Genomic DNA, 55,147 nt, shown 5'->3' on the forward strand with positions numbered 1-55,147 from the left:
TCACGCCGAGCCGGCTGGCGGCATAGGCCACCGCCGCGCCATGGTTGCCGCCGGAAGCCGCCGCCACGCCTGCCGCCGGAACAGGATTAGAGAGGAGCGTGTTGAAGGCCCCGCGCGTCTTGAAGGAACCCGCATGCTGCAGGAACTCCAGCTTGAGGCTGACCAGTCCCGGATGGCCGAAGGCCCCGTTCAGGTTCATCACCGGCGTGCGGCGGATATGAGAGGCGATGCGGGCGTGGGCTGCTTCGATCTCGGCGCGGGTGATCGTCATGGTGGTGTTCCGAAGCGTCCAGATGGCGACCGGCAGGCCGTGGGCGTCACGGCCCGGCGGGTCGGGAAAGGATTGGCCTCCACCTGTCGCGAGATCGAGCGCCACGGTCAACCCCGCGAGCGCATCGAGCAGGTCATCGGCGGCTGCCCCTTTGGGGGCCGCCCTGTGGACCAGGGCTTCGGGAAGTCCTGCTCTCATGAGAAGCCGGCGGCGCAGTTCCATGCCGGGTCCATAGGGCGTACCCTTCACTTTCTTGGGCTCGTGCAGCGCGCGCTCGCCGTTGAGCGACCAGAAAGCCAGTTCCGGATGCACCTCGTAGATGCGGCTCGCGAGATCGGGACGCGCCCGCAAGAGAGCGTCCGCTTCCCGGATCTTCGCGAAGATCGCAAAGCCCTGTCGCGAAACCTTGCGTGGCGGGTTCGAGGCCGCCAGGGCAAGCGCGCAGGCCTCGCCGTAATCGAGGGCATGAACCGCCGCGCGTGCGGGAATCGAGAAGACCGAGGATTGCCGTTGCCCGAGAAGCGGGCGAATCAGCTGTTCCGGCGCGCGCCCGGAGCCCTCGATCGTCGCGGGCAGGCCGATGGGGATGTCGACCGCCATGAACGCAGGCGCTTCCGGCGCGTCGACGATGGCATCGAGCGTGGGCGCGACCATGATTCGGGCAGAAGCGGGATCGCCCACCCGCATGAGCGCTGCAATCCATCCGGCCCGGCAGCCGTCCACCCCCGCAACCCACATTGCCCGCTTCTCCTTTGCGCGATCCCTGGAGCGTCATTAAAACCGATTGCACATCCGAGGAACTCTCATGATCGCGATCCGTCCCCGCCGCAGCGCCCTGTACATGCCAGCCTCCAACGCCCGCGCCGTGGAGAAGGCGAAAACCCTTCCCGCCGACGTCGTGATTTTCGATCTCGAAGATGCGGTTGCGCCGGAGATGAAGGAACAGGCGCGTGGCGCTGTCGGCGCCGCGGTGAAGGCGGGCGGCTACGGCTCGCGGGAACTCGTGATCCGCATCAACGGCCTCAACACGCCCTGGGCCGAGGCGGATCTGGCAGCAGCGGCGGATGCCGCGCCGGATGCGATCCTGCTTCCGAAGGTTTCATCGCCTGACGAGCTGTTGGAAGCGGGCAGGCGTCTACATTCCCTCGGAGCCCCGGAAAAGACGCGCGTGTGGGCGATGATCGAGACCCCGCTCGCCATTCTGCAGGCGCAGGCCATCGCCGCCGTGGCGCAGGATCAAACCTCGCGCCTTGCCTGCCTCGTCATGGGCACGAACGATCTCGCGAAAGATACGCGCGCGCGCCTCAACCCCGGGCGCGCCACGATGATGCCGTGGCTCATGACGGCGCTCGCTGCGGCGCGCGCCTACGGCATCGATATTCTGGATGGCGTGTACAACGATCTCTCGGATGAAGCGGGTTTTCGCGGCGAGTGCATCGAGGGCCGCGATTGCGGCTTCGACGGCAAGACGCTGATTCACCCGGGTCAGATCGCCATGGCGAACGAGGTGTTCGCACCATCCGCGCATGAGGTGGAGAACGCCCGCGCGATCGTCGATCTCTTCGAGCAGCCGGAGAACGCCGGAAAAGGCGCGATCAGCCACAAGGGCCGCATGGTCGAGCGGCTGCATGCGGACATGGCGAAGCGCACATTGGCGCTGGCCGACGCGATTGCGCAGAGGCGTTAGTTCGTCATCCCGGGTTGTCCGGCGAAACTTTCGCCGTCAATCCGTGAGCTGGCGCGCCTCTTCCGGCAGCATGATCGGGATGCCGTCGCGGATGGGATAGGCGAGCTTCGCGCGGCGGCTGACGAGTTCCTGGCGCGCGGCGTCGTATTCCAGGGTTTCCTTGGTGAGCGGGCAGACGAGAAGCTCCAGGAGCTTCGGATCGATGCGCGTGGCTTCCACAGGCGGAGGAGCGTCGGACTGGATTGGAGCGTTCGGCTCGGCAGACATGGGTTTCATCCTATTGCAGCGTCGAATCGGAGCTGACGCCGCCGCGGGCGAGTTCGATCTCGGTCAAGGCGATGAGAACTTCCGCGCGGGTCTTCAGGTTCGGCGCTTCGAGGAGCGCCTGCTTCTCGCGCACGCCGAAGGGACTCATCATGCAAAGCGCATTCACGAGAGCCTCGTTGGGCGCTTCCTCGATGCCGCGCCAATCCACCTTCACATGCGCCGAATCGACGAAGTCGCGCAGCGCCTTGAGCACGCCGTTGCGGTCCACCTCGTTCTCACCCGCGCGAGCGGTGAAGTCGCTCGCGAAGGGCTCGAAATTCACCCGGCAGCGGCGAAAGAGGTCGATGAGCGGCAGCTCCTCCTCCACGCGGAACCGCGCGATGCCGATGAGCGTGATGAGATAGCGCCCATCGCCAGTTTCGGCGAACTGCGTGATGCGGCCTGCGCAGCCGACGGAATAGATCCTGGGAGCGGTGGAGGCCTCGCTGTCCGCATCCGGCTGGATCATGCCGATCACGCGATCGGTTTTCAGTGCGTGATCCACCATCGCGAGGTAGCGCGGCTCGAAGATGTTGAGCGGCATCTGTCCGCGCGGCAGAAGCAGCGCGCCGGGCAAGGGGAAAACGGGAATGACCGATGGGCAATCCTCAGGCCCCCGGTATACCGCGTTCATTCCCATTCCGATCTCCCTGTTGTTTCGAGAATCATCAGGCGAACAGAAGCGAGGAAAGCCTCCGCCGCCCTGCAATCGTCATCTCGTCCATGGGGCCCCAGGCCTCGAAGAATTGGACGAGCTGCTTGCGTGCGCCATCGTCGTTCCAATTGCGGTCGCGGCGAACGATTTCAAGGAGGTGATTGAGCGCTTCTTCCCGCTTTCCGCGCGCATTCAGCGCAATCGCGAGGTCGAAGCGTGCCTGATGATCGAGCGGATCGGTTTCGATCCTGCGGTGAAGCTCGGCCGTATCGCCGAGAGAGCCCGCCTGCTCGGCGAGTTCCACCGCGGCGCGTGCGCCTGCGATCGCCGGATCGTTCGCCTTGGCCGGGGGAGCCATGGCGAGGAAACGCTTCGCGCCCTCCAGGTCGCCCACCTCCACATGAAGTTTCACGAGGGCGGCGAGCGCCGGAGCGTTATCGGGCTCCTGCGAGAGAACGGCTGCATAAAGTTCTGCCGCGCCCGCCATGTCGCCGGCGGCGACAAGCCCGTCGGCCTCGGCCAGGATTTCCTCCGTCGCGCCTGGGCCCAGCGGCCCGACGAGGCGTTCGATGAAGGCCTTCAACTGGCTTTCCGGCAGGGCTCCCATGAAGCCGTCCACCGGCTGGCCGCGCTGGAAGGCGAAGACGGCGGGAATCGACTGCACGCCGAGCTGGCCGGCGATCTGCGGATGCTCGTCGATGTTCATCTTCACGAGCTTCACCTTGCCGCCGGCGGCCTTCACCACCTTCTCGAGAACGGGGGTGAGCTGCTTGCAGGGGCCGCACCAGGGAGCCCAGAAATCGACCAGCACCGGCTGATTCATCGATTCGGCCACCACGTCCTGGCGGAAATCGGCGGTGGTGGTGTCCTTCACGAGATCGGTGGACGGCATTCCGGGGGAGGGGTTATCGGTCAACATGCGATCCTCGAGAGGGTGATCGTGAGAAGAAGCTTTGGGCCTAGATGGGATCTTAGGGCGCGTCTGGCAATTCCGCCGCCGGCTCGGGAAGGCGCAGGATCATCGGATCATGGCCCGTGGAGCGTAGAAACTTCACCAGATCCTCGCGCGACACGCCAGTCGTCATGGAATTGACCAGCGGATGAAAGTTCACCCGCTCGTGCTCCATCAGGTTGGCATCGAGCACCATCGTCACCTTGCCTTCGGTGTCGTTCACCACCGCAAAGGCCGTGACGGAGCCGGGCTCGACCCCCAGCATGGTTTTGAGCTGCTCGGCAGAGCCGAACGAGAGGCGGCCCGACGCGCCGATGACCTCATGCGTGCGCTTGAGGTCGATAGCGGTGTCGTGCTTGGCGGAAATGAGGAAGTAGCGCCCCTTCTTGTCTTTCACGAACAGGTTCTTCGAGTGCGCGCCAGGAACGCTTTCCTTGACGGACTTCGATTCGGCCACCGTGAAGACGGGCTCATGCTCGACCGTCTCGGATGGGATGCCGAGCGCGTTCAGGCGCTCCAGCAGTTCTTTGGGGGAAAGATGAGCCAAGACTTCGGGACTCCAGCTTGTCCTCCGGCTTCTACCGGGCCGGGTGAGCAGGCTCAACCCCGCGTCAAAAAGATTGGCGAAGACCCCTTGCAATATGAGTCGTTTTGGGGCAAATCAGCGGCCTCGAAACGATGCCATGTGCATCGCGGAGCGGTGCGGGTGTAGCTCAGGGGTAGAGCACAACCTTGCCAAGGTTGGGGTCGAGGGTTCGAATCCCTTCGCCCGCTCCAATTTCTCTCAAGTCTTGAGAGTTTTACGAAGGCCCGCCGTCAGGCGGGCTTTTCGTTTTTGCGGTCAGTCCCCGAAGCGGATAGGGTCGCAGCCTTCTTCCCGGCTCACCTGTCCTTTCAGCCCATGCTCTTCATCAAAGAAGTCTTCGCTGCCGGGTACCGCTCGCTCAGGCATATCCGCTTTCCCGTCGAGCCCCTGTCCGTGTTCGTGGGCGCGAATGGGACAGGCAAGACCAACCTTTACCGTTCGCTCCAGCTCCTGCAGTCGGCGGCGACCGGTACGCTCACCCGCGACCTCGCCGCCGAGGGCGGCTTCGATTCGGTTTACTGGGCGGGTCAGCGCAATCCCAAGGAGCCGGTGCGGGTCAGGCTGGGCGTGCGCCTGTCGGGAGAGGGAGCCAGCGATTACAATCTCGAATACGCAGTCGAGACAGGCCTGGTGGAGCTGCTGGGCGCCGGGTTTTCGCTGGAGCCGCAGATCAAGGTGGAAGCGCTCGTCTACGAGGCGCGTAAGCGCTCGAGGACGTTGCTGGAACGCCGGGGTCCGAGAGGACATTGCCTCGATGAGGAGGGAGCGAAGCGGCCTTTGGGCAGCGAAATCCTGCCCTCCGAGACGGCTCTCGGATCGCTGCAGGATGCGGCTGCTTTTCCTGACCTGCACTTGGCCCGCCGCACCATGCTGGAGTGGAGGTTCTTTCACGATTTCCGCACCGATGCCCGCTCGTCCCTGCGCCAGCCGTGTCTTGCGGTGACATCGCCGACGCTCGCCTCCGACGGCTCGAACCTGGCAGCGGTGTTCGCAACCCTGGCTCATATCCGCCAAGACACCACCGACCTTGATCAGGCCTTCGACGATGCCTTTCCCGGTGCACGGCTCGTCATTCCCGAGCCCGACCGTTTCGCCACGTTCGGCGTGGTCTTTCCCGATTATCCGAAGCGCGTCTTCCAACCCTCGGAACTGTCCGACGGCACGCTGCATTTTCTGGCGCTCGCAGGGGCGCTTCTGTCCTATCGCCTTCCGCCCTTCATCGCCCTGAACGAACCCGAGACCAGCCTGCATCCCGACCTGCTCGAACCACTCGCACGAATGATCGTCGCGGCCTCCAAGCGTACGCAGGTGTGGCTCGTGACCCATTCCGAGCCGCTCGCCGAGGCCATTGCGCGTAACAGTGGCATCTCGCCGCGCCGGGTCATCAAGCGAAAAGGCGAAACCTGGATCGAGGGTCTTCGCCTGAGCGGGGATTTCGCGGAAGAGGAGGACGAGGGAACATAAGGTTGATCCTGTGGCACGGACAGGCAGCCTCTGCTAACGCTAGCCCAACAGGAATTCCGATTGCAGCCCCGCCTGACCTCGAAAGCGATGGGGCAGGGTTCTAGAATCAAGGCGCCGCCTTAAGGAGGATCACTATGGCCGACGCACGGCACCTGAGCATTCTGGAGGAACTGGAGCGCAAGGTGCTCTGGCTTGCGACCTGGACGATCCATAACGCCAACCACCTGCGTCCCAACGGGGACGGGCTGAAGATCGGCGGGCATCAGGCGTCCTCGGCGTCCCTCTCCACGATCCTGACGGCGCTGTATTTCTCGGCCCTGCGGCCTGAGGATCGCGTTGCGGTGAAGCCCCATGCGAGCCCCATCTTCCACGCGATCCAGTATCTCTTCGGCAACCAGACCCGCGAGAAGCTGGAAAATTTCCGAGGCTACAAGGGCGCGCAATCCTATCCCTCCCGCACCAAGGATGTGGACGACGTGGATTTCTCCACGGGCTCGGTGGGCCTCGGCGTGGCGCAGACGCTCTTTTCGAGCCTCGTGCAGGATTACGTGAAGGCCCATGGCTGGGCGAAGGATCTGCCGGAAGGGCGCATGATCTCCCTCGTCGGCGACGCGGAGATGGACGAGGGCAACATCTTCGAGGCGCTGCTCGAAGGCTGGAAGCACGGCGTTCGCAACACGTGGTGGATCGTCGACTACAACCGCCAGAGTCTGGACGCCGTGATCCGCGAGGGCCTGTGGGAGCGCTTCGAGGCGCTGTTCCGCAATTTTGGCTGGGAGGTAGTGATCCTGAAATACGGATCGCTCATGCAGGAGGCCTTCACCGAGCCTGGCGGCGAGAAGCTCAAAGCCTGGATCGATACCTGCCCGAACCAGCTCTATTCCGCGCTCACCTTCCAGGGCGGGGCGGCGTGGCGCAAGCGCTTGCTCGACGATCTCGGCGACCAGGGCTCCGTCACGCGCCTCATCGAGAAGCGCACGGACGAGGAACTGGCGCGTCTCATGAGCAATCTCGGCGGACACGATCTGCCGAGCCTGCTCGACGCTTTCGAGAAGGCGCGCCAGCACGATCGTCCGGTCTGCTTCATCGCCTATACGATCAAGGGTTTCGGCCTGCCGCTCGCAGGCCACAAGGACAATCATTCGGGCCTTCTGACACCCACCCAGATGGAAGCCTGGCGCGCCACGCAAGGGGTGCGCCCGGGCCATGAATGGGACAAGTTCGAGGGCGCGAAAATCGCGCGGAACGAGCTTGAGGATTTCCTGCAAAAAGTGCCCTTCGTGCAGAAGGGGCGGCGGCGTTATTCCGCGCCCACGGTCCCGGTGCCTGAGAAGCTTTCGTTCCCGGCCAATCCCTCCATGTCCACGCAGCAGGGCTTCGGTCTCATCCTCAATGAGCTCGCGCGGTCCGACCAGGCTCTGGCCGACCGCATCGTGACGACGGCGCCCGACGTGACGGTCTCCACCAATCTCGGAGCGTGGGTGAACCGTCGCGGATTGTTCGCCCGCAACAGCATGGTCGATACCTTCAAGAAGGAGCGGATTCCCTCGACCTACAATTGGGAATTCTCGCCGAAGGGCCAGCATCTGGAGCTCGGCATCGCGGAGATGAACCTCTTCATCGTGCTCTCCGCGCTGGGGCTCTCGCATTCGATCTTCGGCGAGCGATTGCTCCCCATCGGCACGCTCTACGACCCCTTTATCTATCGCGGCGCGGATGCGCTGAACTATGCCTGCTATCAGGACGCGCGCTTCATGATCGTCGCCACGCCGTCGGGCGTGACGCTCGCGCCGGAAGGCGGCGCGCATCAATCCATCGGAACGCCGCTGGTGGGAATGGCGCAGGATGGTCTGGCCTCGTTCGAGCCCGCGTTCGTGGACGAACTCGCCATCATCATGCGCTGGGCCTTCGACTACATGCAGCGCAACGGCGAAGGCGAGCCGAACGAGCATACCTGGCTGCGCGACGAGACCGGCGGTTCGGTTTACCTGCGCCTCTCCACGCGGAGCCTGGAGCAGCCGCAGCGCGAGATGACAGCAGAGCTGGCCGACGACATCATGGCGGGCGCGTATTGGCTGAGAAAGCCCGGCCCCAACGCGCAGGTCGTCGTTGCCTATACGGGCGCGGTCGCGCCGGAAGCCATCGAGGCGGTCGGCCTCATGGCGGAGGACCGCCGCGACATCGGCCTGCTCGCCATCACCTCGGCGGATCGCCTCAATGCCGGCTGGACGGCGGCGCAGCGCGCCCGCGAGCGTGGCCTCGTGCACGCCAAGAGCCATGTGGAGCGCCTGCTCGGCGACGTGCCGGCGCATTGCGGTCTGGTGACGGTGATCGACGGCCATCCGGCGACGCTGGCCTGGATGGGCTCCGTCATGGGCCACCGCACCCGCTCGCTCGGCGTGGAGCATTTCGGCCAGACGGGCACGATCAAGGACCTCTACCGCCATTTCGGCATCGACGCTCAGGGCATCATCGCCGCCGCCGAGATGATCGCGCCGGGACGCCCGATGCGCTACCTCAAGGCTGTTTGAGAGGGGTGCGGCGGAGCTGGATTTGCGGATGACGGGCCTCGCGTGGTAACTCGCGGCCCGTTATCCGATAGGTTTCAAGCACGTCATGGCCCGCAAAAGCCTTTTCACAGGCGATACCGTCCCCCTGATCAAGCGCCTCTGGCGCGACTGGATGCGCCCGCATGCCAGGACGCTCATGGGCGTGCTCGTGCTGGTGGCCCTGGTCGCGGGCGCGACGGGCCTCTACCCGGTGCTGATCAAGGCGGCGTTCGACGCCTTCGATACGAAGGACGTGACGGCCATCTACCTCGCGCCGCTCTTCGTGATCGCGGTGACCTCCGTGAAGGGCTTCTCGCTGCTGGCGCTCACCGTGCTCACCAACAAGGTGGTGACGCGCATCGAGGCCGACATGCAGACCAGGCTCTACAGCCATCTGATCGAGGCTGACCTCGCCCAGATCGGCCGCGAGAGCCCGGCGGCGCTCACCCAGCGCTTCACCACGGATTTCACCTTCATCAAGGAGGCGCTCACCCGCCTCTCCACCGTGTTCCTGCGCGAGATCACCACCGTGATCGCGCTGGTGGCGGCGATGATCTGGATCGATCCGATGATGGCGCTGGTGGCGGGCATCACCGTGCCGTTCTTCGCCTATCCGGTCGAGAAGATCGGCCGCAAGCTGCGCCGCGTGGCCTCCTCCATGCAGGAGCAGACGGGCCAGATGGCAGGCCTCATCACCGAGAGCCTCGCCGGTACGCGCATCGCCAAGACCTACCGGATGGAAGGCTATCTCAAGGCCAAGGCCGCGAGCACCTTCGACGAAATTCGCCGGTTGCGCATGAAGGGCGCGAATGCGCGCGGGCGGCTCGATCCGCTGCTCGAAGTGGGCGGCGGCATCGCGGTTGCCGCCGTGCTGGTGCTGATCGGCCAGCGCATTCTCTCGCAGAACAGCACGGTGGGCGATTTCACAGGCTTCGTCAGCGCGCTGCTGCTCGCAGCCCAACCCATCCGTGCGCTCGGCAATCTCCACGCCATCGTGCAGGAGGCGGCCGCCGCCCTGCAGCGCACCTTCGCCGTCATGGACGAGAAGCCGCGCATTCAGGACAAGCCCGATGCCAAGCCGCTCGTGCTGAAGGGCGGCGAGGTTCGCTTCGCCGATCTCGCCTTCTCCTACAACGGCGAGGCGCTGGCCGTGAACCACATCGATCTGGTCGCCGAGGCGGGTCGCACCACGGCGCTCGTCGGCCGCTCGGGGTCCGGCAAGTCGACGCTGCTCTCGCTCGTGCCGCGCCTCTACGATGTCACCGGCGGCGCAATTCTCATCGACGGCCAGGACATTCGCGATGTGACGCTGGCAAGCCTGCGCCAGGCCGTCGCTGTCGTCAGCCAGGACGTGGTGCTCTTCGACGACACGATCCGCGCCAACATCGCCTTCGGACGTCCGGGCGCCTCGGACGAGGAGATCGTGGAGGCGGCGAAAGCCGCTGCCGCGCACGACTTCATCGTGAAGCAGCCGGAGGGTTACGACACGGTTGTGGGCCCCGGCGGCGGGCGTCTCTCGGGCGGCGAGCGCCAGCGGGTGTCGCTGGCTCGCGCCTTCCTGAAGAACGCGCCGATCCTGCTGCTGGACGAGGCTACGAGCGCCCTCGATTCGGAATCCGAGCGGCTTGTGCAGGACGCGATCCGCAAGCTCATGAAGGGCCGCACGACGCTGGTGATCGCGCATCGTCTCTCGACCGTGCGCGACGCGGACAAGATCGTGGTGATGGAAGCGGGCCGCATCATCGAGATGGGATCGCACGATGCCTTGATCGCAAAGGCGGGAGCCTATGCGCGCCTGCACCGGCTGCAGCTGTCGGATGATTCAGAGCCCAGTCTTTCCGTTTTACCCTAAGCACCCCGCAGCCTCACCCTGAGGAGCGAAGCGTCTCGAAGGGCGAGGCGTCTCCAGGGTGCACTGAAACATCCTTAGAGACGGCGCTTTCGCGCTTCCTCAGGATGAGGGCAGAGGATTACGATTCTCCTGAAGAGGAATGTCTTTTCGATAATCACTGAAGCGTGTCGAAGTCCCCGCTGATCAAGGCCTCTTTCTTCGCTCTCGACCAGCCTTTGACTTGCCGCTCATAGGCAATCGCGTCCGTGATGTTTTCAAAGTGAGCTGAATAGACGAGCTCTACAGGGCGGCGCGTGGCCGTGTAGCCACCAAAGAGGCCTTGGTTGTGCTGGCTGATCCGTGTTTCCAGATCGCCGGATCGGCTTGTCCCCGTGTAGTAACTGCCATCCGCGCAGCGAAGGATGTAGAACCAGCAGCCTGTCATGCAAAATACAGGCTCTCTACTCCCGCCGCATGATCCGGTCGACAAGGATGTTGGACCAGAAACCGGGGCGGAATTCCTGTTCCAGCCTCTTGGCGTCGTAGGTGGTCTCCAGCCAGGTCAGGAAGGGCATGCCGTTGGCCTCGCCCTCGCGGCGGTACATGTCGAAGAAGGCGTCGAGAATGCCGGTCTTCGAGAAGCGGAAGTGGCCGTAGCGCATGTGGAGCTGCTTTTGCGCCTCGTCCACGCTCTCGCCCTCATGGACGATGAGGTAGAGCGCGGCCATGAAACCGGCCCGGTCCGCACCCGACTTGCAGTGCATCACGGCCGGATATTCAACGCCTTCGAAGAATTCCTTGGCCTTGAGCAGGGTCTTGCGGTCCGGCGCGCCGCGGGAGCGCACCACGAACTCGGTCAGATGGATTCCGAGCCGCTCGCAAGTCTCCTTCTGGAGCTGCCAGGAGCCGTGCTCGCGTCCGCCGCGCAGGTTGATGATGGTGCGCACGCCTTGGGCGGCAAGCGCCTCGATCTGGTGCGGGGCGGGCTGGGCCGTGCGCCAGAGCCGCTCCGATACCCGGTGCTTGTTCAGATAGATGAGGCGGAAGACCCCGTGATCGACCAGCAGCATGTTGGCCCAGGCGCGCAGGCGACCGAGCGTCCCCTCGATGGGCTTGTTCCATCGGGCGATACGGGCCATGCGGCGGGCACGGCGGACGGCAGGTTTGCGGAACCTGTTGAGCACCTTGGGTCCAGTCTGAAACGTCATCCGGAGGCGGAAACCTCAGTCCTCAAGGACTTAAGGCGGGCTCTTATTCACCATAGAGCCCGAAGAATCAATCGCTGCCGCCCTTAACCCTTGCCGCAGGTTCGGGTGGGGCGGATGCCACCCGGAGCGCCGGAAATGCAACCAATCGGTTGCCGCTGAGGTCCCTGTCGTGTAAGGGGAGCGTTCCAAGACAACCCTCCTTGACGAGACGAGCGGCTGGGATCTGGGCCTGATACGGTCCGGCAGCGGCGGAATCGTTGGGGGCTCAAGCATTTCAGGAGAGCGGCGTCATGTCGTCTACCTTCGAGACCGTCGCCGGCATCATTTCCGAGACCGCCGACATCCCGCGCGACCAGATCACCCCCGAGAGCCACGCCATCGAGGATCTGGGCATCGACTCGCTCGCCTTCCTCGATATCGCGTTCGCGATCGACAAGGCCTTCGGGATCAAGCTGCCCCTCGAGCAGTGGACCCAGGAAGTCAACGAAGGCAAGGCTCCGGCCGAGGAATACTTCGTCCTGAAGAACCTCGTGGCGCGCATCGACGCGCTTGTGGCCGCAAAGCAGGCCTAAAACCAGAGACGTCCATTCCGGCAAATTGCCTTTCGGAGTCGGGATGGCAGGCGCGACACAGCCCTTCTCCCCCTTGTGGGGAGGAGTTGGAGGTGGGGGTGTAAGCGCCGCGCTGGTCCAGTTCTACGCTGGCACCCCCACCCCTAGCCCCTCCCCACAAGGGGGAGGGGGACAGGTTCCGCGAAAACAATGCGCCTCGAATATTTTGAAATGATCGACCGGGTGGTGGTGCTCGACCGCGATGCGAAGCGGATCGAGGTGACCTCCACCGTTCCACAGGAAAGCCCCGTCTTCGAGGGTCATTTCCCCGGTCATCCCCTCGTCCCCGGCGTTCTTCTCACAGAGACCATGGCCCAGGCTTCCGGCTATCTCGTGCTGGGTCTCATGGGCTTCACCCACATGCCGTTCCTCATGGCCGTGGACAAGGCGCGCTTCCGCACCTTCGTCGGCCCCGGCACGGTGCTGACCGTTCAGGCGCAGCTGGAGCACGAAGGATCGGGCTACGCGGTGACGAAGGCCAAGATCCTGGCCGAGGGCAAGCCGATCTGCGATGCTGAGCTGCGGTTCAGGATCATGCCCTTCCCCGAAGGCATGGACGGCCAGATGCGTGCCCAGGCCAAGCGCATCGGCCTGTTGGAGGCAGTCAATGCGTGACGTGGTCATCACCGGTATCGGCATCGTCTCCTGCGCGGGAGAGGGGCTGGATGCACACCTCTCCGCGCTCTCGGGCACGCCCAACACGGATGCTGAGACCTTCGCGCCAGTCCCGGTTCATCCGGTGGCGTCCCTAGAATGGGACCGCCAGATCCCGAAGAAATCCGACCAGCGGCAGATGGAAGCCTGGCAGAAGCTCGGCTGCTATGCGGCTGGGCTTGCGCTCGATTCGGCTGGCGCGAAGGAGGATGCGGACCTGAAGGGACGCATGCAGCTCATCGTGTCGGCAGGCGGCGGCGAGCGCGATTACGCGGTCGACGGGCAAATCCTGTCCGGTCTCCGCAATGCCGAAAACCCCGGCGTTTTCCTCAACGAGCGGCTGATGGGCGATCTTCGCCCCACGCTCTTCCTCGCACAGCTCTCCAACCTGCTCGCAGGCAACATCTCCATCGTGCATGGCGTCACCGGCGGTTCGCGCACCTTCATGGGCGAGGAATCGAGCGGGGTCGATGCGATCCGCATCGCCCGTGAGCGCATCGCCTCCGGACAGGACGACATCTTCCTCGTTGGCGGCGCCTACAATGCCGAGCGGCCCGACGTGCTGCTGATCTATGAAATGGGCGGCTTTCTCTGGAAGAAGCCTTACGCGCCGGTCCGTGAGCGTTCCCCCGACGGCGGCGGCATGATCCTGGGCTCCGGCGCATGCTTCCTCGTGCTCGAATCCCGCGAGCATGCGGAAAAGCGCGGCGCGAAGCCTCTTGCGTCCGTTGCAGGTGTTGCATCCGATCGTTCGCGCCGGGAAACGGGCAGCGTGGAAAAGGCCCTCCATGGCCTCGCCAAGGCGCTGGAAGCCAAGCCCGACGTGGTGATCTCCGGCGCGACCGGCGTGAAGGGTATCACCGAAGAGGAGCAGGTCGCTCTGACGGACATCGCGCCGGGCGCGGCGGTCCATGCCACCGGCGATGTCGTCGGCCATACCATGGAAGCCCAGGCTCCCACGGGCGTGGCGCTCGCCGCCGGGCTGATCGCGAAGGGGACGGCCCATGAGGCCCTCGTCACCTCCGTCGGCCATTGGCGCGGCGAAGGCGCCATTCGGCTCACCAAGGTTTAAGAGGAAAACGGCATGGCGCTTCGCGACAAACAGGGCCGTCCGCTCGTCGCCGTCACCGGCATGGGCGTGGTCACCTCCCTCGGTCAGGGCAAGGATGCCACCTGGGCCGCTTTGACGGCGGGCAAGTCCGGCATTCACCGCATCAACCGCTTTCCCACGGAGGGCCTGCGCACCACGATTGCAGGCACCATCGATTTCATCGACGTGGAGCCCTTCTGCGCGCCGATGCTCTCCGAGCGGCTGGCGATGCTGGCTGCCGAAGAGGCCGTCGGCCAGTCGGGCCTTGCATCGAGCGATTTTCCAGGCGCGCTCTTCATCGCGGTTCCTCCGGTCGAAATGGAATGGCCGCAGCGCGAGGCGCTCGCCAAGGCTTCCGGCCAGGACGGCGATGTCACCTACAAGGACCTGCTGAAGGCTGCGGCCACCGGCGAGTTCAAGAAGTGGCACGACCTCTTCATTTTCGGCACGGTTGCCGACCGCGTCGCCGACAGGTTCGGCACGAAAGGCTCGCCGATCTCGCTCTCCACCGCCTGCTCGTCGGGCGCGACCGCGATCCAGCTCGGCGTCGAAGCCATCCGCCGCGGCGAGACGGATGCGGCGCTCTGCATCGGCACGGACGGCTCCGTGAATCCGGAATCCCTCATCCGCTTCTCGCTGCTCTCCGCACTCTCGACGCAGAACGAGAATCCGGAAGGCGCATCGAAGCCGTTCTCGAAGAACCGCGACGGCTTCGTGATGGGCGAGGGCGGTGCCGCGCTCGTGCTCGAAAACGCTGAAAGTGCAAAGGCGCGCGGCGCGACGATTCTCGGCTACGTGCTCGGCTGCGGCGAGAAGGGCGACAATTTCCACCGCACGCGCTCCTCGCCGGACGGCTCGCCCGCGATTGCAGCGCTCAGGCAGGCCCTCGACGATGCAGGCGTGACGCCCGACGACATCGACTACATCAACGCGCACGGCACCTCGACGCCGGAGAACGACAAGATGGAGTCCATGAGCTGCACCGCCGTCTTCGGCGAGCGCATGGCGAATCTTCCGATCTCGTCGAACAAGTCGATGATCGGCCACACCCTCACCGCCGCCGGTGCGGTGGAAGCGGTGATGTCGCTGCTCACGCTCTCGACGGGCCGCATTCCGCCGACGATCAATTATCAGGTGCCCGATCCCGCGATCCCGCTCGATGTGGTGCCGAACGTCGCGCGCGACGCGGATGTGAAATACGTGCTCTCGAACTCCTTCGGCTTCGGCGGACAGAACACCTGCCTCGTCTTCGGGGCCGAGCCGAAGTAAAAACCAATCAGAGGAGCGCAACGGAGCCCTCCTCCCCCTTGTGGGGAGGAGATGGAGGTGGGGGTGCAAGCGCCAACATTTCAGACCGTAGCGCCGACACCCCCACCCTAACCCTCCCCACAAGGGGGAAGGGATTTTGCCGGAGCGACAGGATATGACCCGGGTTTTGGTGACAGGCGGCGGAAAAGGCGTCGGCGCAGCCATCGTGCGCGCGCTGGTGGCCGCTGGCCACGACGTGGATTTCACCTATCGCTCGTCCGGCGATGCGGCGAAGGCTCTCGCCGATGAGCTGATGCAGGCGAATCCCGGCCGCACCATCAAGGCGCACGAGGTCGATCTCGCCGACAAGGCGGGGTTGGAGACTTTCTGCGAAATGCTGGAGGGTGAGAGCTTCTTCGGGCTCATCCACAATGCGGGCCAGCCCTACGATGCGCTTGCCGCCATGATGCAGCAGGACAAGGCCGAAGCCGCCATGCAGGTGAACTTCTGGTCGCTGACCCGCATCGCGAAATCCGTCATGCGCGGCATGATCCGCGCGAAGGCTGGCCGCATCGTCGCCATTGGCTCGGTAGCAGCGCTCCAGGGCAATCCCGGCAACGCGGCTTACGCAGCCTCCAAGGGCGCGCTCATCTCCTATTGCCGCACGCTCTCCGTCGAGACCGCCAAGCGGAATGTGACCGTCAACGTGATCGCGCCGGGCTTCATCGACACGGACATGATGGCGCCCTATGCCGCCTATCGCGAGAACATGGAAAAGCAGATTCCCTCCGGGCGCTTCGCGAAGCCGGAAGAGATCGCAGGCCTCGCCGCGTTTCTGCTGAGCGAGCCCGCCGCCTACATCACCGGCGCGGTCCTGCCCATCGACGGCGGCCTGACCTCGATGCTAGGCGTGCATCGGTAAACCCAAAGCGTCGTCCCGGACGGAGCATAGCGGAGATCCGGGACCGCAAGACAAGAATGGTGCCACATTCCAACAACGATCCCGGATCGGCTTCGCCGTCCGGGATGACCTACGGAAAAGGCGCCAGAGCTTGCCATTCCTCCGCGCGCCCTTTAAGCCGCCGCATACAGATTTCCCCGTTGCTGCCGCAGCTTAAGCTCCGGCTTGCGACGCTGACCAGGATTGTTGTCCATGCGCTCCCTTCAGCTTTTCGGCGACCGTGACATTCGCATCACCGAGATGGACGCTCCCCCGCCACCCGCCGCGGGCGAGGTGCAGGTGCGGATCAAGGCGCTGGGGCTGAACTATCTCGACGTCTGGGGCTTCCGCGGCATGGCTTTCGCCAAGCGCAAGATGCCGCAGGCCGTTGGCGTGGAAGCCGCAGGCGAGATCGCAGCTGTGGGCGAAGGGGTGTCCCGGTTCAAGGTCGGCGATCCGGTGACCATGTATGGTGCTGAGACCTGCGGCCATTGCAGCGCCTGCCGCAAGGGCTGGGACAATCTCTGCGAGAACGTCGCCGGCATCATGGGCTTCCATATCGACGGCTTCGCCCGCGAGCTGATCAACCGCCCCGAGCGCCTCGTGATCCCGGTGCCGAAGGGCGTCTCCTTCGAGCAGGCGGCCTGCGCCCCTATCGGCTTCGGCACGGTGCAGCACATGCTGTTCGACAACGCGAAGCTGGAGCCCGGCGAGTCCATCCTGGTCCACGCGGGCGGCTCCGGCATTGGCACGGCGGCAATCAAGATGGCCAAGGCCATCGGTTGTACGGTCTATACGACCGTGGGCGACGACGAGAAGGGCGAGAAGGCGAAGGCGCTCGGTGCCGATTACGTCGTCAACTACCGGAAAGAGCGCTTCGAGGGTGAGGTTCGCATGCTCACCAAGCGCAAGGGCGTCGACGTGGTGTTCGAGCATGTGGGCGCGGAGACCTGGAACGGATCCCTGCTGTGCCTGAAGCGCGGCGGGCGCCTCGTGACCTGCGGCTCCACCTCGGGCGTGTCCACCACCATGAACCTGATGCAGCTCTTCCAGCAGCAATACCGGATCTTCGGCTCGTTCGGTTGCCGCATCGAGAACATCGCGCAATCCCTGGAGAAGATGTCTCAGGGCATGAGCCCGGTCATCGATTCCGTCTTCCCCCTCGACGATTTCCAGAAGGGCCTGGAGCGGCTGGAAGGCCGCAAGGTGTTCGGCAAGGTCATCGTGACGTTCTGACCCCTGGCACGGGCAGCCTTTCAACCATAAATCTTGACGAAACGGGCTCCTCGCGGAAAACACGCGGGAAGCCCTTTCCTTTTCATAGCCGGAAATCCTGAACGTGCAGCAGTCCAACCGCCCCCGCAGCCTCCTTTCGCGTCTCACCGAGACGGTGATGGTCGGCGTCGTGCGCGGCGTGTTCGCCTTCTCGCGCGCCCTAGGGCCGGAGCGTTCGGGGGCGATCGGCTCGGCGCTCGCCCGCACCTTCGGGCCGCTCCTGAAGGCGCACAAGACAGCGCTCGCCAATATCCGAGCCGCTTACCCGCATAAATCCGAGGCCGAGGTGAAGGCGCTCGCCATGGCGGCCTGGGACAATCTCGGCCGCACGGGCGGGGAATATCCCCATCTCGGCAACCTGTTCGATTTCGACCCCGACAGCACCGTGCCGGGCCGCACGGAAGTCGACGGCATCGAGCACTTCCTCGCATTGCGGGATGACGGCAAGCCGGGCATCGTCTTCTCGGCGCATCTTGCCAATTGGGAATTGCCCGCCATCTGCGCGGCGCGTTTCGGCCTGGACACCACGGCGGTGTTCCGCGCGCCCAACGATCCGGCCATCGCCCGGGTGATCCACGAGATCCGCAGCGAAACCATGGGCAATTTGGAAGCCGCGCGTCAGGGCGCGGCCTTCGCCATGCAGGGAGCGCTGGAGAAGAACGGGCATCTGGGCATGCTCATCGATCAGCATTTCACCCGTGGCGTGCTGGTGGACTTCATGGGCCGCAAGGCGCTCGTGAACCCGATCCTCGGCAAGTTCGCCCGCAATTTCGACTGCCCCGTCCATGGCGTGCGGGTGATCCGGCTGCCGAACCACCGCTTCCGCCTGCAGCTGACGCCGCCCCTCGATCTGCCGCGCGATCCCGACGGGCTGATCAACGTGCAGGGCGCCATGCAGGCCATGACCGCCGTCGTGGAGGAATGGGTGCGCGAGTATCCCGAGCAATGGCTGTGGATGCACCGCCGCTGGCGGGTTCCGGCCAAAGTCGAGACCGACGTTCAAGGTAAAGTGAGTTCCCCTTGAACCGGCCTTGGTGTTTCATGGCGCGCATCATGGTGTCACGACTGAAACTCGCAATGGCGGCTATTGGATTGGCCGCTTTCCTTCAGCCTGCTCTTGCGGACCCGCCGCGCGCGGTCGTGGAGCTCTTCACCAGCCAGGGTTGCTCCAATTGTCCTCCGGCGGATGAGCTGCTGGTCGAGTATTCCCGGAGGCCCGATATCGTAGCGCTCTCATTCCCGGTGAACTATTGGGATTATCTCGGCTGGAAGGATACTCTCGCCCATGCCGATTTCACCGCGCGGCAGAAGGATTATGCCCATGCCCGCAACGACCGGCAGGTCTTCACGCCGCAGATGATCGTCAACGGCAAGAAATCCTGCATCGGCTCGGACCGGGCTCAGATTGAGAGCGCAATCCGGATGACCTTGAAGGATCGTGCGGGCCTGCCGGTGGATCTGGACCTCAGCGAGCAGAACGGCACCGTCACCGTGACCGTGACGGAGGTTGCCGAACCTGTCAGCCGGGAGGCTCTCGTGTGGGTACTGCCCGTACTGCGCTCCCAGACCGTGCCCATCGAGCGCGGGGAGAACAAGGGCAGGACCGTCACCTATGCCAACGTGGTGCGCGGCCTGAAACGCGTCGGCGAATGGAAAGGCGGCTCGGCCCGCTTCGAGATCCCGGTCGAAACCGCCCGCAGCGGCGGGGATGGCTATGTGGTGCTGCTCCAGACCGAGCATGACGACAGGCCCAGCGTGATTCTGGGCGCCGCGAAAAGCTCAGGCCTCTGATCCCTTAAAGAAGCACGACCTTGTTCGGCAGCTCGTTCGCGTCCTGTGCTTGCGGCGGCGCGTGCTCGGCCAGGATCGCGCCTGCGCGCTGCACAGCCTGCAGAAGCCCTTCGCACGGTTTGCCCTGACGGATCGCCGCGGTCAGTGCATCGATGATCTCTTGCCACAGGGCAGGGCCTGCCCGATCCGCGATGCCGATATCGGCGATGATCTCGGCATAATGCTCGGCTGCCGCCACATAGATCAGCACGCCCGTCCGGCCCTGCGTGCGTGAGAGCCCATGGCTCACGAATTCCCGCAAAGCCGCCTCATGCGCCCGCGCGCGCTTGATGCTGTTTGGAATCAGAGCGAGGTGAAGCGGCGGCCAGGCGAGAAGCCCGTTGAGCGCAGCCGCAACGGCGAGCTGGATCGTGAAGATCCGGGTGGGGCCGAGATCCGTGAACCAGATCAGCGGCCATGGCGAGACGAGCGCCATGAACAGGGCGACGAGCGCAGGGATTGCGCGATAGGCGCTGGCTTGGCGCGCCACTACGACGAAGATTTCGCCCGCCGTGCTTTTTTCGGCCTCGTGAATGGCGTTCGAGATCCGCTGTTGATCGTGCTCTGAAATCATTACCAGCTCCCCGAGGCGCCGCCGCCGCCCGACGATCCGCCCCCGCCTGAAAAGCCTCCGCCGCCGGAGCCGCCGGACCAACCGCCCCCTCCGCCGGACCAGCCGCTGCCCGTGGTGATGATCCAGGGGCTGGACCTGCGCCGGCCCCGCACGCCCCTCCTGCTTCCGCGCATGGCTCCGAAAAGCTGAAACAGGATGAAGGCGATGATCAGGAAGGTGATGATCGCATCCATGCTCGAGGACGGATCTTCCCGCACCTCGGCCCGGCGCTGCCATTGCTCCGCATCGCCGGTGAGGATGGAGAGAATGGCGTCGGTGCCCGCATCGATGCCGCCGGCAAAGTCGCCCTTCTGGAATTGCGGAGCGATGGCCGTGGTGATGATGACCTTCGAGAGGGCATCGGTGAGCGCGCCCTCCAGGCCATAGCCCACCTCGATGCGCACCTTGCGCTCGTTGGGCGCAACGAGCAGCAGCACACCGTTGTCGTTCTTCTTCTGCCCGAGCTGCCAGGTGCGGAAGAGGCGGTTGGCATAGTCCTCGATGCTCGTGCCCTCTAGGGAGGTGATCGTGGCGACCACGAGCTGATCCGAGGTCTTGTCCTCATGCGCCTTGAGTTTGGCCTCGATCGCGGCGCGTTCCTCGGGCTTGAGGATGTTCGCCTGATCGACGATGCGGCCGGTAAGGGCGGGGAAGGTCTGGGCGAGAACGGCGAGAGGCGAGACGACGAAGAGAAGCGCGAGCAGGAGCACGGCGATGCGATGCAGCCGCATCCGTCCTCCGTGAGCGGAGGCTAGATCGCCTGTGCTCGCCATGCCTTTAGAACTTCACTTCGGGCGGCCGGTCGGAGCCGGCGGTGGCCGTGAAGGTTTCCATGGGTTTGGCTTCGGGATAGACGATTGCGGCGATCCAGCGGCCCGGAATGGTGCGCAGCTCCGTGTTGTAGGATTGCACCGCCGAGATGTAGTCCCGCCGCGCGACCGCAATGCGGTTTTCCGTGCCTTCGAGCTGCGACTGGAGCGCCAGGAAGTTGGCGTTGGACTTCAGCTCCGGATAGCGCTCGACAGTGGCGAGCAGGCGCCCGAGCGCGCCGGAAAGCTGGCCCTGCGCTTCCTGGAACTGCCGGAATTTTTCCGGATCGGTGACGGTGGAGGCATCCACCTGAATCTGCGTGGCCTTGGCGCGGGCTTCCACCACCTGGGTCAGAACCTCGCGCTCCTGCTGGGCGAAGCCCTTCACGGTCTCCACGAGGTTCGGGATCAGGTCGGCGCGGCGCTGATACTGGTTCTGCACCTCGCTCCAGGCAGCCTTGGCCTGCTCTTCGAGAGTAGGCACGTTGTTGATCCCGCAGGCGGACAGGCCAAAGGCCAGGGCCATTCCGGTCAGGGCGATGCGGACCCGGGTCCACAGGGGCGAAGCCTTCATGTCTGTCCTTCTCACGAATCTTTGTTCCATGAACGTGGCCGGCTTCAAGAAATGGGGCAAGAACGGCATTTCAACAAGCTGCTTTTCACTGGCTGTAAACAAGCGCTTGAGGCATGATCCGGCAGCCGATTCCGAGGTTAAATCCATGGACTTCCTGCCGAGCCTGAACGTTCTGCTCACTTATTCGCTCGCCTGCTTCGTGCTGTTCATCACGCCGGGGCCGGATATGAGCCTGTTCCTGGCAAAGACCATGTCGGGCGGGCGGAAAGCGGGACTGGCCTCCATGCTAGGCGCCATGGCGGGATGCTGCGTTCATACCCTGCTCGCGGCCCTCGGGCTCTCGGCCCTGCTCGCGGCTTCGGTCACCGCCTTTACGATTCTGAAGATCGTGGGCGCGCTTTACCTCCTGTGGATGGCCTTCGACGCGGTTCGCAACGGCTCGGCGCTCTCGCTGAAGGAGGAGGGCCGTGTTCAGGTGTCGTTCTGGAAGACCTTCTTCATGGGCGTGGGCATTAACCTCACGAACCCGAAGATCGTCCTGTTCTTCGTGACCTTCCTGCCGCAATTCGTGGATGCGGCGGATCCTCATGCAGCCGACAAGCTCCTCTTCCTCGGCCTCTACTTCATCGCGTTCACGGGACCTCTGGGCGCCATCATGATCCTGGGCGCCGAGAAGGTGATCGCGCTGTTGCGCAACCATCCGAAGGTGATGCGGGGGATCGATTATTCCTTTGCCGGCCTGTTCTCGGCCTTCGCGCTCAAGATCCTGACGGCGTCGGCACGCTAGGCGAGGGGCGATTGCCGCCTGCATCGCGCCCGGCGATGGCCCAATAGACGAAGCCTGCCACCGCGCCGGTCAGGCCGAGGATGGCGCTCACGTGCAGTTCCGCAGGGTTTGCGACGCGCGCCGCGCCGCGCAGGATCCACGGCACGGATGCGGTCAGAACGCCGGTGGCGAGCGCGTGCCAGAGAAGGCTGCGCATCTTCAACACCTCGCTGATGATCGCGATCACTAGGGGCGGCAGCACGAGCAGCGTGAACATGATGCGCCCGACGCTGAGCATGGCATCGGCCACGATGGGGCCGGGATCGTCGGACGAGAACACCGCATCCACGAGATTCCAGAAGCCGACGAACAGCGTCTCTCCTGTCAGCGTCGCCATGAGCGGGTCGATCATGGAGGCGATGAAGAAGAACAGGCTGCTCACGCCGATGGCGATGAGGAGCGCGAAGGGGATGAGGATAAGCCAGCGGATCATGGAGTGGTTATAGGGCGATCATCCGCAGGTGTCTGCCGGATGGCGATGCACCAGTAGATCCAGCCGCAAATGGCGCCTGACAATGTGCCGCTGACGAGATAGGTCCAAATCCTCTCAAGGCTTTCCGAAAAGATCGTTGAGACAAAGCAGCACCCCAAAACGCTTCCGATCATAATGGGGAGCCACAATGGCGGATGACGGCTTAGCTTTGAGAGGGCAAGAGCAAAAATGCTGGAGAAGAAGAGGAGTGGAAACCCGAAGAAAAGGAGACCGAAGGTTCCAAGTGAGATGAAGCCAAATACATCAAGCTGTCCCCTAGGCTCGGCATTGTTCAGGAACAGTAGATCTAAGACCATCATCAAGAGCGTGGTGAGGTAAGGGGCCACGGCAGTTGTGACAAGGACACCAGGAATCTCACGCCTCATGATGAAGGTGTCCCGGCTGAGGATCTGCTGGATCAGGTGAGCGTCCTCGTACAGCGATGCGCCAGTAGATCCAACCGCAGATGGCGCCCGAGATGCAGAACGTGAGCATCACATGCCAATTGCTATCGAAGTTGGACGAGCTGAAGAAGGTCCCAAAGCACAAGCCAATTGCTAAACCAGCAAGAGCAGAAGCCATAGGTGATCGCAGTCTTTGAAGGTTCAGTACGCCAGCCACCAGCAGCGATAAGATCAACGTCGGCACGATGGACCAGAAGAGCCCTATAGTGCCAAGGGCAAGTACGCTCTCGTAGAAGCCAATCTCGAATAGGCGGAGAGGATTTTCAAGAATGATCGGCGGCAATGCCAGCAGGATAGTGGCGATATATGGTGCGGCGAGTGTCGCTCCAACAATCCCTTTGATTTGCCGATCCATGATCAACTCCAAACTAGCATAGACTAGCTTGGAGTTCTGTTATCATATTTATTTCGTAGAGACAGCGCCTATCGGCAGGGATGCAGTGCCATAAGGAGACCCGCTACTCCCCGTTCCCCACCGCATACACGCCCTCCGCCCCGATGCCCTGTTCGGCCATCATGCGGGCGCGGGCGCGCAGCTTTTCCGTCTCGCTCTTGAGCTGGCCGCAGGCGGCGAGGATGTCGCGGCCGCGCGGGGTGCGGACCGGCGAGGCGTAGCCAGCTCGATAGACGATCTCGGAGAAGCGCTCGATCCGGTCCCAATCCGAGCACTCGTATTTCGAGCCCGGCCAGGGGTTGAACGGGATCAGGTTGATCTTCGCCGGAATGCCCTTGAGCAGGCGCACGAGTTCGCGCGCATCGGCGTCCGAGTCATTGACGCCCTTGAGCATCACGTATTCGAAAGTGATGCGGCGCGCATTCGACAGGCCGGGATAGGCGCGGCAGGCGTCGAGCAGCTGCTTGATGTCGTATTTGCGGTTGATCGGCACCAGCACGTCGCGAAGATCATCGCGCACGGCATGGAGCGAGATCGCCAGCATGGTGTTGGCTTCGCTGCCCAAGCGCTCCATCTGCGGCACGACGCCGGAGGTGGAGACGGTGATGCGGCGGCGGGAGAGGGTGAGGCCCTCGCCGTCCGACATGACGTCGATGGCGGCAATCACGTTGTCAGGATTGTAGAGCGGCTCGCCCATGCCCATGAACACGATGTTGGACACAAAGCGTCCGCCGTCGGATGGCACGAACGCGCCCTCGGGCGGCGTGGCATCGGGCCAGTCGCCGATCATGTCGCGCGCCACGACGAGCTGCGCCACGATTTCCGCCGAGGTCAGGTTGCGCACGAGGCGCTGGGTGCCGGTGTGGCAGAAGGAGCAGGTGAGGGTGCAGCCGACCTGGCTCGACACGCAGAGCGTGCCGCGATCCGTCTCGGGAATGTAGACGCACTCGATCTCCGCGCCCTTGTCGAGGGGACCGGTGGAGGCCATGCGGATCAGCCACTTGCGGGTACCGTCCTTCGAGACCTGCTCGGAGATGACCTGGGGACGGGCAAGCGTGTAGGCGGCAGCCAGCTTGGCGCGCAGCTCCTTGCCGACATTGGTCATCTCGGCGAAGTCCTTGGCACCGCGGAAATAGATCCAGTGCCAGAGCTGGGCCACGCGCATCTTGTGCTCGCGCTCGGGCACGCCGATGGCGGCCAGCGAATCCTTCAGCTGATCGCGGGTGAGGCCGACGAGGGACGCGCCGCCGGGAGCAGCGCCCGCCACCACGTTCAGCTCAGCGGTCTTTTCGATGGACAAAGCGTTGGCACCGGCCGCGCGCGCGGCATCGCTGACGGCCACGGGAGCCGCATTGGTGTTACGCTTGGCGATGTCGAGCACCGTCGCCATGGGAAATCTCGAGCCTCGTTGTTGGGAGTTGGCGAGCCTTATAACACAATTGCGCCGAAAACGTGAGCCTCGAAAAGCAAAATTCCGGGCGCGAGGCCCGGAACGTGCTTACTCGCCATGCGAATTGCAAGAGGCGGGCGTCAGACGCCGCATTCCTTGCGGGCCTGCTCCAGGGCCTTGCTGAAGCCGTTCAGGGAATAGCGGTCGGTCAGGCTTGAGCCGCGGGCGGATTGGGTCTTCACCATGACGGCCTGACCCTTCGCCATGGTGGCAATGGCTTGGCCTTCTTCGGCAGGGTTCTTCAACCAGGCATTCGACGCCTTGGTGATCAGGGAATAGGTGGTGTTGCCGATAGCGGCGGTGGCCGGGCCATTCTCCTTGGCCGTAAAGCCGAGAACGAGGGCGACTTCGTTCCTCACGTTCTCCGCCGGGCGGAAGGACACGAAGAGATAGGCCGGATCCCGGTTCAGGTTCTTCGGCAGGCGGTCCTGGGGCTGGCTCAGGGCATAGCAGATCTTCGAGCGGCCGGTCTGGGCCGTATAGACGCCCCAATCCCCAAACGAACTCACGAGAGAGGCGCCGCCCGGTCCGGTGGCGGCCTGAGCCGGCTTGGCCGCGGCGGCAGCCGCCGCTCCGCCGGCAGCTGCAGCGGCGGGCTTTGCGGCTGGCGCGGTCTTGCCGGCGGCCGAAGGTTTGGGCTTCGCAGGGGCAGCTGCAGGCTTTGCCGCAGCAGGCTTCTGCCCGGTCGTGCGCTGGCTCTGGGCCAAAGCTGCAGGGCCGGTTCCGATAACGAGGATGGCGGAAAGGATGCCCGCGGCGATGCCGCGCTGAAAAGATGCTGTCGTCATGAGGGCGAACAATACGAGGGGACGGTTAATAACTCTTCACCATCCCCTATCCCGGACACCGATTCGGAGCGATGCGTCGAAACGCGGCAAGGGAGCGCGGATAGGAAAAGAGGCCGCATCGGACGGCCTCTCGCAGGTATTCTCGTCGGCTTAGATGACGAAAAAGTCCTTGTAAGTCAGCTTCAGGTTTTTGTTCAGCTTAGCGAACTGGATAGCCTTGCCGCTGCCTGATCCATCGGCGTCATAGGAGAGAATGCCGGACTTGTCGTTGTAGATCAGGTAATCGTTCTTGTCCTTGGCCTTCGTTCCGATCGTGAAAAAGGCCGCTTTCAATTTGCCGGGCTTGTCTTCGGAGCCTACCTTGCTCAGCTTCGTGAAGTACAATTTGCTGAGCCAAATCGAGTCGTCTCTCACGTTGAAGTCTTTGATCGTGTCGAAGTTGAAGGTCCGGTTCGTACCATTCTTGTAAGGGTCGAGCTGGCTCTTGAAGACAAAGGCATCCTTGCCCTTGCCACCGTAGAGCACATCGTTGCCCATGCCCCCGCTGACACGATCGTTGCCGCTCCCGCCCTGAATGGTATCCTTGCCATATCCGCCATCGAGATAGTTGCTGCCGCTGCTGCCGACGAGCCGGTCATTTCCAAAGCCGGTGCTCACGTTCTCGATGCCGCTGTAGGTATCCCCGGCAGCTTCGCCTCCTTGACCGGTTCCCGTTGCAAGATTGATCGTCAGAGCAGCAGTGGAGCTGTAGTGAACCGTGTCTATGCCAAGGCCGCCGATGATCTGATCGTTGCCGCCGCTGCTCGCATAGATATGATCATTTCCGGCCCCGCCATCGAGAATGTTGTCGCCGCTGTTGCCAAAAATGTCGTTATCAAGCTCGTTCCCGGTGCCATTGATGTTGCCGGTGCCGAGCAGCATGAGTATCTCGACATTGGCCGCAAGCGTATAGGAAACCGACGATTGCACTGTGTCGGCTGTTCCTTCCCCCGCCAGCTCAACGACTACATCGCCAACATCGTCAACGGTGTACCAGTCGTCGCCTGCTCCGCCGATCATGCGATCCGCTCCGGCTCCTCCGTCCAAGCCATTATGGGTGGCATCGCCTGTCAGCACATTGGCAAGTGCATTTCCCTGGATGCGGACTTGAGCAGGCAGAGGTGTGGTTGTTCCAGGGACGGTGGCCGGTAGAGCGAAAACCAGCTCATTGGCTTCAAGGGTAAAGCTGTTGCTCCAGGAATTATATATGGCCATTGCACTCTCCAACCCAAACGGGAGGCGTATGATAGGGAATATGAAATTGACGCCTGGGCAGAGTTATACAGTCACGCTCAGTTATTGGTAAATATATAACGTACGGCTTAGGCCAGTCGCCGCCTTGAGCTGATCCTTAGGTGCAGAGAAATTGCAGGTTTCCAACGATGGAGCGGCATGTCTCAGCTGCTCCGCACAACCAGGCATCAGCCTGCCTAAAAATAAAAGGGCCGCAGAAGCGGCCCGTCGAGTTGTTGTTCTTAAAAGTGTTCGTTGTTCAAATGGGAGGAGTTAAAATGACTTCTGATGAACAACTCCCGTGTAAATGAAAAATTATAATGTTGCAATAAGTCTATATTCTTTGTTCTGAATATAATCTTATATCTCTGCTGTTCTCAGGGCTGTTCAGGGGTGAGCTGCCCTAGGGTTTCTCGCGCTTTCAACCTGTGATCTTCCGTAATGGAACCCGCAACCTGGGTTATCGCTGCGGCCAGCACCGCCGCGTCGTCGGCGAAGCCGAGCAGGGGCAGGAAGTCGCTCACCGCGTCCATGGGGAACACGAAGTAAGCGATGGCTCCGAGAAGAATCAGTTTCACGCGGCTCGGTGTCTTCGCGTCGGTCGCGCAATAGAAGGCCGCAAGCAGGTCTTCGGCGAACGGAATTTTGCCCGCCACCCGCTTCAGCTTCTCCCAGAAGCGCCGCTTCAGGCCCTCCTCGTCGCGGGTGGCCGAACGCATGGCGTCCATCTCGGCCTTGGTGAAAGGCTTGATGAAAGGGTCGCTCATGCTCTGTTGCTCCTTCGGCTGTCTCAATATGGGTATCCACTCATGTAAGGATTGCCTACAAGCATCCTCAAGAGAGGAGAGAAAACATGAAGCTCGACAAATTGATGGCAGCCATCGTCACGGGAGGCGCATCCGGCCTCGGCGAGGCGACCGCGCGCATGCTTGCTGGACAGGGTGTGAAGGTCGCCATCTTCGATATGAACGCGGAGCGCGGCGAAGCGGTTGCGCGTGAGATCGGCGGCCTGTTTGCGCAAGTCGACGTGACGGACGAGGCATCGATCGATGCAGGCCTCGTGAAGGCGCGTGAGACGAACGGCGTCGAGCGCATTCTCGTCAATTGCGCAGGCGTCGCGCCCGGTCGTCGCACGGTGACGAAGAAGCGCGAGACAGGGGAGCTGATTCCCCACGATCTCGCGAGCTTCCGCAAGACGGTCGAGATCAACCTCATCGGCACCTACGCGATGATCTCCAAATGCGCTGCCGCCATGGCGGCTCTTGAGCCGGTGACGCCGGATGGCGGGCGCGGCGTCATCGTCAACACCTCGTCGGTCGCAGCTCAGGACGGGCAGATCGGTCAGGCCGCCTATTCCGCCTCCAAGGGCGGCGTGCTGGCGCTCACCCTGCCGGTAGCGCGCGACCTGTCGGGCTTCGGCATCCGCGTCATCACCATCATGCCGGGGCTCTTCCACACGCCTCTCTTCGAGGGCATCGCGGAAGATTACCGCAAGGCGCTGGAGGCCAACGTGCCGTTCCCCTCGCGTCTCGGACGCCCGGAGGAATACGCGCAGCTGGTGAAGAGCATCATCGAAAGCGACATGCTCAACGGTGAAGGCATCCGCCTCGACGGCGCTTTGCGCATGCAGCCGAAATAAGCCGCTCAGGCGAGATCGAGAAAACGCACCGTATCGGGATCCACTGGGATTCCGGTACGGTCCCGCTTCTCCATCGTCTGCCACTCGCGATCCCCTGGCGCGAGAACCTGCGCACCCGCCTTCGCGGGGGAGCCACGCAATCCCGCTAGATACTGTTGCATCAGGAGGTCGTAGGTCTCACGCCCCACGAAGCGTTCGGGATCGATGGCAAGACAGAAATGCCCGATGTCATGGCGCTCCGTATGGCCGTCGCCCATCGGCACGACGAGGTGGTCGGGAGTGGCGCCGGTCAGTACGGCCGAGAGGATCGTCACCAGGCCGGCAAGGCCTGCTCCCTTGAACCCGAAATCGGCGCCGCCGAGAGGCGTCAGGATCTCGGCAAGATGCGGATTGCGGGTCGGCTCGCCATGGATGTCCGCCGTCACCTGATCGGGCAATTCGCGTTCCAGCGACCGGAACAGCAGGATCCGGTTGTAGGGAATTGCCGAGGTTGCCATGTCGAGAAGCCATGGCCTCGAGCCGCGTACGGGCGCGGCGGCAGCGATGGGATTGGTTCCGTGAAATCGCGTCTTGCCGCCGTGAAATGCGACGAGCGAATCCGCGTTGGTGGTCGAGAGGGCGATGAAGCCGGCCTCGGCTCCCGCCAGCGCATAGGCTCCGGCTGCGCCGTAATGGGTTGAATGCGTGATCCCGACAGCCCCGACGCCGCTTTCCTTCGCAATCCGGCAGGCCTCCTCCATGCCGGCATAGGCAGCCGCATGACCCAAGCCGTGATCGGCGTCCAGCATGGAGGTTCCGGCAGCCGTGCGCTTGATGGTGAAGGCGGGAGAGCCGTTGATCTGTCCGCTTCTCAGACATTCGGCATAGAAGGGCGTCAGCCTCACCCCGTGGCTGTCGATGCCGAGGCGCGAGGCGTGCATCATGGCACGGGCGGCGGCGGCCGCGGACGCTTCATCGGCGCCGGCCTCGCGCAGGGCGGCCAGAACACGCTCCTGCAGGAGGTCCGCTGGAAACTTCAAACCTTCAACGGCTATGCTCGATGCCTGGGACACAATGCGACCTCTCATGGACGATGAGTGCTTTGTCAGGCCGCGATCCCGATGGCAAGCATCGAACCTACGACGTCACTTCACCGCGATTCTCGGGATAGCTGATGAGATCCGGCGTGCAGAGCCAGAACTCCCGGCGCTTGGTCCAGGCCTCATAGGTCGGTGTGAACAGATTGGTCTGGTCGAAGGCGCCGAGCTTGAGCTCGATCTCGTGCGCATCTTCGCGGCAGAACACCTGCGAGCCGCATTGCGGGCAGAAGTAATCAGTCTTCCAGGCTCGGCTCTCGCCGGAAACCACCACCTGATCCGCAGGAAAGACCGCAAAAGCATTGAAGGCGCTGCCGCTCGTCTTGCGGCAGTTCATACAATGGCACAGCCCCACGCGCCTGGGGGCTCCTTGAGCCTTGAACGTCAGCTGTCCGCAGACACAGCCGCCCGTGAGGACTCGAGCATCGGTCATGGCGTCACGCTTTCGTCAGTCCGGCGGCGAGCTGGTCCATGCGCTGCGCCAGTTCGACATCGCGGCGCGTGAGGCCGTTGGCGTCATGGGTCGAGAGCGTCACATCCACCTTGTTGTAGACATTGAACCATTCCGGGTGGTGATTCATGGGCTCGGCTACCAGCGCCACGCGGGTCATCCAGCCGAAGGCGGCATTGAAATCGTCGAACACGAACCGCTTGCGGATGGCGTCCCGCCCCTCGACAAGCGTCCAGCCGTCGAGGGCGGAGAGAAGTTCCTGGCGTTCGGTGTCGTTCAAACGGGGCATGGGCGGCTTCTTTTGCGTTGATTGAGGGCTCGCTTAGTGATGAAGCGCCCGCGCCATGTTTCAAGCCCTGACGTCCTCGAAGGACGCTTCCTCGATGGTGCGCCAATCCTGGCGGATGGCGAAACTCTCCCGATCCATCACGAAGAAACAGCCGCCGCCCGAATGCTGCGGCCGGCTCTCCTGGCCGATCTCCACCTGCTGAAGATGCGCCATGAGCAGGCACCCGACGCCGCCATGGGCGACGATGAGCGTATCGCCGATCTCCTCCGCCGCGATCCGGCTTACGGCCTTCACGATGCGGGATTGCGCGTCGATGGCGCGCTCCCAGCCGCGGATGCTCTCGTGCGGACGGGCGAAGAATTCACCGACCACCTCCCAGAATTCCGGCGGCGCGATGTAGCCTGTGGCCGAACGGTCGTTCTCGCCGAGATCCTCGTGTGTGCGGTAGGGCATGCCGAGCCGCTTGGCGACGATGGCCGCGCCGTCCATGGCCTTCTGCTCGGTGCTGGCATGGATCGAAGAGAGCAGGACGCCGGACAGCGCATCGGCAAAAAGCTCCATCCGCCTGCGCCCCGTTTCATTGAGGGGCCATTGCGGCACGGGCACGTTCGGATCGATGACGACTTCGGGATGGGTGAGGAAGATGAGCGATGCCATGGGCCAAGGCTTAATCGCTCAAAGCTTTGCCGTCGAGCTAGCTTAAGGGGTACGCCGCTTCGATCACATAGGGCCCGCCGCCGGTGGAAGCCTTCGACGAATAGAGCACGAAACGGTTGGCCGTGAATGCGAGCTTCGGGAAGTGACCCCGGGTCGCCATGTAATCGGCCACATCGATGGGCGAGACATTCTTCAAGCGCGCCAGCGTCACATGCGGGACGAACTTGCGCGTTTCCGGCGGCAGGCCGATCTGGCGCATCATGCGCTCCTGCTCGGCCTGAAGATCGGCGAGTTCCCCGTTGCCCGAGGTGCGGGCGAACACCGCGCGAGGCTTCGAGCCGCCGAAGGTGTCGAGGCCCTCGATGGTGATGACGATGGGCTCGCGCCAGCGGGAATCGCCGAGCATCGAGGCCACGTCGTCCGCCGTGCGGGCGTCGATGTCGCCAATGAAGCGCAAGGTGATGTGGTAGTTTTCGGGATCGATCCAGCGCGCCCCCGGCAACCCGCCGCGATAGGCGGAGAGGGCTAGGCTGATCTCGGGAGGAATCTCGATGCCGGTGAACAGACGTGGCATGCGGCACCTCCGAGCTTTGGCTTACGCTTGACGATTCAGACGATGGACAGCCGGCTTTGTTCCGGCTGTCATGATGGCAGTCATCCCGGATCTTCGCTGCGAGTCGTCCGGGATGACGCTGCCGGTTACGGGCAGGGGTTGCAGTGCTCGACGTGGATGGCGTCGATCCGCTTCTCCAGTTCCGGCATGATTGTGACGTTGATGGACGCGATGTCCGTCTTGAGCTGATCCATCGTGGTTGCGCCGATGATGTTCGATGTCACGAAGGAGCGCGAATTCACATAAGCGAGTGCCATCTGCGCCGGATCGAGACCGAATTCCTTGGCGAGTGCGATGTACTTCCGGATCGCAGCGTCCGCCGTCGGATTCTCGTAGCGCTGCCCGCGCTCGAACAGGGTCGTGCGCGCCCCGGCGGGCCGTGCTCCGTCGAGATACTTGCCTGTCAGATAACCCTGGGCCAGCGGCGAATAGGCAAGCAGGCTGACCTGCTCGCGCAGGCTCACCTCGGCGAGCGCCACCTCGTAGGTGCGGTTGAGCAGGTTGTAGGCGTTCTGCACCGACTGCACCCGCGCCTGACCCTTGGCCTCGGCGTGCTTGAGGAAGCTCATGGTGCCCCAGGCGCTCTCGTTGGAGAGGCCGAAATGGCGAATCTTTCCGGCCTTCACGAGGTCCGTCATGATCTCGACCGTCTCGCCGATGGGATGCGAATCGCCCTCCTGGTGCTTGTAGATCGTCGGGTTCGAGCCCCAGGGCATCGGGCGGTCGGGCCAATGGATCTGGTAGAGGTCGATATAGTCGGTCTGGAGTCGCTTGAGGCTCTTGTTCACTGCCTCTTCGATCTGCTTGCGGGAGAGCTCGGCCTTGGAGCCGTCGTCGCGGAACCAGGTGTTGTCGGAACGGCCCACAACCTTGGAGGCGAGAATCACCTTGTCGCGGTTAGCCCGCGACTTGAACCAGGAGCCGATGATCGTTTCTGTGGAGCCTTGAGTCTCACGGCGGGGCGGGATCGAATAAAGCTCGGCGGTATCGATGAAATTGATGCCCTGATCGAGGGCATAATCCATCTGCTCATGGCCTTCGGCCTCGGTGTTCTGCTGGCCCCAGGTCATGGTGCCGAGGCAGATGAGGCTGACATTGAGATCGGTGCGGCCAAGGCGGCGGTATTGCATCTTCAAGGCTCCTCGCGACGGTCGATGCCGCCGCGCGTGGGATGAAATTGAATGACGCTGACGGGCGATCAGCGCTGGGTCAGGCGGGCGAGGAAACTCTCGACGGTCGGCAGAATGCGCTCGACGATGATCTCCACGCCCTTTGCCGTCGGATGGAGGCCGTCGGGCAGGTTGAGGGACCGCTCGCCGGCCACCCCGTCGAGGAAGAAGGGATAGAGCACAAGGTCGTGCTTCTTCGCAATGTCGGAATAGATGGTGTCGAATTTCTGGATATAGGCCTCGCCGAGATTGCGCGAGGCATACATGCCGGCGAGCATCACAGGGATGTTGCGGGCCTTCAGGCGCTCGACGATGGTCTCGATGTTCTTGCGGGTGCCGGCGGGGTCGAGGCCGCGCAGCATGTCGTTGGCCCCGAGCTCCACGATCACCCCATCCGTGCCGTCAGGGATCGACCAGTCGAGCCGGTCGAGGCCCCCTGACGACGTGTCGCCGGAAACGCCTGCATTGGCGATCTCCACTTTGTAGCCCTTGGCCTTGAGCGCCTTCTCCAGCACGACCGGGAAGGCCGCTGCCTCAGGCAAGCCATAGCCTGCGGTCAGGCTGTCGCCGAGGGCGACGAGCTTCAGGGTCTTCTCCTGCGCGAGGGCCGCAGAGGAGGGGGCTAACAGGGCGGTGAAGACGAGTGCACACGCAAAAATGATCGTCATGAACGGGCCGGATTGGCGCTTCATCAATAGGCTTCCCATCTATGGCGGACTAGACACGGTTGCTTTCAGTTTCCAACAGATCGGATTTAAGGGCATGAAGGACAAGGCCATTGCGCTTCACGATGTCGATTTGAGTCTCGGACGCGGGGCCGCGCGGGTGCACATCCTCAAGGGGATCTCGCTCGCGGTCGACAGGGGCGAGGCGGTCGGATTGGTCGGTCCTTCGGGCTCGGGCAAATCCACCCTGCTCATGACCATGGCAGGCCTGGAACGTCCCGATTCCGGCAAGGTGATCGTCGATGGTACCGATCTGTCGGGGCTCGACGAGGACGCGCTTGCCCGTTTTCGAGGCCGGCGCATCGGCATCGTGTTCCAGTCCTTCCACCTCGTGCCCACCATGACGGCGCTTGAAAACGTGGCGCTGCCCCTGGAGCTGGCGGGCGAGGACGATGCTTTCGAGCGCGCCGAAGCCGAGCTGCAGGCCGTGGGCTTAGGGTCCCGCCTGCACCATTATCCAGCGCAGCTTTCGGGCGGCGAGCAGCAGCGCGTGGCGATTGCCCGCGCCATCGTGCCGAATCCCGCCATCCTGGTGGCGGACGAGCCCACCGGCAATCTCGACGAGAACACCGGCCAGTCCATCGTCGATCTTCTCTTTGCCCTGAAGCGCGATCGCGGCGCGACCCTGGTGCTCGTGACGCACGATCTCAATTTGGCGCGCCTTTGCGACCGCATGGTGCGCCTGCGTTCGGGCCAGGTGGACCTCAGTCCGGAGGCCGATGCGGCCTCGGCCGTGGCTTAAGGGAGCAGGCTCATGCACGGCACCCTCAGCACGCCCCAGCGGCGTCCGGCATCCGATTCGAGAATGCCTCTTCTCCTGCGCCTCGCCTTCCGGGAGTTGCGCGGGGGCCTGAGAGGCTTCGGCATCTTTCTCGCCTGCATCGCGCTCGGCGTCGCGGCGATTGCGAGCGTCTCGTCGCTTTCGCGCGCGCTCACCGAGGGCATCTCCCGCGAAGGCCGCCGGATTCTGGGCGGCGACATGGCTTTTTCGCTGATCCAGCGCGAGGCGAGTGCTCCTGAACGGGCTTTCCTCGATTCCAAAGGGCAGGTGAACGTCATCGCCTCCATGCGCGCCATGGCCGTGGCGGGCGACAAAGGCTCTGCCCTTGTCGAGATGAAGGCGGTGGATGGGGGCTATCCCACCGTGGGCAGTCTGGAAACCGATCCGCAATTGCCCCCAGCCGAACTCTTCGCCGAGCGCAGCGGCGCTTTCGGCGCGGTGGCCGATCCTGCGCTGCTCGCGCGTCTCGATCTGAAGGTCGGCGACCGGGTGACGGTAGGCGCCGCCAATGTGGAACTGCGCGCAAGTCTGGTGACCGAGCCCGACCAGATTGCCGACGGCATCGGCTTCGGCCCACGCCTCCTGATCTCGCAGGATGCGCTGAACGCCACCGGCCTCGTGCAGCCCGGCAGCCTCGTCCGCTGGACCTACCGGCTGTCCCTGCCGCCCGCCTTGAATACGGAAGAAGGGTTGGCGCAGGTCGAGGCCGAGGTGGGCCGCGCTCTGCCGGAGGCGGGATGGCGCATCCGCACGCGGCTGAATGCCGATCCACGCTTTGCCAAGAACATTGAGCGTTTCACGCAGTTCCTCACTCTCGTGGGCCTGACCGCGCTGCTGGTCGGCGGCGTCGGCGTCGCCAATGCGGTGCGCGGCTTCGTGGACCGCAAGCGCGCTTCCATCGCGACCCTGAAAAGTCTCGGCGCGCCGGGCGGGCAGGTGGTGCTGCTCTATCTCACGCAGGTGATGCTCATCGCGCTTGTCGGCATCGCCATCGGCCTCCTGGTCGGCGCGGCTTTGCCCTTCGTCATCACGGGCGCCTTCGGCCATCTTCTGCCGATTCCGATTCAGCCGGTTCTTGCGTTTCAGGAGCTCGGGATCGCGTTGCTCTATGGCGTCCTCACGGCTCTCGTCTTTGCCATCGCGCCGTTGGGACGTGCCCATGACGTGCAGGTCTCGGGACTCTTTCGCGACCAGATCGACCCCGAGCGCCGCTGGCCCCGCAAGCGCTATCTCACCGCGTTGGCTCTCTCCGTCGTAGCGCTTGTGGGACTTTCCGTCATTGCCGCTTACGACCGGCGCATCGCGCTGATGTTCGTGGCGGCGGCTGCGGGCTCCTTCGTCCTCCTGCGAATCGTAGCCATGGGCATCATGACGCTCGCGCGCCGTCTGCCCCGCCCGCGGCGCACGGCTCCGCGTCTGGCGCTCACCAACATTCACCGGCCTGGCGCGCTGACCCCGTCGCTCGTGCTGTCCCTGGGGCTCGGCATCACGCTGCTCGTGACGCTCTCGCTGATCGACTCGAATCTCACGAGGCAGTTGACGCAAAGCCTGCCGGAGCGCGCCCCGAGCTTCTTCTTCCTCGACATTCCTAACCAGCAGGCGGATGAATTCGAAGGGTTCCTCAAGAAACAGGCGGCGGACGCGCAGATCGAGCGCGTCCCGATGATGCGCGGGCGTCTGGTGACGCTTGGCGGACGGCCTGTCTCCGAGGTGAAGGCGCCTGAGGACATCTCCTGGGTGCTGGAGGGCGACCGGGGCATCACCTATGCGAAAGCGCCACCCGAAGGCTCGAAGCTCGTTCAGGGCGCATGGTGGCCGGAAGACTATCGCGGCAAGCCGCTCGTCTCCTTCGACGGCAAGATCGCGGAAGGCCTGGGCCTGAAGATCGGCGACGACATCACCGTCAACGTGCTCGGCCGCAACATTACGGCCACCATCGCCAACCTGCGCGAGATAGAGTGGCGCTCGCTGGGCATCAACTTCGTCATGGTGTTCTCGCCCAACACCTTCGCGGGCGCCCCTCATACCCATCTCGCCACCGTCACCTTCCCCAACGGGTCGGATGCGGCGACCGATGCGAGAATTCTGCGAAGCTCTGCTCAGACTTACCCCATGGTCTCAAGCGTGAGGGTGAAGGATGCGCTGGAGGCGGTGAACGACGTGGTGTCCCAGCTCGTCATGGCGATCCGTGGGGCCAGTTCGATTGCGCTGATCGCGAGCCTCCTGGTTCTCGCCGGCGCGCTTGCGGCAGGTCACAGGGCGCGCCTCTACGATGCGGTGGTGCTGAAGACGCTGGGGGCCACCCGCGCCCGGCTGCTTTCGGCCTATGCTCTCGAATACGGTCTGCTGGGCCTCGCAACCGCCGTTTTCGGACTGCTCGCCGGAGGCACGGCGGCCTATTTCATTGTGAGCCGCATCATGAACTTAAGCTTTAGCTTAGATTTATCGGGGGCTCTGGTGGCGTGTGCCTTGGCCGTATTGGTCACCGTGGGCCTGGGCTTAGTGGGAACGTGGCGAATTCTCAGTCAAAAGCCTGCGCAATACTTGAGAAACCTTTAGCGGAGCAGCTTGCATCCAACGTTATAGACAGGCGGAGAAGAGATATGAGGAGCAGAATCGACTCCGCTCCTCAAAAATTCTTTTCACAAAAAATTGAAGCTTGACGTTACCTCTTGCGAAGCAAGGGCCGCCCCCTCATATTCCGTGCATCGCCGTGTTATCATGGTGATCGAGGGCTGACGTTTCAGCCTTTCTGAGGGAAACACGGGACACCGCGAGAAAGGACTCCGATGCAACCGTATGAGCAAAACCAAACCGCCTATGGCACCGGCTTTGCCCGGACGGCAGCACAGGTCGACCAGGGCCTGCGCGCCTTCATGCTCGGCGTCTACAACAACATGGTTCTGGGTCTGGCCATTTCGGCTCTTGTCGCGCTCGGCATCAATATGCTGGCCACGACGAGCGATCCGTCCCAGGCCGTCGCACGCATGGGCGGCATCGGCCTGACCCAGTTCGGCGCGACGCTGTATGGCTCGCCCCTGATGTGGGTTGTGGCGCTGGCGCCTCTGGCCTTCATCTTCTTCTTCTCGTTCCGCCTCGACCGCATGTCGGCCGCTGCGGCACGCGGCACCTTCTTCGCCTTCTCGGCGGTGATGGGCGCTTCGCTCTCGACGCTGCTGATCCGCTACACGGGCGCCAGCGTCGTGCAGGTGTTCTTCATCACGGCGGCCTCCTTCGGCGCGCTGTCGCTGTGGGGCTACACCACCCGCCGCAGCCTGTCGGGCATGGGCTCGTTCCTGATCATGGGCCTGTTCGGCCTGATCATCGCCTCGATCGTGAACATCTTCGTCGCGTCGAGCGCGCTGCAGTTCGGCATTTCCGTGATCGGCGTTCTGATCTTCGCAGGCCTCACCGCCTACGATACGCAGAAGCTGAAGGAGATGTACCTGTACGGCAACTTTGACTCTGAGGCCGCAGGCAAGGTCTCGGTCATGGGCGCACTGACCCTGTACCTGGACTTCATCAACATGTTCCAGTTCCTCCTGGCTCTCGTGGGCAACCGCAACGAGTAAGGGCGAACGGATCGAACGCTCAAAAGCCCCGGCCCAAAGGCCGGGGCTTTCTGTTTGCGGATTGCGGAATGTAAGGCTTCATCCTACCAAGAGCCATGAGCCTCATCGTCCGCCCCTCGGCTGAAGCCGACCTCCCCGCCATCGCGGCCATCTATGCCCATGCGGTGCTCAACGGCACCGCTTCGTTCGAGTTGGAGCCTCCCTCCGAAGCGGAGATGGCGCGCCGTCGGGCGGCTCTCCTCGAAGGAGGGTATCCTTATCTGGTGGCCGAGCGGGATGGCGAAGTCCTTGGTTATGCCTATGTGGGGGCCTATCGCCCCCGGCCCGCCTACCGTTCCACGGTGGAGGACTCGATCTATGTGGCGCCTTCCGCGCAAGGGCAGGGCGTGGGGCGCTTGCTGCTCGAAGCCTTGATCAGCGAATGCGAGGCGCTGGATTTCAGGCTCATGGTCGCCGTCATCGGCGACGAGGAATCGAAGGGCTCCATCACCCTGCACAAAAGCCTCGGCTTCGAGCCGGTCGGCATTCTCAAGGGCATCGGCTATAAGCACGGGCGCTGGCTTTCCACCGTACTCATGCAGCGTCCCCTTGGCCGTGGCACCGCCGAGCCTCCGACGCGCCCGATCCTGTAGTTCTTCCATGCTGGCTTCCTTCATCGCCAGACCGCGCGGCGGTCTCTGGGACAATCCCGATTTCCTGCGCCTCTGGGCAGCCCAGACCCTGTCAGCCGTCGGCACGCGCTTCACGCGGGAAGGGCTGCCGATCATCGCGGCGCTGACGCTCGGCGCTTCGGCCTGGGACCTCGGCCTTCTTGTTGCGCTCAGCGCTCTGCCGGGCGTGATCGTCAGTCCCTTCGTCGGCGCCTGGATCGACCGCACATCGCGCCGGCGCATCCTGATCCTGGCGGATCTCGCCCGCGCGGGCGCTCTCGCAACCCTTCCCGTTCTCGCGTGGTTCGATGCCATCACCATCGGTCACGTGATCGGCGTGTCCACTATTGTTGCCCTGTTCTCCATGTTCTTCCAGACGGCCGACAACGCCTATCTGCCGAGCGTGGTCGAGCGCGATCAGCTGCTCGACGGCAATGCGAAGCTCGCCACCACCGACGCCGCCGCCGAAGTGGTCGGGCCTGCTTTGGCGGGCCTCGCGATTCAGGTTTTCACCGCACCTTTCGCGATCCTGTTCGATGCCCTGTCCTATCTCTGGTCGGCCTTTTTCCTGTCCTCGATCAAGCGTCCGGAAATCCCGGTGAGCCCGAGTGAGCATGCACCCGATCTCTGGCGCGAAACCAAGGAAGGCCTGCGCTTTGTCTTCAGTCATCCGGTTCTGCGGCCTCTGACTCTGTGCATCGCGACCTTGGGGTTTTGTCTGTCGTTCTTCGCGCCGCTCTATGTGCTCTACGCAGTGCGCGATCTCGCCATTCCGCCCGGCGTGCTCGGCTTCGTCATTGCCTTGGGCGGCATCAGTGCCGTTATCGGCGCGCGGCTTGCGGGATGGGCCGGACGCCGCTTCGCTCCACGCCGGCTTCTTATCGGCATTCTCATTGCCTACAGCGTGATGCTGGCGTTCATCCCCATGGCGCATGGGCCGCTCTGGATGGCGGTCGCCTTCCTCTGTGTGTCCCAGCTCATGGGCGATGCTCTGTCCGTGATCTTTTTCACCACCGTCTCGACTGTCCGTCAGATGGAAACACCCGATTCCTTACGCGGACGCGAAGGCGGCGTGTTCCATCTGCTCACGGCAGGATTGGGACTGGTCGGTGCACTGGTGGCTGGAAGCGCAGCGGATTGGCTCGGCATCAGGCCGATTCTGTTCATCGGTGTGCTGGGTGCTCTCGCATCGACACTCTGGCTCCTGCGGATGCCGAAAGTGCCCAACGTCTAAAGCATGCAGGCTGCTTCTGCGAGCTCCGCACGACGGGCCGCGAGAGTCAGGCCGGCGCCGCGTTGCGCGAAGATACGAGCCGCAACGCGGCCGATGCCGCTCGACGCGCCAGTGATGACGACGGAAAGACCGGCCATGTCGCGTGCCATGAGATACCCTCCACGCTGCTGCATGATCATGCGGCAACGCGAGACGCGTCGGGGCGTTCTGGACGTCAGGCGGCGTTTAGTTCGAGACGACCTTCGGTTTGTCGAGCACGCGCAGCACGCGGTCGAGTTCGTGCCCGCGCTTCAGAATGAGTCCTGTGGAGACGATGACGGAATAGGCCCCTTGCCTCTTCGCGAGCTTGGGATCTTTCTCGATGCGGTAGAGGGGCATTTCGGAAGTGCGTCGGTAGATCGAGAAAACCGCCTTGTCGGGAGTGAAATCGATCGCGTAATCGCGCCATTCGCCTGCAGCCACCATGCGGCCGTAGAGATTGAGAATGGTCTGCAACTCACCACGGTCGAAGGACACCCGCTTCGGCGCGGCGGGGAAGGGCACGACATGAGCCGTGCCCTGCATCGAGCCGCCGCGCAGCGGCTCCGGGATGTCACCTTCGCTCATGAGAACTCCCATCACTGGTTTCCTTGATATCAGATGATGGGTCCGGCCAAAGAATGGATCAACCCATAGGGGTGAAATGAATCACCGCGATTTCCCCAAATCTTATTCCTGCCGCATTCGCGCCCATAAGGCGCCTCACTAAATGCCGTAAATGCTTAAGTTGCCTCGACGGCCCGGTTCGACCATCGGTCTGGACACGTCAGCCCCCCAGCCCTCCGGATTGCTGGAGGACCGGGCCACCAATCCTCGAGACATCGGCCGCCTTTCCAGGCGGCCTTTCTTTTTTTGTGCCTCAGAACCCCGACAGGACGATCTTGCCCTTGGCGCGGTTGCTCTCGATGAAGGCATGCGCCTTTTTCAAATTGGCCGCATTGATCGGTCCCAGCACATCGGCGAGCGTCGTTCGGATCTTCCCCTCGTCCACGAGGCGCGCCGCCTCGTTCAGGATCTCGTGCTGACGGTCCATGTCCGCCGTCTGGAAGGTGGAGCGGGTGAACATCGATTCCCAATGGATTGAAACGCTCTTGCCTTTCATGAGGCTGATGTCGAGCGGGTCCTTCGGGTCGTCGATCAGGGCGAAGCGTCCCTGAGGTGCGATGGTCTTCGCGATCTCTGCGAAGTGAGCTTCCGTGTGCGTGATAGAGAATACGAAGGCGGGAGCACCGATCCCTAATGCCTCAATCTGCCCGGAAAGCGGCTTGGTATGGTCGATTACGTGATGCGCGCCGAGTTCGCGCGCCCATTCCTGCGTTTCCGGCCGCGAAGCGGTGGCAATCACCGTTACATCCGTGAGCTTGCTTGCGAGCTGCACGGCGATGGAGCCGACGCCTCCAGCCGCGCCGACGATCACGATGGCATTGGCAGCCCCTTTGACCGGGCGTTTAATGTCGAGGCGGTCGAACAGGGTCTCCCAGGCGGTCAGAGTGGTCAGCGGCATCGCCGCAGCTTCCTCGAAACTCAAGGATTTGGGCTTCCTGCCCACGATCCGCTCATCGACCGCGTGGAATTCCGCATTGGTGCCGGAACGCGTGATCGCGCCCGCATAGAACACCTCGTCGCCCGGCTTGAAGAGAGAAACCTCGGAGCCGACGGCCTTGACGATTCCAGCAGCATCGAAGCCCAGGACCTTGTAGCCGCCGGGTTCGGCCTGGGCGCGCTTTCGCACCTTGGTGTCGACCGGGTTTACCGAAACCGCCTTGACCTCCACCAGAAGGTCCCGCGGGCCCGGCTCCGGCGGGGGAAGCTCGATATCCAGGAGGGAAGCGTCCGAATTGATAGGCAGGGACTGCTGGTAACCAACGGCGCGCATGGCGTGTCTCCTTTTGCTGGAGACATAGTTGAGCATAGAGGATAGTATCGCAAGAACGCACAATTAGAGCACATAGTGTCTAAAAGGATACCGTGAAGGATCTCTTATGCCCCGCGTTCTGAAGAAGCCGTCCAGCACCGGATGTTCGGTCGAGCGTGCGCTCAGCCTCATCGACGGCAAGTGGAAAATCGTCATCCTCTACAAGCTGTTGCGGGGCACCTTGCGCTTCAACGAGTTGCGCCGCCTCATCCCGGGAGTGACCCAGCGCATGCTCACCAACCAGCTGCGCGAGTTGGAGGCGGATGGGCTTATCGTCCGCGTGGTCTATGCGCAGGTTCCGCCGCGAGTCGAATATTCCCTGTCCGCGCGGGGGGAGAGCCTGGAGCCGGTGCTCCTGGCCCTGAAAGACTGGGGCGACACGAATCTGTCGTCCATCGAGGCTCAGGCGGCATAAAATTGCCGGGTGCTGCGAAACTTAACCCTGTCATGTGCAGAAACAGAGGGTTTGGTTGCTTACTCCGCCACTCTGTGGCAACCCTCCCGGAACGAGCATAAGAGGATATGCGCATGAAGCTGGAAACGCCGACCAGCGGAAGCGAACTGACGGCCGAGGCCGTCGCGGTTCTGGAAGCCTGGCACAAAGCCATTCCACCCACGTTCGTCCGCGATCTCTATGGGCGCGTGCCGCCAGAAGACCTGGCCGCCTACTCGCCCGCAGCCCTCGCCGAGCTGGCGGCTGCAGCCTACGAGCATCTGAAGTCGCCCCGGATAGGTGGGGGCGAGGACATCCGCCTCATCGATCTTGAAATCGAGCGCGAAGGCCGCCGCCGGGAGGTGACGGTTCTCGAAATCGTCAACGACAACATGCCCTTCCTGCTCGACTCGACCCTCGCCGAGTTGGTCGATCAGGGTTACGAACCCTACCTCGTGGCGCATCCGATTCTGGCCGTAGAGCGCGACGCCGATGGCAGTCTCGTACGCCTCATGGGCGAGGCCACCGGCACCGGACGCCACGGTGTGAAGCGCGAGAGCTTCATTCACGTTCACCTGCCGCGCATCGACGATCCGGAAACCCGCAACCGTCTGATCGACGCCATGCGCCGCGTCCACAAGGACGTGTCGCTCGCCGTGCACGACTGGCCGGGCATGCGCGCCCGAGTGACCGAACTCGTTCAGAATTACCGCCTCAATCCGCCGCCGCTGCCCGACGACGAGGTGCGGGAAGCGATTGCATTCCTCGATTGGATCGCGCGCGATAACTTCACCTTCCTCGGACTCCGGGAATACCGTCTGCCGAAGGGTGATGCCGCTGCCGACCCAGTGGAAGGATCGGGCCTGGGCCTCCTGCGCGACCCCAATGTGCGCGTGCTGCGCCGCGGGCGCGAACTCGTGGCGATGACGCCCGAAATCCGCGCCTTCCTGGAAAAGCCTCAGGCGCTCATCATCACCAAGGCCAACGTCAAGTCCCGCGTCCATCGCCGCGCGCATCTCGACTATGTCGGGATCAAGCTTTTCGATGCGGATGGCAGGCTCAAAGGCGAGCTGCGCATCGTCGGGCTCTTCACGGCAAGCGCCTACACCAACACTACGGCGGAAGTGCCGTATCTGCGCCACAAGGTGGCGAAGGTGGTCGGCCGCGCCGGGTTCGATCCGTCGAGCTATGCGAGCCGCGCGCTTCTCAACGTTCTCGAGAGCTATCCACGCGACGAGCTGTTCCAGATCGACGAGGAAACGCTTTACCACTTCGCCATCGATATCATGAACCTGTCGGAGCGCCCGCGCGTTCGTGCGCTTGCCCGCGCCGACGAGTTCGACCGCTTCGTTTCGGTGCTCGTCTTCGTGCCGAAGGATCGCTACGACACGAGCGTGCGCCAGCGCATCGGCCAATTCCTCGCGGGCATCTTCGAAGGACGCGTCTCCGCATCCTATCCTGCTTATCCGGAAGGCCCGCTCGCGCGAACTCATTACATCATCGGACGCGATGAGGGGCATACTCCGCAGGTTTCTCAGGACACGCTCGAAAAAGGCATTTCCGCTATCGTGCGCACCTGGGGCGATTCCCTGCGCGACCAGCTCGACGAGACCATCGGCGGCGTGCGCGCCCGCGCACTGGCCACGCGTTACGCGGATGCGTTCAGCGCCGCCTATCGCGAGGCTTTCGGTGCCGAGCAGGCGATCAAGGATATCGGACTCTTGGAGCAGCTCTCCGAGGCCCGTCCCCGCGCGGTCGATCTCTATCGCCGCGAGGGCGACGACGATACCCGCGTCAACCTGAAGCTCTTTTCGCGCAGCGCCGCGCTGCCGCTCTCCGACAGGGTGCCGCTTCTAGAAAATCTCGGCTTCCGCGTGGTGAACGAGAGAACCTACCGCGTGATTTCCACCGGCGTGACCGGCATGGACCGCGTATGGCTCCACGACATGGTGCTGGAGCGTGCGGCCGGCGGCGCGATCGATATCGACGAGATCCAGACGCTCATCGAGGCGGCGCTACTCGCCCTGTTCCGGGGACTGGCAGAGTCCGACGGCTTCAACCGTCTCGTGCTTGAAGCAGGTCTCGGTTGGCGCGATGTGGCGATGGTGCGTACGCTTGGACGCTATCTTCGCCAGATCCAGATCGCTTACGCGCAGGATTACCTCGCGGATACTCTGGCGCGCCATTCCGCGATCACCAAGAGCATCGTCAAACTCTTCTATGCGCGGTTCGATCCGCGCCATGGGGGTGATGCCGAGGGCGAAGCCAAGTTGCGCGCCTCAGTCGAGGAGCAGCTGCAGTCTGTCACGAGCCTCGACGACGACCGCATTCTCCGCCGCTTCATCAACCTGATCGAAGCAGCGACGCGCACCAACTTCTTCCAGCTGGAGGGCAATGGCCTGCCGCGCCAGACCATCGCGTTCAAGTTCGAATGCGCGAAGGTCGAAGGCCTGCCGCTGCCCAAGCCTCTCTACGAGATCTTCGTCTACTCGCCGCGAGTCGAGGGCGTGCATCTGCGCTACGGCAAGGTGGCGCGCGGCGGCCTTCGCTGGTCGGACCGTCCGCAGGACTTCCGCACCGAGGTGCTGGGTCTCGTGAAGGCGCAGCAGGTGAAGAATGCCGTGATCGTGCCGGTGGGTGCGAAGGGTGGCTTCGTGCCCAAGCAATTGCCGCCGGCAAGCGACCGTCAGGCGTGGCTGGCCGAAGGCACCGAGAGCTATCGCATCTTCGTGCGAACCCTTCTGCAGCTCACGGACAACATCGAAGGCGACCACGTGGTGCCGCCTTCCGACACGGTGCGCCACGACGGGGATGATCCCTATCTCGTGGTCGCCGCCGACAAGGGCACCGCGACCTTCTCCGATACGGCGAACGCGCTCTCCATCGAAAAGGGTCATTGGCTCGGCGATGCCTTCGCATCGGGCGGCAGCCAGGGCTACGACCACAAGAAGATGGGCATCACCGCCCGCGGCGCGTGGGAAGCGGTGAAACGCCACTTCCGCGAGATGGACATCGACATCCAGACGCAGCCCGTCACTGTGGCGGGCGTCGGCGACATGTCGGGCGACGTGTTCGGCAACGGCATGCTGCTCTCGCGGGCGATCAAGCTCGTGGCGGCCTTCGACCACCGCGACATCTTCCTCGATCCCAGCCCGGATCCGGAAACCGCGTATAACGAGCGCGAGCGCCTGTTCAATCTGCCCCGTTCGAGCTGGCAGGATTACGACAAGTCGCTCATCTCCGCAGGCGGCGGCGTGTTCTCGCGCAGTGCGAAATCGATCCCGCTCTCGCCGGAAGTGCGCGCCCTGCTCGATCTCAACAAGGCGGAGGCGACTCCCGCCGAGGTGATGACGGCGATCCTCAAGGCCAATGTCGGCCTGCTCTGGTTCGGCGGCATCGGCACTTACATCCGCTCGTCCGTAGAGACCGACGAGCAGGTGGGTGACCGCGCCAACGATGCGATCCGCATCGCCGGGGCGGATGTGCGCGCCAAGGTGATCGGCGAGGGCGCCAACCTGGGCATGACCCAGCGCGGGCGTATCGAGGCCGGGCAGAACGGCGTTCGCCTCAACACGGACGCCATCGACAACTCGGCGGGCGTGAACACCTCCGACGTGGAGGTCAACATCAAGATCGCGCTCACCACGCCCGAGCGCGACGGCCGTCTGACGGAAGAGGCTCGCAACACGCTTCTGGCCGACATGACGGATGAGGTTGCCAGCCTTGTGCTGCGCAACAACTATCTGCAGACACTTGCTCTCTCGCTCTCTGAGCGGCGCGGACTCGCCGATCTCGGCTTCGCACGCCGTCTCATGCAGATGCTGGAAAGCCAGGGCCGTTTGAACCGCAAGGTTGAGTATCTGCCCGACGACGCGACGCTCACCGAGCGCGCCCGTCGCGGCGAGGCGCTCACCCGCCCGGAACTCGCGGTGCTGCTCGCCTACGCCAAGCTCTCGCTCCATGACGAGTTGTTGGAAAGCACCGTTCCGGACGATCCTTATCTCGGCAAGGAACTGGATCGGTATTTCCCCGCGGAAATGCGCGAGCGCTTCCCGGATGCGATTGCCGGCCACCGCCTGCGCCGCGAGATCATCGCGACGCAGCTTGCGAATGCCATCATCAATCGCGGCGGCGCCACCATGGTGGCGCGTCTCGTGGACCAGACCGGAGCGGATGCGCCGACCATTGCGGCGGCCTATGCGGCCACGCGCGATTCATTCGGCCTCACTGAAATGAACGTTGCCATCGATGCACTTGATGGTGTGGTGCCGGGCAAGCTGCAATTGCGCCTTTATGGCGAGCTGCAGGATCTGCTCATGAACCGCATCGTCTGGTTCATCCGCAACGTGGATTTCAGCACCCACTCCCTCGACACGATTGTCGGCACCTATCAGTCCGGCATCGCGGAGGTGGAGCGCGGCCTGCGGGACACGCTGTCGCCGGAGGCGGTGGAGGCGTGGGATACGCGCACCAAGGCTCTGGTCGATCAGGGAACACCCGAGGAACTGGCCCGCCGTATCGCCGCCCTGCCGGACCTGGTGGCCGCTCCCGACATCGTGCTCACCGCGCAGAAGACGGGCAAGCCCGTGGGCGACATTGCATGCACGCATTTCGCTCTCGAAGCTGCGTTCCGTCTGGGTTCGCTCATCGGCGCGGCATATGAGATCACCGTCAGCGATTATTTCGATCGTCTGGCGCTCGATCGTGCCATCGACAACATCGCCTATGCCCATCGCGGCCTGACGGCGGAGGTGGTCATGGGTGATCTCTCCGGCACGGATGCAGTCCAGGCCTGGAGCGAGAAGAGGGGCGCCGATGTCAGCCGCATCAGGAGTGCGGTGGACAGCATCGTCTCGTCGGGCCTGACGCTGTCGAAAATCACGGTGGCGGCGAGCCTGCTGGGCGATCTGGCAAGGACGGGCTGACGCGAGGGCTCAGGGTGACAGGAATGAATCGGTGAGCGGGAGCGAGCGTCAGGCAAAGCCCGTCATGGCTTCGCGTCCCGCCATCCTGGGCTGGCTGCTGTTCGACTGGGCCTGTCAGCCCTTCTTCACTCTGGTCACCACCTTCGTCTTCGCGCCTTACTTCGCAGCATCGCTCGCCCCCGATCCGGTGACCGGCCAAAGCCTCTGGGGCTACGCCACAGCCGCTGCGGGCTTTGCGCTGGCAATCCTCTCGCCGGTTCTTGGCTCGGTGGCCGATGCGACGGGCCCGAAGAAGCCATGGATCGCCGCCTGCGGGCTCGTGCTGTTCCTGGCTTCCTTCGCGCTCTGGTATGCCGCGCCGGGTCAGGCGAATGCGATCCTCATCGCACTCTTCGGTTTTGCGTTTGCCACGGTCGCGGTCGAAGTGGCTGCGGTGTTCAACAACGCGATGATTCCCCATCTCGTGCCGCCGGAACGCTTCGGACGGCTCTCCGGAACCGGCTGGGCCATCGGCTATCTCGGCGGCTTGGTGTCACTCGTAATCGTGCTGGGTTTCCTTGCGGCGGATGCGGGCAGCGGCAGGACGTTTTTCGGGATCACGCCGCTTTTCGGGCTCGATCCCACACAGCGTGAGGGGGACAGGATCACCGGCCCGTTCTCGGCTGTATGGTTTCTCATCTTCGTGATGCCGCTCTTCCTGTTCACGCCCGACGCCGCGCGATCCAAGCTCAAACTGGGCGAGGCCGTGCGGCAGGGCGTGGCGCAGGTGAAGCACACGCTCAGCGATGCGCGGCGGCACCAGGGCGTGCTGCGCTTTCTCATCGCCAACATGGTCTATCAGGATGCGCTCGTCGCCCTGTTCGCCTTCGGAGGGATCTACGGGGCAGGGGTATTCGGCTGGCAGGCGACGGAACTCGGCCTCTTCGGCATCATGCTCACGATCACCGGAACCGTCGGAGCGCTGATCGGCGGACGCCTTGATGACCGCTTCGGCGCAAAGCCCGTCATCCTCGGCGCGATCTTCGTGCTCGCGCTCGTGTGCGTGGGCGTATTGTCGCTCGGCCGCGATCACATTCTCTTCGTCATTCCGACAGCGCCCGCGGCTGAAGGGCTTTACGCCAGTACGCCGGAAAAACTCTTCGTGCTGCTTGGCCTCATCATCGGCTCAGTCGCGGGACCGCTGCAGGCATCATCGCGCAGCCTCCTCGCGCGGCTCGTGCCGGCGCGCGAGGCGGGGCGTTACTTCGGGTTGCTGGCGCTCTCGGGAAAGGTCACGTCGTTTCTCGCTCCGCTCGCGGTCGCGATCGCGACCGCGATCTTCGAGACGCAGGCCGCAGGACCGGCGGTGCTGATCCTGTTCCTGTTCGCAGGTTTCATGATTCTGAGCGGCGTGAGGAAGGCCTGAGCCTCTATTCGAGGGTCACCGCGGTGCCGCTCACCGTCACCATCATCATGCCTTCGTTCTTGCCGATGGCGCCGTAATCCATGTGAACGCCCACGATCGCGTGAGCCCCGAGGCGCTGTGCCTCCTCGATCATCTTGCTGATGGCCGTGTCTCGCCCGTCGCGCAGCACGCGCTCGTAGGATCCGGAGCGCCCGCCGACCACATCGCGGATGGAGGCGAAGAAATCGCGAAAGACGTTCGCGCCAAGAATCGCTTCGCCCGAGACGATGCCGCGATAGGTGGCTATCCGGCGGCCTTCAATGGAGGGTGTGGTGGTCACGATCATCAAGGTCTCCTTGAGCTGAAGACCCTGATGTAGGGTCGGTCCCTAGTGTCGGAAATGCCTGTGACCGGTGAAGACCATGGCGAGGCCTGCCTCGTCGGCGGCCTTGATCACCTCGTCGTCGCGCATGGAGCCGCCGGGCTGGATCACGGCGGTGGCGCCGGCTTCCGCCGCAGCGAGCAGTCCGTCCGCGAAGGGGAAGAAGGCGTCGGAGGCGACGACCGAACCCTTGGCGAGGGTCTCGGGCAGATTGGCCGCTTTTGCGGCTTCCGCGGCCTTCCAGGCGGCGATGCGTGAGGAATCGACGCGGCTCATCTGGCCCGCGCCGATGCCGACGGTGGCGAGGTCCTTGGCATAGACGATGGCGTTCGACTTCACGTGCTTGGCGACGCGGAAGGCGAAGCGCAGGTCGGCAAGCTCGCGCTCGGACGGCGCGCGCTTGGTCACCACCTTCAGGTCCATGGCATCGACCACGGCGTTGTCGCGCGACTGCGCGAGGAAGCCGCCTGCCACCGTTCGGAGCGTCAAGCCCGCCTGACGCGGATCGGGCAGGCCGCCCGCGAGCAGCAGGCGCAGGTTCTTCTTCGCGGCGACGATGGCGATGGCTTCTTCGCTCGCGTCTGGGGCGATGATCACCTCCGTGAAGATCTCGGTGATGGCCTTGGCCGCTTGGGCGTCGAGCGTGCGGTTCATGGCGACGATGCCGCCGAAAGCGGAAACCGGATCGCAGCGCAGGGCCTTTTCGTAGGCCTCGACGAGGGTTGCGCCTTCCGCGACGCCGCAGGGGTTCGCGTGCTTCACGATCACGATGGCAGCCGAACGCTCGGGCGCGAACTCAGCGACCGCCTCATAGGCGGCGTCGGTGTCGTTGATGTTGTTGTAGGAAAGCTGCTTGCCTTGCACCTGACGCGCCGTCGAGACGCCGGGGCGCTGTTCGGGAGTACGATAGAAAGCGGCGCTCTGGTGCGGGTTCTCGCCATAGCGCATCACCTCGGCAATGGAGCCGCCGAGGGCGAGGAAGGGCGGGGTTGCATCGCCGAGTTCATTCGCGAACCAGTTGGAAATCGCGGCATCGTAGGCTGCCGTACGGGCATAGGCCTTCTGGGCGAGGCGGCGGCGGAGCGTATAGGTGACTGCGCCTTTATGCTGCGAGAGATCGTCGAGAACCGCAGCATAATCGGCCCCGTCCACCACCACGGCCACATCGCCATGGTTCTTGGCGGCGGCGCGGATCATGGCAGGGCCACCGATGTCGATGTTCTCGATGCAGTCGTCGTAGGGCTTGCCCGCCGCGACGGTGGCCTCGAAGGGGTAGAGGTTCACCACCAGCAGGTCGATGGGCTGGATGCCATGGGCCAGCATGGCCGCCTGATGCTCAGGATTGCCACGAATGCCGAGAAGGCCGCCATGAACAGCCGGATGCAGCGTCTTCACGCGCCCGTCCATCATCTCGGGAAAGCCCGTCAGGTCGCTCACGTCCTTCACGGGCAGGCCCGCTTCCCTCAGCGCCTTGTGCGTGCCGCCGGTGGAGACCAGCTCGATGCCCCGCTCGGACAAAGCCCGGGCAAAGTCCACGAGACCCGTCTTGTCGGATACGGAAAGCAGAGCGCGGGAGACGCGCTTCAGATCGCTCGGCATGGCGGCCGCTCCATGAAGGGGTAAAGATGCGGGCGCGATAGCACGATGGGCTAAGGATGGGAACCTAGAAGGCCAGGGTTTCGCGGCTTTGCCTTCCAGCGCGTCCTAAGCAAGCGAGGTCTGCCGCTTCAGGCGGGAGCGCATGAAGCCGATCACCGTCAGGACCAGCCATGCGGCCTGAGTCACGAAGGAGGGTAGGTTGAAGTCGAAAATCAGCGAGTAGAGGATCGCAATGGCGCCGGCACCGTTGAGCAGGGCGTAACGAGTATCCTCGACCTTCAAAATGCCCAGTTGCAGCAGCCCGTAGGCTGACAAATAAGCTGCAACCCCTATGAGCCCGACAGCATCAGCCACGCTCATGAACGCCCCCATCGGATCTCAGGCGGATCCCGCTTCGCCCTCGATCACATTAACTGAGGCCAAGCCGATTGAAATCCGCCTTTTAGCCTCAGGGTGCAGAAATTCTCACTCGCAAACAGCCCGCGGCCCGAGGTTCGCTCTCAGAGCAGTTCCTGCGTCATCTCTGCCGCTTGCGCCGGATTGAACGTGCGCGCCAGGCGCTCGAAGCGCCACTGGACGGAAGGGGTTTCGCTGGGGCGAAGGCGGAGCACGATCTGCTCCGTGCGGCGCATGCCGTCGGGGGCCGCGAGAAACACGCTGTCTTCCACATGAGCCCCAACAGGGGTCGCGGTAAACTGCCAGGCCTCCTGGTTCGGCAGCACGAGCATCACGACCCGGCCGCCCTGTGCGCGGCTCGCCTTGATGCCGGGGGCAAGGTGAAAGCGGATGGTAGCCTCCGCCGAGGCGGCAATCGTGCCTTCGCCCCAGAAGACATCCTCGCCGCTAAGGCTGTTGCCCTTCGGGGCAAGCTGCAGCCGCCGCTCGTGGGTGAGGCCGAAGCGCTGGCGATAGCCGTCATGGCTGGCGGTAAGGATCTGGGCATGTTCCCGTTCGCTGCGCTCGGATGCGACCCTCTCGGGACCGTTGAGCACCACGGGTCCGATGCGGCGCTGGAGCCAGCGGGCGATCCGGCGATTGAACCAGTTGCCCCTGTCGCCCACCATCTGGCAGGACGAGATATCGTTGACCGAGGCCGTCGAGTGGGCGGCCGTGGAGCGCGATGCCTGGATGATCGTGTCGCCTGCGATCCGCGGCGTGCCGCAATTGACTACGATGCGCTGCAAGGCGCTGGAGAACTCGAAGGAGAGGCAGCCCGCTCCGGCTTCCGTGGAAAGGCCTGTCGGAGGCGGCGCGCCCACATCCACGACCAGCAGCGTGCGACCCGCTTCCATGCGCTCGTAGCCCGAATGTGGCGCGTGCTGGATCGGCTGGCTGCGCATGTCGTCATAGGTGAGCAGCGTCGCGAGATGGTCGGCCGCCGTCACGCCCATGCCGTTGAAATGCGAGAGAGTGCCGTCGCCGTGGCGGAACAGGCGCACCATGGGCAGCATGCGGTCGATGGCGTTGAGCAGCGCCTCGGGCGTATCGACCTCGCGGCTCGCGAACATCTGCCGCAAGGGCAAAAGATCGAACAGAAGATCGACCATGATGCGCGGATTGCGGCTTGCATGGCCGCCATCGGCGAGAATCTGGCGGTCGAGCTCGCGGGCCAGAAGACGGCTCGCGCGGCGCAGGTTGCGGTCGAGGCCTTCGCAGCACAGGCCTGCATAGCAGAGCGCAATCGCCGCCATCAGCTGCTGCTGCGGCAGGGCGCCGGAGCGCAGATGACGTTCGAGCTCGCGCACGTGCTGGCCGATGAGGCGCAGGAAACGTTGATAGAAGGCGTGGTCCGCACCTTCCAGGATCAGCGGCGACTGGCTGATGAAGGACATGAGCCGACGCGCAATCACCTGCGTATCGCACGCGATATTCCTGTCGCCGAGTCTCGATGAGACGAATTCATCCACCAGCGAACGCGCATTGGCCTGCGCCAGGGCCGTGCCGGCGGCGCGCAGGTGGCGCAGCCAGCCAAAGCCATAGAGCGCCTCCGCCCAGGCCTTGCTCGGCGGCGTGAAAGCGAAGGGGGAGCGTCCGCTCGTGGTGATCGCCCGGCCCGCGAAGGCGAAGAAGCCGGAATAGATGTCGGTGGCGATGGTGGGATCGGCCGTGCGCAGATCCTGCGGCGCGAAGAGCAGCCGGGTCGGCATGGGCGCTCGCGCGAACACCTTGGACAAGCTCCAGACCGCTCCTCCACGCATGGCGCGGCCTGCCTCTTTCAAGGCAAGCTTGTACAGACGCCAGCGATCTGGCCCGAAATCCACCCGTGGCGCTCCTTTAGTCATGCTCGTCCGCGCCAGCATAGAGGGGAGTTCCTGCTGACTGGTTAACAACGTGTAAGCATGGGGTGTTGTGACCGATTTCAACAGAAACGGGCTGCCGTCGATGGCTTAATGGATGCAGGCGATGGTGCATGGTCCCCCTCCTCTGCGGGGAGGGGGTAGGTCATGCTGTCAGGCGGCTTTCACGAAGCGTGCGATGAAGAAACCGTCGAGGCCGCCGCGCTCATGTTCGCTCGACACGAGATAACAAGGCAGGGTGCGCACATCGCCTTCAGGCGTGAGGCATTCGGCAAGACCGCCGATTTCATCCGCCGAGATCGGTTGGCGCTTGAAGTCAGGATGACGAGAGAGGAATTCCGTTGCCTGCCGTTCCCCTTCCTCGGCTTCGAGCGAACAGGTGCAATAGACGAGGCGGCCGCCGGGCTTGAGCAGGTGTGCCGCCTTGTCGAGAAGGCGCGTCTGCAGCCCTGCGAGCTTGCGGATGTCCTCCTCGGCTTTGGTCCAGGCCACATCCGGATGACGGCGGATCGTGCCGGTGGCGGAACAGGGTGCATCGAGAAGAATCGCATCGAAGGGCGCTTCATCGAGCTTTTCCGCATCGATGGCGCGGGTTTCCGCCTTGAGGTCGAGACGCGCGAGATTCTCTTCCAGACGCTTCAGGCGCTTGGCCGAGCGATCCACAGCCAGAACCTCGGCTCCCGCTGCGGCGAGTTGCGCTGTCTTGCCGCCGGGCGCGGCGCACAGATCCGCGATGCGCTCGCCGGGCTTTGCCTGCAGCAGGCGGGCGGGCAATGCGGCGGCGGCGTCCTGCACCCACCATGCGCCTTCATCGAAGCCGGGCAGGTCGCGGATCGCGGTGCGCTCCACGAGGCGGATGCTGCCGGTGGGCAAAAGAACACCGCCCAGACGCTCGGCCCAATCCTTCGCATTCTCCTTCACGGAGAGATCGACGGAAGCCATGGAGCGGTGCGCTTCCGCGATCTTAGCCGCAAGCGCCTCGCCGTATTGCTTCACCCAGCGCTCTTCGAGCCAGGTAGGCGTGTCGAGCCAAGATTCCTGAGCGCCAAGGATCATGTCGCGCTCGCGGGCCACGCGCCGCAGCACCGCGTTGATGAAGCCGCCTGCATGATGAAGCTTCGGGTCTTCCTGGGCCAGCCGCACCGCGCTGTCGACAGCGGCATGGTCGGGAATGTCGAGGAACAGGATCTGCGCGGCGCCGATGGCGAGAAGATGCAGAAGGCGTTCGTCCTTCGGATCCCGGTTGAGGCGCTCGTTGAGAGCGCGTCCCAGGGTGCCGAGGCGACGGAAGGTGACGATGGCGATGGCTCGCGCCAGAGCCTCGTCTCTCGCGGAAAGGTTTTCCTTCGGCGACAGCTCGTCCAGCACGTCATCGAGCGGCACGCGCCGCTTCATGGTTTCCGCTACTGCCATCCAGGCAAGGCGGCGGGGGCCGAGGCCTGCCTGTTCGTCCGATTGATTCAAAATACTTAACCCCAGGGTCCGCGGCGGGGCGGCTGGCCCCAGGGACTGGTTGAAGATTGCGCGAAGAAGCCGGGTTGCGGCGCCGTTCCCATCTCCTGCGCCAAAGCATGGAGCGCCGCAATCCTGTTTTCCGTCGCCGGGTGGGTGGAAAACAGATTATCCATGCCATGCCCGGACAGCGGATTGATGATGAAGAGGGGCGCGGTGGCGGGATGGCGTTCCGCATCCATGTTGGGCACATGGGCCACGCCGCCCGCGATCTTCGCCAGCGCGGAAGCCAGCGCCATGGGCTGGCCGCAGATCTCCGCACCCATCTTGTCGGCGTCATATTCCCGTGAGCGGCTGATCGCCATCTGGATGATCATGGCGGCGATCGGCGCAATCAGCGCGGTGGCGATCATCACGATGGGATTCGGCCTGTCGTCGCCACGCCCGCCGAACAGAAATCCGAACTGGGCCAGCGTCGCAATGGCACCGGCAATGGTGGCGCTCACCGTCATGATCAGCGTGTCGCGGTTCTTGATATGGGCGAGCTCGTGAGCCATCACGCCCGCCACTTCATCCCGCGAGAGCATGTCGAGAAGGCCTGTGGTGGCGGCAACCGCCGAATTCTCCGGGTTGCGTCCGGTCGCGAACGCATTGGGCTGCGGATTCTCGATGATGTAGACCCGCGGCATGGGAAGCCCTGCATTCTGGGCGAGATCCCGCACCATATGGACGAGCTCGGGCGCGGTTCGCTCATCGACCTCAACAGCATGGTGGGCGGCAAGCGCCAGCCGGTCGGAGTTCCAGTAGGCAAAAAGGTTGGTGGCCAGGCCGAGGCCAAGAGCGATCATCATGCCGGATGCGCCGCCCAGCATATAGCCGACAACGCCGAACAGGGCCATGAGGGCCGCCAGCAGCATACCGGTCTTGACGGTGTTCATCGGGGTCTCCACCTCGAACAAGGATTCACTCGTTTGATCCTTATGTGGGAACGGTCCAGCTCTCTACCAAGAGTATCGCAACGGCAGCCGCGCTGCCTTGCCTCTCCC

Annotated in this window: 54 protein-coding genes, 1 tRNA gene and 1 pseudogene (1 of these 56 running past the window's edge); 23 read left to right on the plus strand and 33 right to left on the minus strand. The window is 63.7% G+C overall.

The window, feature by feature from the left end:
* Positions 1-1,009 carry the 5' portion of a serine/threonine dehydratase gene (locus BLP10_RS23930; RefSeq protein WP_342025902.1) on the minus strand. 668 nt of this gene lie to the left of the window's left edge, so 1,009 of the gene's 1,677 nt are visible here — the first part of the coding sequence; it begins with the start codon at positions 1,007-1,009; its stop codon lies beyond the left edge, outside the window.
* Positions 1,010-1,076: 67 nt separating this feature from the next.
* Between BLP10_RS23930 and BLP10_RS03830 the strand changes: the two genes are divergently transcribed.
* Positions 1,077-1,958 carry an HpcH/HpaI aldolase/citrate lyase family protein gene (locus BLP10_RS03830; RefSeq protein WP_091130355.1) on the plus strand — a complete coding sequence of 294 codons (882 nt, stop codon included), beginning with the start codon at positions 1,077-1,079 and terminating at the stop codon, positions 1,956-1,958.
* A gap of 36 nt (positions 1,959-1,994) precedes the next feature.
* Here the strand turns inward: BLP10_RS03830 and BLP10_RS03835 are convergent, their stop codons facing one another.
* The 4 genes from BLP10_RS03835 to BLP10_RS03850 are packed head-to-tail and all read right to left on the minus strand — an operon-like array spanning position 1,995 to position 4,418.
* A complete protein-coding gene (locus BLP10_RS03835; RefSeq protein WP_091130358.1) occupies positions 1,995-2,225 on the minus strand; it encodes a Trm112 family protein in 231 nt (76 codons plus the stop codon).
* Positions 2,226-2,235: 10 nt separating this feature from the next.
* Complete coding sequence (locus BLP10_RS03840; RefSeq protein ID WP_091130362.1) at positions 2,236-2,904, minus strand: LON peptidase substrate-binding domain-containing protein; 669 nt, start codon at positions 2,902-2,904, stop codon at positions 2,236-2,238.
* Between the two features lie 28 nt (positions 2,905-2,932).
* Positions 2,933-3,838 carry a thioredoxin gene (gene trxA / locus BLP10_RS03845; protein WP_091130365.1) on the minus strand — a complete coding sequence of 302 codons (906 nt, stop codon included), beginning with the start codon at positions 3,836-3,838 and terminating at the stop codon, positions 2,933-2,935.
* Between the two features lie 52 nt (positions 3,839-3,890).
* On the minus strand, positions 3,891-4,418 hold the full coding sequence (locus tag BLP10_RS03850; protein ID WP_091130368.1) for a prolyl-tRNA synthetase associated domain-containing protein: 528 nt from the start codon (positions 4,416-4,418) through the stop codon (positions 3,891-3,893).
* A 155-nt stretch (positions 4,419-4,573) separates the two neighbouring features.
* On the opposite strand from BLP10_RS03850, the gene BLP10_RS03855 reads away from it, so the two are divergent.
* The 4 genes from BLP10_RS03855 to BLP10_RS03870 all read left to right on the plus strand — a co-directional run bounded on the left by BLP10_RS03855 (position 4,574) and on the right by BLP10_RS03870 (position 10,322).
* Positions 4,574-4,648 (plus strand) — tRNA-Gly (locus tag BLP10_RS03855).
* A gap of 124 nt (positions 4,649-4,772) precedes the next feature.
* Positions 4,773-5,921: an AAA family ATPase gene (locus BLP10_RS03860; RefSeq protein WP_091130372.1), complete on the plus strand. Its 1,149-nt coding sequence runs from the start codon at positions 4,773-4,775 to the stop codon at positions 5,919-5,921.
* A gap of 134 nt (positions 5,922-6,055) precedes the next feature.
* Positions 6,056-8,452 (plus strand): transketolase-like TK C-terminal-containing protein, encoded by a 2,397-nt coding sequence (locus BLP10_RS03865; protein ID WP_091130377.1) that lies wholly within the window; start codon positions 6,056-6,058, stop codon positions 8,450-8,452.
* A gap of 85 nt (positions 8,453-8,537) precedes the next feature.
* The gene (locus tag BLP10_RS03870) at positions 8,538-10,322 is read left to right on the plus strand and encodes an ABC transporter ATP-binding protein (protein ID WP_091130381.1); all 1,785 of its coding nucleotides are present in this window, start codon (positions 8,538-8,540) and stop codon (positions 10,320-10,322) included.
* 154 nt (positions 10,323-10,476) lie between these two features.
* Here the strand turns inward: BLP10_RS03870 and BLP10_RS03875 are convergent, their stop codons facing one another.
* Together BLP10_RS03875 and BLP10_RS03880 are read right to left on the minus strand one after the other, a co-directional pair.
* Positions 10,477-10,746, minus strand: a complete 270-nt coding sequence (locus tag BLP10_RS03875) for a GIY-YIG nuclease family protein (RefSeq protein WP_091130385.1) — start codon at positions 10,744-10,746, stop codon at positions 10,477-10,479.
* Between the two features lie 16 nt (positions 10,747-10,762).
* Positions 10,763-11,485: a fused DSP-PTPase phosphatase/NAD kinase-like protein gene (locus BLP10_RS03880; protein WP_091131965.1), complete on the minus strand. Its 723-nt coding sequence runs from the start codon at positions 11,483-11,485 to the stop codon at positions 10,763-10,765.
* Between the two features lie 314 nt (positions 11,486-11,799).
* On the opposite strand from BLP10_RS03880, the gene BLP10_RS03885 reads away from it, so the two are divergent.
* From BLP10_RS03885 to BLP10_RS03920, 8 genes are all read left to right on the plus strand, one after another.
* Positions 11,800-12,081, plus strand: coding sequence for an acyl carrier protein (locus tag BLP10_RS03885; RefSeq protein WP_047190190.1), 282 nt, complete (start codon positions 11,800-11,802; stop codon positions 12,079-12,081).
* Between the two features lie 189 nt (positions 12,082-12,270).
* Complete coding sequence (locus BLP10_RS03890; protein ID WP_091130389.1) at positions 12,271-12,735, plus strand: 3-hydroxyacyl-ACP dehydratase FabZ family protein; 465 nt, start codon at positions 12,271-12,273, stop codon at positions 12,733-12,735.
* Positions 12,728-13,846, plus strand: coding sequence for a beta-ketoacyl-ACP synthase (locus BLP10_RS03895; RefSeq protein WP_091130391.1), 1,119 nt, complete (start codon positions 12,728-12,730; stop codon positions 13,844-13,846). The genes BLP10_RS03890 and BLP10_RS03895 overlap by 8 nt, the downstream gene beginning before the upstream one ends.
* A gap of 12 nt (positions 13,847-13,858) precedes the next feature.
* Complete coding sequence (locus tag BLP10_RS03900; RefSeq protein ID WP_091130395.1) at positions 13,859-15,133, plus strand: beta-ketoacyl-ACP synthase; 1,275 nt, start codon at positions 13,859-13,861, stop codon at positions 15,131-15,133.
* A 154-nt stretch (positions 15,134-15,287) separates the two neighbouring features.
* Positions 15,288-16,034, plus strand: coding sequence for an SDR family NAD(P)-dependent oxidoreductase (locus BLP10_RS03905; RefSeq protein ID WP_091130399.1), 747 nt, complete (start codon positions 15,288-15,290; stop codon positions 16,032-16,034).
* 231 nt (positions 16,035-16,265) lie between these two features.
* Positions 16,266-17,288, plus strand: coding sequence for a zinc-binding dehydrogenase (locus BLP10_RS03910; RefSeq protein WP_091130402.1), 1,023 nt, complete (start codon positions 16,266-16,268; stop codon positions 17,286-17,288).
* Positions 17,289-17,391: 103 nt separating this feature from the next.
* Positions 17,392-18,351 carry a lipid A biosynthesis lauroyl acyltransferase gene (locus tag BLP10_RS03915; protein ID WP_280141068.1) on the plus strand — a complete coding sequence of 320 codons (960 nt, stop codon included), beginning with the start codon at positions 17,392-17,394 and terminating at the stop codon, positions 18,349-18,351.
* 17 nt (positions 18,352-18,368) lie between these two features.
* Entirely contained in the window at positions 18,369-19,118 is a 750-nt protein-coding gene (locus tag BLP10_RS03920) for a DUF1223 domain-containing protein (protein WP_244510387.1), read from the plus strand.
* A gap of 4 nt (positions 19,119-19,122) precedes the next feature.
* On the opposite strand, the gene BLP10_RS03925 is transcribed toward BLP10_RS03920, so the two are convergent.
* Genes BLP10_RS03925 through BLP10_RS03935 form a run of 3 tightly spaced genes read right to left on the minus strand, consistent with a single transcriptional unit; the run spans position 19,123 to position 21,153 of the window.
* Positions 19,123-19,731 (minus strand): TPM domain-containing protein, encoded by a 609-nt coding sequence (locus tag BLP10_RS03925; RefSeq protein WP_091130406.1) that lies wholly within the window; start codon positions 19,729-19,731, stop codon positions 19,123-19,125.
* Complete coding sequence (locus BLP10_RS03930; RefSeq protein WP_091130409.1) at positions 19,731-20,501, minus strand: TPM domain-containing protein; 771 nt, start codon at positions 20,499-20,501, stop codon at positions 19,731-19,733. Before BLP10_RS03930 ends, BLP10_RS03925 begins: the two co-directional genes overlap by 1 nt.
* Before the next feature lie 46 nt (positions 20,502-20,547).
* Positions 20,548-21,153, minus strand: a complete 606-nt coding sequence (locus BLP10_RS03935; RefSeq protein ID WP_091130415.1) for a LemA family protein — start codon at positions 21,151-21,153, stop codon at positions 20,548-20,550.
* A gap of 145 nt (positions 21,154-21,298) precedes the next feature.
* Between BLP10_RS03935 and BLP10_RS03940 the strand changes: the two genes are divergently transcribed.
* Positions 21,299-21,940, plus strand: coding sequence for a LysE family translocator (locus tag BLP10_RS03940; RefSeq protein WP_091131977.1), 642 nt, complete (start codon positions 21,299-21,301; stop codon positions 21,938-21,940).
* On the opposite strand, the gene BLP10_RS03945 is transcribed toward BLP10_RS03940, so the two are convergent.
* From BLP10_RS03945 to BLP10_RS03975, 7 genes are all read right to left on the minus strand, one after another.
* Positions 21,912-22,412, minus strand: a complete 501-nt coding sequence (locus BLP10_RS03945; RefSeq protein ID WP_091130419.1) for a hypothetical protein — start codon at positions 22,410-22,412, stop codon at positions 21,912-21,914. The two genes, BLP10_RS03940 and BLP10_RS03945, sit on opposite strands and share 29 nt — an antisense overlap.
* On the minus strand, positions 22,409-22,837 hold the full coding sequence (locus BLP10_RS03950; RefSeq protein WP_091130422.1) for a hypothetical protein: 429 nt from the start codon (positions 22,835-22,837) through the stop codon (positions 22,409-22,411). Before BLP10_RS03950 ends, BLP10_RS03945 begins: the two co-directional genes overlap by 4 nt.
* Complete coding sequence (locus tag BLP10_RS03955) at positions 22,827-23,270, minus strand: hypothetical protein (RefSeq protein ID WP_139165431.1); 444 nt, start codon at positions 23,268-23,270, stop codon at positions 22,827-22,829. Before BLP10_RS03955 ends, BLP10_RS03950 begins: the two co-directional genes overlap by 11 nt.
* A 103-nt stretch (positions 23,271-23,373) precedes the next feature.
* On the minus strand, positions 23,374-24,699 hold the full coding sequence (gene rlmN / locus BLP10_RS03960) for a dual-specificity RNA methyltransferase RlmN (RefSeq protein WP_175493771.1): 1,326 nt from the start codon (positions 24,697-24,699) through the stop codon (positions 23,374-23,376).
* Positions 24,700-24,839: 140 nt separating this feature from the next.
* On the minus strand, positions 24,840-25,547 hold the full coding sequence (locus BLP10_RS03965; protein WP_175493772.1) for an invasion associated locus B family protein: 708 nt from the start codon (positions 25,545-25,547) through the stop codon (positions 24,840-24,842).
* 150 nt (positions 25,548-25,697) lie between these two features.
* Positions 25,698-26,801, minus strand: coding sequence for a calcium-binding protein (locus BLP10_RS03970; protein ID WP_091130429.1), 1,104 nt, complete (start codon positions 26,799-26,801; stop codon positions 25,698-25,700).
* Positions 26,802-27,196: 395 nt separating this feature from the next.
* Positions 27,197-27,547 (minus strand): YkvA family protein, encoded by a 351-nt coding sequence (locus tag BLP10_RS03975; RefSeq protein WP_244510413.1) that lies wholly within the window; start codon positions 27,545-27,547, stop codon positions 27,197-27,199.
* A gap of 125 nt (positions 27,548-27,672) precedes the next feature.
* On the opposite strand from BLP10_RS03975, the gene BLP10_RS03980 reads away from it, so the two are divergent.
* Positions 27,673-28,458: an SDR family NAD(P)-dependent oxidoreductase gene (locus BLP10_RS03980; RefSeq protein WP_091130437.1), complete on the plus strand. Its 786-nt coding sequence runs from the start codon at positions 27,673-27,675 to the stop codon at positions 28,456-28,458.
* 5 nt (positions 28,459-28,463) lie between these two features.
* Here the strand turns inward: BLP10_RS03980 and BLP10_RS03985 are convergent, their stop codons facing one another.
* From BLP10_RS03985 to BLP10_RS04015, 7 genes and pseudogenes are all read right to left on the minus strand, one after another.
* Positions 28,464-29,492, minus strand: coding sequence for an Ldh family oxidoreductase (locus tag BLP10_RS03985; RefSeq protein ID WP_210183596.1), 1,029 nt, complete (start codon positions 29,490-29,492; stop codon positions 28,464-28,466).
* Between the two features lie 82 nt (positions 29,493-29,574).
* Complete coding sequence (locus BLP10_RS03990; RefSeq protein WP_091130445.1) at positions 29,575-29,967, minus strand: GFA family protein; 393 nt, start codon at positions 29,965-29,967, stop codon at positions 29,575-29,577.
* Between the two features lie 4 nt (positions 29,968-29,971).
* Positions 29,972-30,280: pseudogene (locus BLP10_RS03995) on the minus strand (4a-hydroxytetrahydrobiopterin dehydratase); the annotation flags it as partial.
* Positions 30,281-30,334: 54 nt separating this feature from the next.
* Positions 30,335-30,931, minus strand: a complete 597-nt coding sequence (locus BLP10_RS04000) for a histidine phosphatase family protein (protein WP_091130451.1) — start codon at positions 30,929-30,931, stop codon at positions 30,335-30,337.
* A gap of 37 nt (positions 30,932-30,968) precedes the next feature.
* A complete protein-coding gene (gene thpR, locus BLP10_RS04005) occupies positions 30,969-31,505 on the minus strand; it encodes an RNA 2',3'-cyclic phosphodiesterase (protein WP_091130455.1) in 537 nt (178 codons plus the stop codon).
* A gap of 125 nt (positions 31,506-31,630) precedes the next feature.
* Positions 31,631-32,674: an aldo/keto reductase gene (locus tag BLP10_RS04010; RefSeq protein WP_091130459.1), complete on the minus strand. Its 1,044-nt coding sequence runs from the start codon at positions 32,672-32,674 to the stop codon at positions 31,631-31,633.
* 68 nt (positions 32,675-32,742) lie between these two features.
* Positions 32,743-33,405 (minus strand): arylesterase, encoded by a 663-nt coding sequence (locus BLP10_RS04015; protein ID WP_244510388.1) that lies wholly within the window; start codon positions 33,403-33,405, stop codon positions 32,743-32,745.
* 70 nt (positions 33,406-33,475) lie between these two features.
* Here BLP10_RS04015 and BLP10_RS04020 point away from each other — a divergent pair, with 70 nt between their 5' ends.
* The 5 genes from BLP10_RS04020 (at position 33,476) to BLP10_RS04040 (ending at position 39,675) form a co-directional block, all read left to right on the plus strand.
* Positions 33,476-34,180, plus strand: coding sequence for an ABC transporter ATP-binding protein (locus tag BLP10_RS04020; RefSeq protein WP_091131984.1), 705 nt, complete (start codon positions 33,476-33,478; stop codon positions 34,178-34,180).
* Between the two features lie 12 nt (positions 34,181-34,192).
* Positions 34,193-36,778, plus strand: a complete 2,586-nt coding sequence (locus BLP10_RS04025; RefSeq protein WP_091130467.1) for an ABC transporter permease — start codon at positions 34,193-34,195, stop codon at positions 36,776-36,778.
* 230 nt (positions 36,779-37,008) lie between these two features.
* Positions 37,009-37,791 (plus strand): Bax inhibitor-1/YccA family protein, encoded by a 783-nt coding sequence (locus BLP10_RS04030; RefSeq protein WP_091130471.1) that lies wholly within the window; start codon positions 37,009-37,011, stop codon positions 37,789-37,791.
* Between the two features lie 95 nt (positions 37,792-37,886).
* Positions 37,887-38,423 carry a GNAT family N-acetyltransferase gene (locus BLP10_RS04035; RefSeq protein ID WP_091130475.1) on the plus strand — a complete coding sequence of 179 codons (537 nt, stop codon included), beginning with the start codon at positions 37,887-37,889 and terminating at the stop codon, positions 38,421-38,423.
* Between the two features lie 7 nt (positions 38,424-38,430).
* Positions 38,431-39,675 carry an MFS transporter gene (locus BLP10_RS04040; protein WP_091130480.1) on the plus strand — a complete coding sequence of 415 codons (1,245 nt, stop codon included), beginning with the start codon at positions 38,431-38,433 and terminating at the stop codon, positions 39,673-39,675.
* On the opposite strand, the gene BLP10_RS23470 is transcribed toward BLP10_RS04040, so the two are convergent.
* The 3 genes from BLP10_RS23470 to BLP10_RS04055 form a co-directional block, all read right to left on the minus strand.
* Positions 39,672-39,824: an SDR family NAD(P)-dependent oxidoreductase gene (locus BLP10_RS23470; protein WP_244510389.1), complete on the minus strand. Its 153-nt coding sequence runs from the start codon at positions 39,822-39,824 to the stop codon at positions 39,672-39,674. The two genes, BLP10_RS04040 and BLP10_RS23470, sit on opposite strands and share 4 nt — an antisense overlap.
* A 76-nt stretch (positions 39,825-39,900) precedes the next feature.
* Positions 39,901-40,281 (minus strand): DUF2794 domain-containing protein, encoded by a 381-nt coding sequence (locus tag BLP10_RS04050; RefSeq protein ID WP_175493806.1) that lies wholly within the window; start codon positions 40,279-40,281, stop codon positions 39,901-39,903.
* 292 nt (positions 40,282-40,573) lie between these two features.
* Positions 40,574-41,590, minus strand: coding sequence for a zinc-binding alcohol dehydrogenase family protein (locus BLP10_RS04055; protein ID WP_091130487.1), 1,017 nt, complete (start codon positions 41,588-41,590; stop codon positions 40,574-40,576).
* Between the two features lie 106 nt (positions 41,591-41,696).
* Here BLP10_RS04055 and BLP10_RS04060 point away from each other — a divergent pair, with 106 nt between their 5' ends.
* The 3 genes from BLP10_RS04060 to BLP10_RS04070 all read left to right on the plus strand — a co-directional run bounded on the left by BLP10_RS04060 (position 41,697) and on the right by BLP10_RS04070 (position 48,392).
* A complete protein-coding gene (locus tag BLP10_RS04060) occupies positions 41,697-42,044 on the plus strand; it encodes a winged helix-turn-helix transcriptional regulator (protein WP_091130490.1) in 348 nt (115 codons plus the stop codon).
* 113 nt (positions 42,045-42,157) lie between these two features.
* On the plus strand, positions 42,158-46,987 hold the full coding sequence (locus BLP10_RS04065; protein WP_091131990.1) for an NAD-glutamate dehydrogenase: 4,830 nt from the start codon (positions 42,158-42,160) through the stop codon (positions 46,985-46,987).
* 64 nt (positions 46,988-47,051) lie between these two features.
* Positions 47,052-48,392 carry an MFS transporter gene (locus BLP10_RS04070; RefSeq protein WP_091130494.1) on the plus strand — a complete coding sequence of 447 codons (1,341 nt, stop codon included), beginning with the start codon at positions 47,052-47,054 and terminating at the stop codon, positions 48,390-48,392.
* A gap of 4 nt (positions 48,393-48,396) precedes the next feature.
* Here BLP10_RS04070 and BLP10_RS04075 read toward each other — a convergent pair whose 3' ends face one another.
* From BLP10_RS04075 to htpX, 6 genes are all read right to left on the minus strand, one after another.
* A complete protein-coding gene (locus tag BLP10_RS04075; protein WP_091130498.1) occupies positions 48,397-48,717 on the minus strand; it encodes a heavy metal-binding domain-containing protein in 321 nt (106 codons plus the stop codon).
* A gap of 42 nt (positions 48,718-48,759) precedes the next feature.
* Positions 48,760-50,352 (minus strand): bifunctional phosphoribosylaminoimidazolecarboxamide formyltransferase/IMP cyclohydrolase, encoded by a 1,593-nt coding sequence (purH, locus tag BLP10_RS04080; RefSeq protein ID WP_091130501.1) that lies wholly within the window; start codon positions 50,350-50,352, stop codon positions 48,760-48,762.
* Between the two features lie 105 nt (positions 50,353-50,457).
* Positions 50,458-50,712 (minus strand): CBU_0592 family membrane protein, encoded by a 255-nt coding sequence (locus BLP10_RS04085; RefSeq protein ID WP_091131993.1) that lies wholly within the window; start codon positions 50,710-50,712, stop codon positions 50,458-50,460.
* Positions 50,713-50,852: 140 nt separating this feature from the next.
* Positions 50,853-52,613: a heparinase II/III family protein gene (locus BLP10_RS04090; RefSeq protein WP_091131997.1), complete on the minus strand. Its 1,761-nt coding sequence runs from the start codon at positions 52,611-52,613 to the stop codon at positions 50,853-50,855.
* 189 nt (positions 52,614-52,802) lie between these two features.
* The gene (locus BLP10_RS04095; protein ID WP_342025909.1) at positions 52,803-54,113 is read right to left on the minus strand and encodes an RsmB/NOP family class I SAM-dependent RNA methyltransferase; all 1,311 of its coding nucleotides are present in this window, start codon (positions 54,111-54,113) and stop codon (positions 52,803-52,805) included.
* A 5-nt stretch (positions 54,114-54,118) separates the two neighbouring features.
* Positions 54,119-55,039 (minus strand): zinc metalloprotease HtpX, encoded by a 921-nt coding sequence (htpX, locus tag BLP10_RS04100; protein WP_091132002.1) that lies wholly within the window; start codon positions 55,037-55,039, stop codon positions 54,119-54,121.
* Positions 55,040-55,147: the final 108 nt, after the last annotated feature.

It is taken from the genome of Microvirga guangxiensis (genome assembly GCF_900102135.1).
Lineage (GTDB): Bacteria > Pseudomonadota > Alphaproteobacteria > Rhizobiales > Beijerinckiaceae > Microvirga > Microvirga guangxiensis.

What these genes read in the sequence shown, in the direction of transcription:
- htpX (WP_091132002.1), bottom strand. Translation starts at nt 55,039, where the DNA reads ATGAACACCGTCAAGACCGGTATGCTGCTGGCGGCCCTCATGGCCCTG.
- BLP10_RS04025 (WP_091130467.1), top strand. Translation starts at nt 34,193, where the DNA reads ATGCACGGCACCCTCAGCACGCCCCAGCGGCGTCCGGCATCCGATTCG.
- BLP10_RS03910 (WP_091130402.1), top strand. Translation starts at nt 16,266, where the DNA reads ATGCGCTCCCTTCAGCTTTTCGGCGACCGTGACATTCGCATCACCGAG.
- BLP10_RS04060 (WP_091130490.1), top strand. Translation starts at nt 41,697, where the DNA reads ATGCCCCGCGTTCTGAAGAAGCCGTCCAGCACCGGATGTTCGGTCGAG.
- thpR (WP_091130455.1), bottom strand. Translation starts at nt 31,505, where the DNA reads ATGCCACGTCTGTTCACCGGCATCGAGATTCCTCCCGAGATCAGCCTA.
- trxA (WP_091130365.1), bottom strand. Translation starts at nt 3,838, where the DNA reads ATGTTGACCGATAACCCCTCCCCCGGAATGCCGTCCACCGATCTCGTG.
- BLP10_RS03925 (WP_091130406.1), bottom strand. Translation starts at nt 19,731, where the DNA reads ATGATTTCAGAGCACGATCAACAGCGGATCTCGAACGCCATTCACGAG.
- BLP10_RS04010 (WP_091130459.1), bottom strand. Translation starts at nt 32,674, where the DNA reads ATGCAATACCGCCGCCTTGGCCGCACCGATCTCAATGTCAGCCTCATC.
- BLP10_RS03950 (WP_091130422.1), bottom strand. Translation starts at nt 22,837, where the DNA reads ATGAGGCGTGAGATTCCTGGTGTCCTTGTCACAACTGCCGTGGCCCCT.
- BLP10_RS04065 (WP_091131990.1), top strand. Translation starts at nt 42,158, where the DNA reads ATGAAGCTGGAAACGCCGACCAGCGGAAGCGAACTGACGGCCGAGGCC.
- BLP10_RS04000 (WP_091130451.1), bottom strand. Translation starts at nt 30,931, where the DNA reads ATGGCATCGCTCATCTTCCTCACCCATCCCGAAGTCGTCATCGATCCG.
- BLP10_RS03870 (WP_091130381.1), top strand. Translation starts at nt 8,538, where the DNA reads ATGGCCCGCAAAAGCCTTTTCACAGGCGATACCGTCCCCCTGATCAAG.
- BLP10_RS04035 (WP_091130475.1), top strand. Translation starts at nt 37,887, where the DNA reads ATGAGCCTCATCGTCCGCCCCTCGGCTGAAGCCGACCTCCCCGCCATC.
- BLP10_RS03945 (WP_091130419.1), bottom strand. Translation starts at nt 22,412, where the DNA reads ATGATCCGCTGGCTTATCCTCATCCCCTTCGCGCTCCTCATCGCCATC.
- BLP10_RS04075 (WP_091130498.1), bottom strand. Translation starts at nt 48,717, where the DNA reads ATGATCGTGACCACCACACCCTCCATTGAAGGCCGCCGGATAGCCACC.
- BLP10_RS03930 (WP_091130409.1), bottom strand. Translation starts at nt 20,501, where the DNA reads ATGCGGCTGCATCGCATCGCCGTGCTCCTGCTCGCGCTTCTCTTCGTC.
- BLP10_RS03875 (WP_091130385.1), bottom strand. Translation starts at nt 10,746, where the DNA reads ATGACAGGCTGCTGGTTCTACATCCTTCGCTGCGCGGATGGCAGTTAC.
- BLP10_RS03970 (WP_091130429.1), bottom strand. Translation starts at nt 26,801, where the DNA reads ATGGCCATATATAATTCCTGGAGCAACAGCTTTACCCTTGAAGCCAAT.
- BLP10_RS03830 (WP_091130355.1), top strand. Translation starts at nt 1,077, where the DNA reads ATGATCGCGATCCGTCCCCGCCGCAGCGCCCTGTACATGCCAGCCTCC.
- BLP10_RS03840 (WP_091130362.1), bottom strand. Translation starts at nt 2,904, where the DNA reads ATGGGAATGAACGCGGTATACCGGGGGCCTGAGGATTGCCCATCGGTC.
- BLP10_RS03980 (WP_091130437.1), top strand. Translation starts at nt 27,673, where the DNA reads ATGAAGCTCGACAAATTGATGGCAGCCATCGTCACGGGAGGCGCATCC.
- BLP10_RS04030 (WP_091130471.1), top strand. Translation starts at nt 37,009, where the DNA reads ATGCAACCGTATGAGCAAAACCAAACCGCCTATGGCACCGGCTTTGCC.
- BLP10_RS03905 (WP_091130399.1), top strand. Translation starts at nt 15,288, where the DNA reads ATGACCCGGGTTTTGGTGACAGGCGGCGGAAAAGGCGTCGGCGCAGCC.
- BLP10_RS03955 (WP_139165431.1), bottom strand. Translation starts at nt 23,270, where the DNA reads ATGGATCGGCAAATCAAAGGGATTGTTGGAGCGACACTCGCCGCACCA.
- BLP10_RS03920 (WP_244510387.1), top strand. Translation starts at nt 18,369, where the DNA reads ATGGCGCGCATCATGGTGTCACGACTGAAACTCGCAATGGCGGCTATT.
- BLP10_RS03860 (WP_091130372.1), top strand. Translation starts at nt 4,773, where the DNA reads ATGCTCTTCATCAAAGAAGTCTTCGCTGCCGGGTACCGCTCGCTCAGG.
- BLP10_RS04050 (WP_175493806.1), bottom strand. Translation starts at nt 40,281, where the DNA reads ATGAGCGAAGGTGACATCCCGGAGCCGCTGCGCGGCGGCTCGATGCAG.
- BLP10_RS03965 (WP_175493772.1), bottom strand. Translation starts at nt 25,547, where the DNA reads ATGACGACAGCATCTTTTCAGCGCGGCATCGCCGCGGGCATCCTTTCC.
- BLP10_RS04055 (WP_091130487.1), bottom strand. Translation starts at nt 41,590, where the DNA reads ATGCGCGCCGTTGGTTACCAGCAGTCCCTGCCTATCAATTCGGACGCT.
- BLP10_RS03935 (WP_091130415.1), bottom strand. Translation starts at nt 21,153, where the DNA reads ATGAAGGCTTCGCCCCTGTGGACCCGGGTCCGCATCGCCCTGACCGGA.
- BLP10_RS03890 (WP_091130389.1), top strand. Translation starts at nt 12,271, where the DNA reads ATGCGCCTCGAATATTTTGAAATGATCGACCGGGTGGTGGTGCTCGAC.
- BLP10_RS04020 (WP_091131984.1), top strand. Translation starts at nt 33,476, where the DNA reads ATGAAGGACAAGGCCATTGCGCTTCACGATGTCGATTTGAGTCTCGGA.
- BLP10_RS04040 (WP_091130480.1), top strand. Translation starts at nt 38,431, where the DNA reads ATGCTGGCTTCCTTCATCGCCAGACCGCGCGGCGGTCTCTGGGACAAT.
- BLP10_RS04070 (WP_091130494.1), top strand. Translation starts at nt 47,052, where the DNA reads ATGGCTTCGCGTCCCGCCATCCTGGGCTGGCTGCTGTTCGACTGGGCC.
- BLP10_RS23470 (WP_244510389.1), bottom strand. Translation starts at nt 39,824, where the DNA reads ATGGCACGCGACATGGCCGGTCTTTCCGTCGTCATCACTGGCGCGTCG.
- BLP10_RS04015 (WP_244510388.1), bottom strand. Translation starts at nt 33,405, where the DNA reads ATGAAGCGCCAATCCGGCCCGTTCATGACGATCATTTTTGCGTGTGCA.
- purH (WP_091130501.1), bottom strand. Translation starts at nt 50,352, where the DNA reads ATGCCGAGCGATCTGAAGCGCGTCTCCCGCGCTCTGCTTTCCGTATCC.
- BLP10_RS03835 (WP_091130358.1), bottom strand. Translation starts at nt 2,225, where the DNA reads ATGTCTGCCGAGCCGAACGCTCCAATCCAGTCCGACGCTCCTCCGCCT.
- BLP10_RS03975 (WP_244510413.1), bottom strand. Translation starts at nt 27,547, where the DNA reads ATGGACGCCATGCGTTCGGCCACCCGCGACGAGGAGGGCCTGAAGCGG.
- BLP10_RS03940 (WP_091131977.1), top strand. Translation starts at nt 21,299, where the DNA reads ATGGACTTCCTGCCGAGCCTGAACGTTCTGCTCACTTATTCGCTCGCC.
- BLP10_RS03900 (WP_091130395.1), top strand. Translation starts at nt 13,859, where the DNA reads ATGGCGCTTCGCGACAAACAGGGCCGTCCGCTCGTCGCCGTCACCGGC.
- BLP10_RS03885 (WP_047190190.1), top strand. Translation starts at nt 11,800, where the DNA reads ATGTCGTCTACCTTCGAGACCGTCGCCGGCATCATTTCCGAGACCGCC.
- BLP10_RS03895 (WP_091130391.1), top strand. Translation starts at nt 12,728, where the DNA reads ATGCGTGACGTGGTCATCACCGGTATCGGCATCGTCTCCTGCGCGGGA.
- BLP10_RS03865 (WP_091130377.1), top strand. Translation starts at nt 6,056, where the DNA reads ATGGCCGACGCACGGCACCTGAGCATTCTGGAGGAACTGGAGCGCAAG.
- BLP10_RS03990 (WP_091130445.1), bottom strand. Translation starts at nt 29,967, where the DNA reads ATGACCGATGCTCGAGTCCTCACGGGCGGCTGTGTCTGCGGACAGCTG.
- BLP10_RS04085 (WP_091131993.1), bottom strand. Translation starts at nt 50,712, where the DNA reads ATGAGCGTGGCTGATGCTGTCGGGCTCATAGGGGTTGCAGCTTATTTG.
- rlmN (WP_175493771.1), bottom strand. Translation starts at nt 24,699, where the DNA reads ATGGCGACGGTGCTCGACATCGCCAAGCGTAACACCAATGCGGCTCCC.